55 protein-coding genes, 1 tRNA gene, 1 other RNA gene, 1 pseudogene and 1 riboswitch (1 of these 59 running past the window's edge) are annotated in these 57671 nt (G+C 51.8%); of the genes and pseudogenes, 26 read left to right on the top strand and 32 right to left on the bottom strand.

All coding sequences use genetic code 11. The annotated features are described in order from the left end of the window. The 5 genes from IGR76_01520 to ftsH3 all read left to right on the top strand — a co-directional run. Positions 1 to 20 carry the 3' end of a flippase-like domain-containing protein gene (locus tag IGR76_01520; GenBank protein MBF2077218.1) on the top strand. 925 nt of this gene lie to the left of the window's left edge, so 20 of the gene's 945 nt are visible here — the last part of the coding sequence; its start codon lies off the left edge, out of view; it ends in the stop codon at positions 18 to 20. A 6-nt stretch (positions 21 to 26) separates the two neighbouring features. Then, the gene (locus tag IGR76_01515; GenBank protein MBF2077217.1) at positions 27 to 1616 is read left to right on the top strand and encodes a glycosyltransferase family 39 protein; all 1590 of its coding nucleotides are present in this window, start codon (positions 27 to 29) and stop codon (positions 1614 to 1616) included. Positions 1617 to 1885: 269 nt separating this feature from the next. Then, on the top strand, positions 1886 to 2689 hold the full coding sequence (locus tag IGR76_01510; GenBank protein ID MBF2077216.1) for a hypothetical protein: 804 nt from the start codon (positions 1886 to 1888) through the stop codon (positions 2687 to 2689). Positions 2690 to 2698: 9 nt separating this feature from the next. Then, positions 2699 to 3514: an aminotransferase class IV gene (locus IGR76_01505; protein ID MBF2077215.1), complete on the top strand. Its 816-nt coding sequence runs from the start codon at positions 2699 to 2701 to the stop codon at positions 3512 to 3514. A 102-nt stretch (positions 3515 to 3616) separates the two neighbouring features. Then, positions 3617 to 5455, top strand: a complete 1839-nt coding sequence (gene ftsH3, locus IGR76_01500) for an ATP-dependent zinc metalloprotease FtsH3 (protein ID MBF2077214.1) — start codon at positions 3617 to 3619, stop codon at positions 5453 to 5455. Positions 5456 to 5530: 75 nt separating this feature from the next. Here the strand turns inward: ftsH3 and IGR76_01495 are convergent, their stop codons facing one another. Continuing rightward, complete coding sequence (locus tag IGR76_01495) at positions 5531 to 5863, bottom strand: hypothetical protein (protein ID MBF2077213.1); 333 nt, start codon at positions 5861 to 5863, stop codon at positions 5531 to 5533. Between the two features lie 214 nt (positions 5864 to 6077). Between IGR76_01495 and IGR76_01490 the strand changes: the two genes are divergently transcribed. From IGR76_01490 to IGR76_01470, 5 genes are all read left to right on the top strand, one after another. Continuing rightward, positions 6078 to 6656, top strand: coding sequence for a leucyl/phenylalanyl-tRNA--protein transferase (locus tag IGR76_01490; protein MBF2077212.1), 579 nt, complete (start codon positions 6078 to 6080; stop codon positions 6654 to 6656). A gap of 173 nt (positions 6657 to 6829) precedes the next feature. Continuing rightward, positions 6830 to 7309: a hypothetical protein gene (locus IGR76_01485; protein MBF2077211.1), complete on the top strand. Its 480-nt coding sequence runs from the start codon at positions 6830 to 6832 to the stop codon at positions 7307 to 7309. Then, positions 7306 to 7581 (top strand): hypothetical protein, encoded by a 276-nt coding sequence (locus IGR76_01480; GenBank protein ID MBF2077210.1) that lies wholly within the window; start codon positions 7306 to 7308, stop codon positions 7579 to 7581. Before IGR76_01485 ends, IGR76_01480 begins: the two co-directional genes overlap by 4 nt. Before the next feature lie 370 nt (positions 7582 to 7951). Beyond that, complete coding sequence (locus tag IGR76_01475; protein MBF2077209.1) at positions 7952 to 9235, top strand: sugar ABC transporter substrate-binding protein; 1284 nt, start codon at positions 7952 to 7954, stop codon at positions 9233 to 9235. A gap of 9 nt (positions 9236 to 9244) precedes the next feature. Then, positions 9245 to 10504 carry an FGGY-family carbohydrate kinase gene (locus IGR76_01470; GenBank protein MBF2077208.1) on the top strand — a complete coding sequence of 420 codons (1260 nt, stop codon included), beginning with the start codon at positions 9245 to 9247 and terminating at the stop codon, positions 10502 to 10504. A gap of 105 nt (positions 10505 to 10609) precedes the next feature. Here IGR76_01470 and ilvD read toward each other — a convergent pair whose 3' ends face one another. Continuing rightward, a complete protein-coding gene (ilvD, locus tag IGR76_01465; GenBank protein ID MBF2077207.1) occupies positions 10610 to 12295 on the bottom strand; it encodes a dihydroxy-acid dehydratase in 1686 nt (561 codons plus the stop codon). Positions 12296 to 12954: 659 nt separating this feature from the next. On the opposite strand from ilvD, the gene IGR76_01460 reads away from it, so the two are divergent. Both IGR76_01460 and IGR76_01455 read left to right on the top strand, forming a co-directional pair. Continuing rightward, positions 12955 to 13461, top strand: a complete 507-nt coding sequence (locus tag IGR76_01460; GenBank protein MBF2077206.1) for a biotin transporter BioY — start codon at positions 12955 to 12957, stop codon at positions 13459 to 13461. 14 nt (positions 13462 to 13475) lie between these two features. Further along, a complete protein-coding gene (locus IGR76_01455; GenBank protein MBF2077205.1) occupies positions 13476 to 13976 on the top strand; it encodes a lipoprotein signal peptidase in 501 nt (166 codons plus the stop codon). Positions 13977 to 14011: 35 nt separating this feature from the next. On the opposite strand, the gene IGR76_01450 is transcribed toward IGR76_01455, so the two are convergent. Continuing rightward, positions 14012 to 14527 (bottom strand): hypothetical protein, encoded by a 516-nt coding sequence (locus IGR76_01450; GenBank protein MBF2077204.1) that lies wholly within the window; start codon positions 14525 to 14527, stop codon positions 14012 to 14014. 275 nt (positions 14528 to 14802) lie between these two features. Then, a complete protein-coding gene (locus tag IGR76_01445; GenBank protein ID MBF2077203.1) occupies positions 14803 to 14952 on the bottom strand; it encodes a hypothetical protein in 150 nt (49 codons plus the stop codon). A gap of 452 nt (positions 14953 to 15404) precedes the next feature. Here IGR76_01445 and IGR76_01440 point away from each other — a divergent pair, with 452 nt between their 5' ends. From IGR76_01440 to IGR76_01425, 4 genes are all read left to right on the top strand, one after another. Further along, entirely contained in the window at positions 15405 to 16262 is an 858-nt protein-coding gene (locus tag IGR76_01440) for a ferredoxin:protochlorophyllide reductase (ATP-dependent) iron-sulfur ATP-binding protein (protein ID MBF2077202.1), read from the top strand. 136 nt (positions 16263 to 16398) lie between these two features. Next, positions 16399 to 16830 (top strand): hypothetical protein, encoded by a 432-nt coding sequence (locus IGR76_01435; GenBank protein MBF2077201.1) that lies wholly within the window; start codon positions 16399 to 16401, stop codon positions 16828 to 16830. 183 nt (positions 16831 to 17013) lie between these two features. Continuing rightward, complete coding sequence (locus tag IGR76_01430) at positions 17014 to 18417, top strand: ferredoxin:protochlorophyllide reductase (ATP-dependent) subunit N (protein ID MBF2077200.1); 1404 nt, start codon at positions 17014 to 17016, stop codon at positions 18415 to 18417. A 70-nt stretch (positions 18418 to 18487) separates the two neighbouring features. Next, on the top strand, positions 18488 to 19033 hold the full coding sequence (locus IGR76_01425; GenBank protein ID MBF2077199.1) for a Uma2 family endonuclease: 546 nt from the start codon (positions 18488 to 18490) through the stop codon (positions 19031 to 19033). A 32-nt stretch (positions 19034 to 19065) separates the two neighbouring features. On the opposite strand, the pseudogene IGR76_01420 reads toward IGR76_01425, so the two are convergent. The 6 genes and pseudogenes from IGR76_01420 to IGR76_01395 all read right to left on the bottom strand — a co-directional run bounded on the left by IGR76_01420 (position 19066) and on the right by IGR76_01395 (position 22954). Continuing rightward, positions 19066 to 19392 (bottom strand): annotated as a pseudogene (locus IGR76_01420) (YnfA family protein). Between the two features lie 33 nt (positions 19393 to 19425). Then, positions 19426 to 20286, bottom strand: a complete 861-nt coding sequence (locus IGR76_01415; protein ID MBF2077198.1) for a TlyA family RNA methyltransferase — start codon at positions 20284 to 20286, stop codon at positions 19426 to 19428. A gap of 6 nt (positions 20287 to 20292) precedes the next feature. Further along, positions 20293 to 21192, bottom strand: a complete 900-nt coding sequence (mazG, locus tag IGR76_01410) for a nucleoside triphosphate pyrophosphohydrolase (protein MBF2077197.1) — start codon at positions 21190 to 21192, stop codon at positions 20293 to 20295. Positions 21193 to 21416: 224 nt separating this feature from the next. Next, positions 21417 to 21914, bottom strand: a complete 498-nt coding sequence (locus tag IGR76_01405) for a DUF3368 domain-containing protein (GenBank protein ID MBF2077196.1) — start codon at positions 21912 to 21914, stop codon at positions 21417 to 21419. After that, positions 21911 to 22156 carry a UPF0175 family protein gene (locus IGR76_01400; GenBank protein MBF2077195.1) on the bottom strand — a complete coding sequence of 82 codons (246 nt, stop codon included), beginning with the start codon at positions 22154 to 22156 and terminating at the stop codon, positions 21911 to 21913. Before IGR76_01400 ends, IGR76_01405 begins: the two co-directional genes overlap by 4 nt. A gap of 60 nt (positions 22157 to 22216) precedes the next feature. Next, positions 22217 to 22954 (bottom strand): metal-binding protein, encoded by a 738-nt coding sequence (locus IGR76_01395; protein ID MBF2077194.1) that lies wholly within the window; start codon positions 22952 to 22954, stop codon positions 22217 to 22219. Between the two features lie 114 nt (positions 22955 to 23068). On the opposite strand from IGR76_01395, the gene IGR76_01390 reads away from it, so the two are divergent. Beyond that, positions 23069 to 23141: transfer RNA gene (locus tag IGR76_01390), tRNA-Val, on the top strand. Positions 23142 to 23506: 365 nt separating this feature from the next. Here IGR76_01390 and IGR76_01385 read toward each other — a convergent pair. Further along, positions 23507 to 24376: a phycobilisome linker polypeptide gene (locus IGR76_01385; GenBank protein ID MBF2077193.1), complete on the bottom strand. Its 870-nt coding sequence runs from the start codon at positions 24374 to 24376 to the stop codon at positions 23507 to 23509. 390 nt (positions 24377 to 24766) lie between these two features. After that, positions 24767 to 25579 carry a phycobilisome rod-core linker polypeptide gene (locus IGR76_01380; protein ID MBF2077192.1) on the bottom strand — a complete coding sequence of 271 codons (813 nt, stop codon included), beginning with the start codon at positions 25577 to 25579 and terminating at the stop codon, positions 24767 to 24769. A 762-nt stretch (positions 25580 to 26341) separates the two neighbouring features. Here IGR76_01380 and IGR76_01375 point away from each other — a divergent pair. Next, the gene (locus IGR76_01375) at positions 26342 to 27253 is read left to right on the top strand and encodes an aspartoacylase (protein ID MBF2077191.1); all 912 of its coding nucleotides are present in this window, start codon (positions 26342 to 26344) and stop codon (positions 27251 to 27253) included. Between the two features lie 117 nt (positions 27254 to 27370). Here the strand turns inward: IGR76_01375 and IGR76_01370 are convergent, their stop codons facing one another. The 6 genes from IGR76_01370 to IGR76_01345 form a co-directional block, all read right to left on the bottom strand. Continuing rightward, positions 27371 to 28696 carry a TldD/PmbA family protein gene (locus tag IGR76_01370; protein ID MBF2077190.1) on the bottom strand — a complete coding sequence of 442 codons (1326 nt, stop codon included), beginning with the start codon at positions 28694 to 28696 and terminating at the stop codon, positions 27371 to 27373. A 200-nt stretch (positions 28697 to 28896) separates the two neighbouring features. Beyond that, positions 28897 to 29757 (bottom strand): Tab2/Atab2 family RNA-binding protein, encoded by an 861-nt coding sequence (locus IGR76_01365; protein ID MBF2077189.1) that lies wholly within the window; start codon positions 29755 to 29757, stop codon positions 28897 to 28899. Between the two features lie 38 nt (positions 29758 to 29795). Continuing rightward, a complete protein-coding gene (gene cobW / locus IGR76_01360; GenBank protein ID MBF2077188.1) occupies positions 29796 to 30863 on the bottom strand; it encodes a cobalamin biosynthesis protein CobW in 1068 nt (355 codons plus the stop codon). 232 nt (positions 30864 to 31095) lie between these two features. Then, positions 31096 to 31506: a HupE/UreJ family protein gene (locus tag IGR76_01355; protein MBF2077187.1), complete on the bottom strand. Its 411-nt coding sequence runs from the start codon at positions 31504 to 31506 to the stop codon at positions 31096 to 31098. A 39-nt stretch (positions 31507 to 31545) separates the two neighbouring features. Beyond that, a riboswitch (cobalamin riboswitch) is annotated at positions 31546 to 31768 on the bottom strand. A 54-nt stretch (positions 31769 to 31822) separates the two neighbouring features. After that, positions 31823 to 33298: an N-acetylmuramoyl-L-alanine amidase gene (locus IGR76_01350; protein MBF2077186.1), complete on the bottom strand. Its 1476-nt coding sequence runs from the start codon at positions 33296 to 33298 to the stop codon at positions 31823 to 31825. A 113-nt stretch (positions 33299 to 33411) separates the two neighbouring features. Next, on the bottom strand, positions 33412 to 34140 hold the full coding sequence (locus tag IGR76_01345) for a biotin--[acetyl-CoA-carboxylase] ligase (GenBank protein ID MBF2077185.1): 729 nt from the start codon (positions 34138 to 34140) through the stop codon (positions 33412 to 33414). Positions 34141 to 34295: 155 nt separating this feature from the next. On the opposite strand from IGR76_01345, the gene IGR76_01340 reads away from it, so the two are divergent. Beyond that, the gene (locus IGR76_01340; GenBank protein MBF2077184.1) at positions 34296 to 35177 is read left to right on the top strand and encodes a sugar kinase; all 882 of its coding nucleotides are present in this window, start codon (positions 34296 to 34298) and stop codon (positions 35175 to 35177) included. 60 nt (positions 35178 to 35237) lie between these two features. Here the strand turns inward: IGR76_01340 and IGR76_01335 are convergent, their stop codons facing one another. Together IGR76_01335 and IGR76_01330 are read right to left on the bottom strand one after the other, a co-directional pair. Next, the gene (locus IGR76_01335) at positions 35238 to 35765 is read right to left on the bottom strand and encodes a hypothetical protein (GenBank protein MBF2077183.1); all 528 of its coding nucleotides are present in this window, start codon (positions 35763 to 35765) and stop codon (positions 35238 to 35240) included. A gap of 186 nt (positions 35766 to 35951) precedes the next feature. Beyond that, complete coding sequence (locus IGR76_01330; GenBank protein ID MBF2077182.1) at positions 35952 to 37442, bottom strand: MBOAT family protein; 1491 nt, start codon at positions 37440 to 37442, stop codon at positions 35952 to 35954. Positions 37443 to 37657: 215 nt separating this feature from the next. Between IGR76_01330 and map the strand changes: the two genes are divergently transcribed. Continuing rightward, entirely contained in the window at positions 37658 to 38437 is a 780-nt protein-coding gene (gene map, locus IGR76_01325) for a type I methionyl aminopeptidase (GenBank protein MBF2077181.1), read from the top strand. A 49-nt stretch (positions 38438 to 38486) separates the two neighbouring features. On the opposite strand, the gene IGR76_01320 is transcribed toward map, so the two are convergent. Next, on the bottom strand, positions 38487 to 38672 hold the full coding sequence (locus IGR76_01320) for a hypothetical protein (GenBank protein ID MBF2077180.1): 186 nt from the start codon (positions 38670 to 38672) through the stop codon (positions 38487 to 38489). Positions 38673 to 39301: 629 nt separating this feature from the next. Between IGR76_01320 and IGR76_01315 the strand changes: the two genes are divergently transcribed. Next, entirely contained in the window at positions 39302 to 39901 is a 600-nt protein-coding gene (locus tag IGR76_01315; GenBank protein ID MBF2077179.1) for a superoxide dismutase, read from the top strand. A gap of 391 nt (positions 39902 to 40292) precedes the next feature. Here the strand turns inward: IGR76_01315 and IGR76_01310 are convergent, their stop codons facing one another. Continuing rightward, entirely contained in the window at positions 40293 to 40955 is a 663-nt protein-coding gene (locus tag IGR76_01310) for a response regulator transcription factor (protein MBF2077178.1), read from the bottom strand. 271 nt (positions 40956 to 41226) lie between these two features. Here IGR76_01310 and IGR76_01305 point away from each other — a divergent pair, with 271 nt between their 5' ends. Together IGR76_01305 and IGR76_01300 are read left to right on the top strand one after the other, a co-directional pair. Continuing rightward, on the top strand, positions 41227 to 42267 hold the full coding sequence (locus IGR76_01305; protein ID MBF2077177.1) for a hypothetical protein: 1041 nt from the start codon (positions 41227 to 41229) through the stop codon (positions 42265 to 42267). Positions 42268 to 42326: 59 nt separating this feature from the next. Further along, a complete protein-coding gene (locus IGR76_01300) occupies positions 42327 to 43295 on the top strand; it encodes an RsmB/NOP family class I SAM-dependent RNA methyltransferase (GenBank protein MBF2077176.1) in 969 nt (322 codons plus the stop codon). A gap of 83 nt (positions 43296 to 43378) precedes the next feature. On the opposite strand, the gene ssrS is transcribed toward IGR76_01300, so the two are convergent. Next, positions 43379 to 43566, bottom strand: a non-coding RNA gene (ssrS, locus tag IGR76_01295) — 6S RNA. A 52-nt stretch (positions 43567 to 43618) separates the two neighbouring features. Then, the gene (locus IGR76_01290) at positions 43619 to 45649 is read right to left on the bottom strand and encodes an elongation factor G (GenBank protein MBF2077175.1); all 2031 of its coding nucleotides are present in this window, start codon (positions 45647 to 45649) and stop codon (positions 43619 to 43621) included. 520 nt (positions 45650 to 46169) lie between these two features. Here IGR76_01290 and IGR76_01285 point away from each other — a divergent pair. Next, on the top strand, positions 46170 to 46934 hold the full coding sequence (locus IGR76_01285; protein ID MBF2077174.1) for a proteasome-type protease: 765 nt from the start codon (positions 46170 to 46172) through the stop codon (positions 46932 to 46934). A 9-nt stretch (positions 46935 to 46943) separates the two neighbouring features. On the opposite strand, the gene IGR76_01280 is transcribed toward IGR76_01285, so the two are convergent. Further along, the gene (locus IGR76_01280; protein MBF2077173.1) at positions 46944 to 47606 is read right to left on the bottom strand and encodes a hypothetical protein; all 663 of its coding nucleotides are present in this window, start codon (positions 47604 to 47606) and stop codon (positions 46944 to 46946) included. A 527-nt stretch (positions 47607 to 48133) separates the two neighbouring features. Continuing rightward, the gene (locus IGR76_01275; protein ID MBF2077172.1) at positions 48134 to 48700 is read right to left on the bottom strand and encodes a 5-formyltetrahydrofolate cyclo-ligase; all 567 of its coding nucleotides are present in this window, start codon (positions 48698 to 48700) and stop codon (positions 48134 to 48136) included. A gap of 248 nt (positions 48701 to 48948) precedes the next feature. Between IGR76_01275 and IGR76_01270 the strand changes: the two genes are divergently transcribed. After that, positions 48949 to 49386 (top strand): hypothetical protein, encoded by a 438-nt coding sequence (locus tag IGR76_01270; protein ID MBF2077171.1) that lies wholly within the window; start codon positions 48949 to 48951, stop codon positions 49384 to 49386. A gap of 80 nt (positions 49387 to 49466) precedes the next feature. On the opposite strand, the gene IGR76_01265 is transcribed toward IGR76_01270, so the two are convergent. From IGR76_01265 to IGR76_01240, 6 genes are all read right to left on the bottom strand, one after another. After that, positions 49467 to 50687: a glutathione S-transferase family protein gene (locus IGR76_01265; GenBank protein MBF2077170.1), complete on the bottom strand. Its 1221-nt coding sequence runs from the start codon at positions 50685 to 50687 to the stop codon at positions 49467 to 49469. Between the two features lie 112 nt (positions 50688 to 50799). Further along, the gene (locus IGR76_01260) at positions 50800 to 51360 is read right to left on the bottom strand and encodes a DUF1802 family protein (protein MBF2077169.1); all 561 of its coding nucleotides are present in this window, start codon (positions 51358 to 51360) and stop codon (positions 50800 to 50802) included. Next, complete coding sequence (locus tag IGR76_01255; protein ID MBF2077168.1) at positions 51357 to 51833, bottom strand: CYTH domain-containing protein; 477 nt, start codon at positions 51831 to 51833, stop codon at positions 51357 to 51359. The genes IGR76_01260 and IGR76_01255 overlap by 4 nt, the downstream gene beginning before the upstream one ends. Before the next feature lie 2 nt (positions 51834 to 51835). Continuing rightward, on the bottom strand, positions 51836 to 52819 hold the full coding sequence (locus IGR76_01250; GenBank protein ID MBF2077167.1) for a carbohydrate kinase: 984 nt from the start codon (positions 52817 to 52819) through the stop codon (positions 51836 to 51838). A gap of 21 nt (positions 52820 to 52840) precedes the next feature. Then, positions 52841 to 53731: an SWIM zinc finger family protein gene (locus IGR76_01245; protein MBF2077166.1), complete on the bottom strand. Its 891-nt coding sequence runs from the start codon at positions 53729 to 53731 to the stop codon at positions 52841 to 52843. 44 nt (positions 53732 to 53775) lie between these two features. Beyond that, complete coding sequence (locus IGR76_01240; protein ID MBF2077165.1) at positions 53776 to 55320, bottom strand: hypothetical protein; 1545 nt, start codon at positions 55318 to 55320, stop codon at positions 53776 to 53778. A gap of 1201 nt (positions 55321 to 56521) precedes the next feature. On the opposite strand from IGR76_01240, the gene proS reads away from it, so the two are divergent. Further along, the coding region (proS, locus tag IGR76_01235) for a proline--tRNA ligase (GenBank protein MBF2077164.1) at positions 56522 to 57671 on the top strand (1150 nt) is incomplete at its 3' end.

Genomic DNA, 57671 nt, shown 5'->3' with positions numbered 1-57671 from the left:
TTCGCAGCGAGGGGAAGTAAGCACGGATGCTGTCCAAACGTCCTGATGCTCTCAGCTTTAAATCGACCCTGCGATCGCGGGATTGGCTCCTCGCCTACGGCCTACCGGGACTGCTGCTGATCTTGGGCATTGCGGTGCGTCTGATTCAGTACAGCTTTAACCGTTCCCTATGGTCGGATGAGGTCAAGCTAGCGCTTAACATCATCAACCGTTCCTATGGTGAATTTCTAGAACCCTTGCACCATAACCAGGCTGCCCCCGTCGGATTTCTCATGGTTGAAAAGGCGATGGTGCAACTCTTAGGCAATCATGAGTATGCGCTGCGGCTGTTTCCGCTGATTAGTGGTCTGACGGCACTCATCCTCGGTGCGCTCTTGGCAAAACGGTTACTCTCTCCCCTCGGAGCGGTGGTGGCGATCGCCCTCCTCGCCAGTTCCGAAAGCCTAATCTACTATTCATCGGAGGTGAAGCAGTATTCGACCGATGTGGCGATCGCCCTGCTGCTCACCCTCGTTTTATTCAGCATTCGGCAATCTGACCTATCCCGTAGCCAGCAGGTTTGGAGTGGCCTTGTGGGCGCGATCGCCGTTTGGTTTTCCTATCCAGCGGTGTTTGTGTTGGCGGGACTTGAGGCTAGCTACCTGATTCCTCGGCTTTGGACGCAATGGCAAACCCGCAACCAAGCTCCTGCCGAGCATCACGTTCTTCAGGACATTTGCCAGCGGTTGCCGATCTATGCGGCGTGGCTGCTCAGCTTTGGATTCTTCTACGTCATCTCCGTGCGGCAAGCGTCGAACAACGACACCTTAGAAAGTTCGTGGGATAGACGATGCCCTGATAACCTTTGGGATCTAGACTGGCTCATCGGTTCGCTCAAACATTTTTTTGTGAATCCCCTTGGGTTTGCCTCCGTTGGCGTGGGGGTGGCGATCGCCTGTTTTCTGTTGGGGTGTTACGCCCTGAATCGGATTGAACGCGATCGGTTTTGGCTGCTACTCTCCCCGATCCTTGTTTCCATCCTCGTCGCCTATGCCCGCCTCTACCCGTTTTACGAGCGTCTGTCGCTGTACCTCGTCCCCTTTTTCCTGGTTCTGATCGCGGCGAGTGCCCAGACTTGGAGTATCGATGGACGATTCTCCCGCCTCGCTCGACTATTCGGCATTGCGCTAACGGTGGCACTACTGATCCAGCCCTTCTGGAATGCTCTACCCCTGCTGGTTCAACCCAGCTACCGAGAAGCAATGCATCCGTTGATGAGCTATTTGCAGACTCACTACCAACCGGGAGATGTGATCTACGTGTCCGAAAAAAGTGAGTATCAGTTTATGTACTATGCCGATCGCTACGGGTTCAAACCTAACGATTATCACATCGGTGCCAATAACCTCGATAGTCAGGGAGCGTTGGATCAAGTGTCCGAGCAGGAGCGCGATCGCACCCTTGCCGATCTTGAAACACTGCGGGGAAATCCTCGTGTTTGGGTGGTGCTGTCAGATGTAGAACTGCGCGACGAGATGAAGCTAGTGCGATCGCACTTGAACGATACCGCTCGTAAACTGGATCAGTTTCAAAGTCCAAATTCCACGTCGTTTCTGTATCTCTATGATTTGCGGTAGGGGGTGAAGGGGTGGAGAGGTGAAACGGTTGGTTGACTGACATATCTTTTCTAGTAGGTTGGGTAAAACAATATGGAACCCAACTCTAGCCTTTACTCTGTTGGGTTACACTAGCGCTCACCCAACCGACAAGAGAATCAGGGTTGTGTGAGTTTTGTCAGTCAATCAGGGTGAATAGGTTTAAAGTGGGATGAAAGGACGACACGTAGTCCTTAATGTCTAGGTTTTGGGCATACTTAAAGCAGTCATTTTGTGGTTCGCAGCGTTGCATGATGGCGTCCAATCCTCGTCAAAATTTAGGCCAAACCCTAGGCGCGATCGCCGTTGGCATTGCCGCAATCGTCGGCATTGGAGTTCTACAAAAACCACGGCTTGAGCAACTCAGCAATCGTGCCCTCCGTACGGATGCCGAGATGCAAGCAGAAGTCTCCACGCAAGCTCAGCAGCTTGCCCTTCTCCAGCGATCGCCTGCCTTTGGTTATGACAATCTGCTGGCTGACTGGGCGTTTCTCAACTTTATTCAGTACTTTGGGGATGATGATGCTCGCCAGGTGACGGGCTACTCCCTCAGTCCAGAATTTTTTGAAATCACCACCCAACGCGATCCCTTCTTTTTAGACCCCTATTTCTTTCTATCGGTGAGTACTTCCCTGTACGCGGGGATGCCGGAACGGGCTGTCAACCTGATGAATCAAGGGCTGAGCCAGATGACGCCCACGATGCCCGCCGACTCATTTTATCTATGGCGGCAAAAGGGAATTGACGAGATCCTGTTCCTAGGCGATGCTAAGCAAGCCGAACAATCCTTTCGTACGGCTGCCGACTGGGCAAGGCAATCGGGCGTTGCAGGCAGTGAGGAGGTCGCTCTGGTCTCTGAACAAACCGCCGCATTCCTCGCCAATGATCCAGACAGTACAAAAGCCCAGATTGGCGCATGGATGATGGTGCTTAGCACGTCCCCCGATAGTCGCGTTCGTCAAACAGCTCTCATACGGATTGAGGCATTAGGCGGCAAAATTATTCAAGAGCCAAATGGCAGCATTGCCGTGCAGCTTCCCGAAAACGCCACGTGAGGACTAGACGTGTACTGGTATAACGGGGTTCTGGATCCAGGTGAAACCCTTCAGATCTCGATTCACAATCCTGGGCTGTTGTACGGTGCGACGGTTTTTACGACCCTTCGAGTCTATGACGGCACCCTCGATCATTCCCTTACCTTCTGGCAGGCTCATTGCGATCGCCTCCGTCACAGCATCCAAACCCTCGGCTGGACATCCCCCGACTGGAAGCAGATTCACCAAGGGGCGATCGCCCTAGCTCAGCAGTATCCGATTTTACGCATTACCCTGTTTCCAGAAGGACAGGAATGGATCACGGGGCGATCGCTCCCGCCTGATTTATCCGAACAGCAGCAACACGGCATCACCGCTTGGGTGGCAACTCCTCCAGAGGATTACGGGCGATCGCTCCCCCATCTCAAAACCGGAAATTATCTTGCCTCGTGGCAGGCAAAACGGGATGCCCAAGCTTATCACGCCCAAGAGGCGATTCTCATAAATGCCGCAGGGCACTGGTTAGAAACAAGTACGGGAACCCTGTGGGGTTGGGGCAAGGGTACATGGTGGACGCCACCGCTGGCCGATGGGATTCTGCCTGGAATTGGGCGATCGCACCTAATGTCCCGGTTGAGATGCCAAAATGAAAGGATTAGAGAAACGTCTTGGACAGGCGATGTTATTTCTCAGCTAGAGGCGATCGCCTACAGCAACGCCGTTGTGGGTGTCGTCCCGATTCACACCGTTCTCATAAACGCTGAGAGGCAACGGTTCAATCCCAAACATCCCTCAATCCAAACCTTAGTGACTCAATTTCACAGCACATCCAGCCCAGATTTCTAAGATTAGGTTAATATTAGTTAACATAAGAATCCACTTTCTTGGCGTTTGGGTTCAAAATTTAATCACGATAGCGAAGTCAGCGATTTAGGAGGATTAGCCTCGGTGAATAAGCGATGGAGAAATGTAGGTTTATATGCCCTTCTCGTGGTTGTGGTGATTTTTCTAGCCACCGCACTGCTCGATCGGCAACCTCAATCGCAGGAAACGTGGCGCTACAGCGAATTTATTTCGCAGGTTGAGGCCAACAACGTAGAAAAAGTTGATATCAGTTCGGATCGTACCCGTGCGCTCGTTACAACGGATGATGGTGGCAAAGTTCTGGTGAATTTGCCCAACGATCCTCAGTTGATTGATATCCTCACGAACAACAACGTCGATATCCGGGTTAGTCCTCAGCCTGACGACAACATTCTTGCCCGCATCTTCAGCACACTGCTGATTCCGTTCCTGCTGTTGATTGTGCTTTTCTTTATTTTGCGGCGTGCCCAAAGTGGCCCCGGCAGCCAAGCGATGAACTTTGGCAAGTCCAAAGCACGCGTGCAGATGGAACCCCAAACCCAGGTTACGTTTGGGGATGTAGCGGGAATTGAGCAGGCCAAGCTGGAGCTGGCTGAAGTCGTTGACTTCCTCAAGAACGCGGATCGCTTCACAGCCATTGGCGCAAAGATTCCGAAGGGTGTTCTCCTTGTCGGTCCTCCGGGAACTGGAAAAACCTTGCTCGCAAAGGCCGTTGCTGGTGAAGCAGGTGTACCTTTCTTCTCCATTTCCGGTTCTGAGTTTGTAGAAATGTTTGTCGGTGTGGGTGCGTCCCGCGTGCGCGACCTGTTTGAGCAGGCTAAGGCCAATGCGCCCTGTATCGTCTTCATTGATGAAATTGACGCGGTTGGTCGTCAGCGTGGTGCAGGTCTTGGCGGTGGTAACGATGAGCGTGAGCAAACCCTAAACCAGTTGCTCACGGAGATGGATGGTTTTGAAGGCAACACCGGAATCATCATCATCGCTGCTACGAACCGTCCTGATGTTCTAGACGCGGCACTCCTCCGTCCCGGTCGTTTTGACCGTCAGGTGGTAGTCGATCGCCCCGACTATGCAGGTCGTTTGGAAATTCTGAACGTTCACGCTCGCGGTAAGACGCTAGCGAAAGACGTGGATCTAGAAAAAATCGCCCGCCGGACGCCTGGATTCACTGGGGCAGACTTGTCCAACTTGCTGAACGAGGCAGCCATTCTCGCGGCACGTCGCAGCCTGACTGAAATCTCAATGGATGAAGTGAACGATGCGATTGATCGTGTCCTCGCTGGGCCAGAGAAGAAAGATCGGGTAATGAGCGAGAAGCGCAAGTCCTTGGTGGCTTATCACGAAGCGGGTCACGCTTTGGTCGGTGCCTTGATGCCGGATTACGATCCTGTGCAGAAAATTAGCATCATTCCTCGCGGACGGGCGGGTGGTCTCACGTGGTTTACTCCCAGCGAAGATCGCTTGGATTCTGGTCTCTACTCCCGTTCCTATCTGCAAAATCGGATGGCCGTTGCTCTGGGGGGTCGAATTGCGGAAGAGATCGTCTTTGGCGATGAAGAGATTACCACCGGAGCCTCAAATGACCTTCAGCAGGTAGCACGGGATGCCCGCATGATGGTGATGCGTTTTGGCATGAGCGATCGCCTTGGCCCTGTGGCTCTTGGTCGTCAGCAGGGCAACATGTTTCTCGGTCGCGATATCGCCGCTGAGCGGGACTTCTCCGAGGAAACCGCCGCTGCGATTGACGAAGAAGTTCGCAACTTAGTGGATCAGGCCTATCGTCGGGCGAAAGAGGTTCTCATTGGCAACCGTCACGTTTTGGATAAACTGGCAGACCTGCTGGTGGAGCAGGAAACCGTAGATGCTGAAGAACTCCAGCAACTCCTGAGCAGCAACGACGTCAAAATGGCAGCGATCGCCTAAGCCATTGCTATCATCCTAAATTTGAAAGGCTAGCCTTCCGAACGGGGGCTGGCCTTTTTTTATTGCCCACATCTGCTATTGCCCACAGCAGCGGTTGTCAATGCCCAAGCTTTCCAAAACTAAATCACTCACCGCATTGGCGATCGCAAACTCACTATAGAAGCTGTTCGAAAAATCAAACGCTTGCATCTCCGTCACCAACGCAATCACCAACGACCCCAGATCGTTTTCTCCCTCCATGCGCTGCCGTACAAAGACCTGAGCTGCCCGCGACGCAATCTGTTCATTCACCGCTTCTGGGATAAACTCTGTGTTGAGCCATTTATGCAAAGTTTGCTTGAGCCATTCTCCCTCTTGTTGGGGATCGGTCGCTGGCTGAAGCGTAATTGGAGGAATGGGTTCAACCATAGAAATCTCCTCGAACGAGTGGTCAGCACCCCAATCCTACCCTGTTCTTTGGCCCTGTACATCAGATGTCTGCTGTGCCACAATTTGCCTTCCTGCCCCCATTCATACAAGCGGTTTATAAATCGAGCATAGGGGCGATCGCTCGGCTAAACTGGATTAGACTCCAACCCGCCATCGTTGTAGGATCTTTCACAAGCCTTGGGAGGTCGTACCCATTCAGTACAATATTCCCGCCATTATCCAAGCCTATGCCCAGGGCTACTTTTTAATGGAAAACGACGAAACCCAGGGGCTTTCTTGGTATTCAAGTCGCGAACGAGCGCTGATTCCGTTAGACGACCGTTTTTGCTATCCGCGATCGCTCCAGCGGGTGCTGAATCAAAATCGATTTACGGTTGCGATTAATAAAGACTTCTTCGCTGTTGTCGAAGGATGTGCCAATCGAGAGACCACGTGGATCTCGGATGAACTCAAAGAAATCTATATTGCACTCCATCAGGCGGGTTGGGCGCACAGTTTTGAAACCTGGCAAGGGCAAGAGCTGGCAGGGGGAATCCTGGGCATTGCTATTGGCGGAGCGTTTATCGGGGAGTCTATGTTTTACCGGATTCCTGAGGGCTCAAAGGTGGCGATGGTGAAACTGGTGGAACACTTGCGATCGCGCCAATTTCTGCTTTTTGATGCTCAAATGACCAATCCTCACCTTGAACGGTTCGGTGCCTACCTTGTCTCCAATCGCAGCTACGAGAAATTGCTTCATCAAGCCGTGCGTCAGCCCTGTTTGTTCGTCTAACGTCGGCAATGAGGATCGCTCATGTCTTAGGACACTCAGCGATGTACTGGTACCATGCCACCCAGTCCTTAGGACGTGCATCGGTTGTCGGCAGTACGGTGAAAGCCCCCGATGCGTTCCCCCCCCCTCACCTAGTGGCCGATGAAAAGCATAGTTGGTGGTAGGGAAACCGGATGTATATTGCCGTAACCGCCGCAGTCGGGTGCTTTTTAGGGGTAAGTGTCACTCAACGGGCTGACGCAGAAGCGCTGAAGCAGGCTTATGGAGAGGTTCAACTCGAAGCCCACCAGAGCTACCCAGAGGATTGTCCTGAAAGTGTCAATACCGATGGGTGGGAGGCGACCCAACAGGCATGGAACGCCCTGTTTCCAAACATCACCATTGTGCTGCGTTTTTTGCGTATCGTACTGAGTGTGCAACAACTGTATCGTCGAGCCTCTGGAGTGTTCAAACTGGTCACCGACAAACTGTGGCATCTCTGGCAGTTTGCTCAACGCCTGCGTCGGTTAGAGGAATGGGCAAAGCGTCCGGAATACGACTTACCCGATAAAGCCAGACAGAAACTGATAACCTTGCCCAACAAAGCCCCTCAACTGAAGGTCACCTTTGCGTTGCCAGATGCCTATCGCATCAGCAAGCAAGTAGACCTATGAATGAATTATCAAGACCGTATCTTGTATGCCATGCAATGCAATACTTTCATGGAACGCTAGAAGCCGCAAGGCAAGGCTTACGAGCGATGGCGTTGCTGTGGAATTTCCATCCCTACGGACGCAAGATTCAAGCACTAGAGCTGCATTCGATGTCTCCCTTTGAGAACCTCAATGGCTTCCGCTATCATGATCACTGGTTACGCAACTTCCTGATTGCTTCTTCCTTAAATGGCCGTGGAACGGCGAAACCTAACAAACATAAACTTGATTAGAACTAGGGATAATCATATTGCCGCGATTTGGAATTTCATCCATCACTATAGCGTTCCTACGTGATTTATGAAAAAGATGAGTTGTGAAATGTGCGCCCCGACGGGGCGCACATTTCACAATCCAAATAGGATTGCTATACAACGAACAGATTCGCCTGCAATTATCCAACTGTTAAGGAGATGACCTCTTTTTCCTTATCCTCATACTAAAAAAGACTACCCTCAATAGGAAAGTCTAGCCCTTAATTAAGTCCGCTGAAGATCTCCATAATGGGCGATCGCAGAACTTCACCCTATTCGATTGTTCAAAAAGGGATCGAGGTGCCTGATATAGTATTGATGCTTATGAAAGGATATCTCTATAACCAATATGAGGAACTGGAAACGCCTAGGAATCTTTGCTGTTTTAGGCTTGATTATGAGCTGGATGGTGAGCTGCGCCTCGGCTCCGCAAAGCTCGACTTCGGCTACGGATGGCACACAGGACGTTGAATTTTGGACAATGCAGCTCCAGCCGGAGTTTACAGACTACTTTAACCAGCTCATTGCCGAGTTTGAAACCGAAAATCCAGGCGTAAAGGTGCGCTGGACGGATGTACCGTGGGCAGATATGCAAAGCAAAATTCTGACGGCTGTATCCGCAAACACCGCTCCGGATGTGGTCAACCTAAACCCTGATTTTGCTGCGCAGCTTGCCGGACGCAACGCTTGGATGCCGTTGGATGACAAAGTTTCTCCCGATCAGCAAGCGCTGTATTTGCCCAAAATTTGGGAGGCTAACAAGGTGGATGGCCAAAGCTTTGGGATTCCCTGGTATTTAGCCACGAGCATTACCGTGAGCAACACCGATCTCCTAAAGGCCGCAGGTATTAGTGAACCTCCGGCCACGTTTGCGGAACTCGCGACGGCTGCTAAGCAGGTGAAGGAGAAAACCGGAAAGTACGCCTTTTTCATAACCTTTGTGCCAGAGGATTCCGCAGAGGTGTTGCAGTCGATGGTGCAGATGGGTGTTGACCTGATCGACAGTGAGGGTAAAGCCGCCTTCAACACACCCGCTGGGAAAGCGGCGTTTCAGTACTGGGTGGATTTGTACCAACAGGGTTTGCTTCCCCAGGAAGTCCTGACCCAAGGCCATCGCCGTGGCATTGAACTCTATCAATCGGGCGAAACGGCGCTGCTATCTACGGGGCCGCAGTTCCTCACAACGATCGCCACGAATGCGCCGAGTATTGCCGCGATTTCGTCTGCATCGCCGCAGATCACCGGAGATACGGGTAAGAAAAATGTGGCGGTGATGAATTTGGTGATTCCGCGCAGTACGGATCAGCCGGACGCGGCTCTAAATTTTGCCCTCTACGTCACCAATCCCGAAAATCAGCTCACCTTTGCTAAACAGGCAAACGTTTTACCCTCCACCGTTGCATCCCTGGACAACAGCTATTTCTCGACGACGAGTGATGAAACGAATCCAGCGGAGAAAGCACGGGTGGTCAGCGCTAGCCAAATGGCGGATGCGGAGGTATTGCTACCCACGATTTCGGATATTAAAGAGTTGCAGAAGATCATGTACACCAATCTGCAATCGGCCATGTTGGAACAATCGACGGTGGATGAGGCGATCGCCGCTGCTGAAACCGCATGGAATAACCGCTAAGGAGCGTGAATGCTAGCACTGGGCATTGACGTTGGCACCTCTGGAGCACGGGCAGTGGTGATCGATGGCGATCGCACCGTCTGCGCTCAATCCCACGTTGTCTTTCCGGAGCTAGATCAGGGAAAAGCCAAGCTCTGGCGGGATAGTCTGTATCAATTGCTGACCCAAATTCCACCGGAACTCCGATCACGCCTGGGAGCGATCGCCCTCAATGGCACCTCATCGACGGTGATGCTGTGTGATACCTCTGGACAGCCAATCACGGAACCGTTGATGTATAACGATGCTCAGAATGAGATCGTGCTAGATGTCGTGCGGGCGATCGCCCCTGCCAACCATGCTGTGATTAGCTCTACCTCCACCTTTGCCAAGGTGGTGGCGTGGGTCGAACAGGGGGTGCCCGTTGCCGGAACCTATCTCATGCATCAGGCCGATTGGCTGGCGTTTTTACTACATGGGCGGTTGGGAATCAGCGACGACCACAACGCCTTGAAATTGGGCTACGACGTGGGCACGCTCACCTATCCCGACTGGTTGCTAATGTACGCCGCGAACCATCAGATCACTCTGCCACGGGTGTATGGGCCGGGGGAGCAGATTGGCACCGTGGATGGGGCGATCGCCCACCAATTTCAGATTCCGTCTACCTGCTGCGTCTATGCCGGAACCACGGACAGTATCGCGGCCTTTCTCGCCAGTGGTGCCACCCAACCGGGGGAAGCTGTCACCTCTTTAGGCTCAACCCTTGTCCTCAAGCTACTCAGCAAAACCCGCATTGATGACCCAGCCTTGGGAATTTACAGCCATCGCTTGGGGGATCTGTGGTTGGTGGGGGGTGCGTCGAACACTGGAGGAGCGGTTCTGCGTCAGTTTTTTACCAATGCCGAGTTAGAAACCCTGAGTGCCCAGATTCCGGTAGACTCGCCCAGCCTCTTAGACTACTATCCCCTAGTTAAACCGGGGGAACGATTTCCCGTTAACGATCCGACCTTACAACCCCGATTAGGCCCCCGACCCACCGATCCGGTTGTGTTTCTCCACGGATTGCTGGAGAGCATCGCTCGGATCGAAGCTTTGGGATATCAACGGTTGCAAGACTTGGGCGCAACACCTCTCACCCACGTTTACACCGCAGGGGGTGGCGCAAAGAATCCGGCTTGGCTGAAGATTCGCGATCGCCATCTTCCGGTTTCTGTCTCTGTGGCCTCTCATACCGATGCGGCCTATGGCTCAGCCCTGTTAGCTTTGAACGGTAGATCAGCGAATTAATGCGCTTTCCCCAGCAAAAATCCATTCAATTCAGACGACAAAACCGTTTCAGCTCCATACATCAGAACTGAAACGGTTAGACAATCTTCGCGTTAGACCCAGATTCTAGAACAGGTTCAGATCCGTCACCGCACCCAAACTGCTAGACGACACTAACTTGGCATACTTCGCCAACACACCGCTGGTATACCGAGGAGCCGGAGGAGTCCAGGACGCCCGCCGCTGCTCCAGTTCCTCATCCGGTACATTGAGTTGCAACAGTCGGGCATCGGCATCAATGGTGATCGAATCCCCTTCCTGAACCAGGGCGATCGTGCCCCCCACGTAGGCTTCCGGTGCCACATGACCGACCACCATCCCGTAGGTACCGCCAGAGAAGCGTCCATCGGTAATCAAGCCCACCGAGTCACCCAATCCTGCGCCGATAATGGCGGAAGTCGGAGCTAGCATTTCCCGCATCCCAGGGCCACCCTTGGGGCCTTCATAGCGAATCACGATCACATCTCCAGGCTGGATTTCCTTGGCAAGAATGGTTTTCAGGCATTCTTCTTCGGATTCAAACACCCGGGCGGGGCCAGTGATCTGCCGCTTTTTGATGCCTGTTAGCTTGGCAACAGAACCTTCCGTCGCTAGGTTGCCCTTCAAAATGCCCAAATGTCCATCGGGATACATGGGATTGCTCCAGGGACGAATCACCTCTTGATCGGCGCGAGGCTCAGCGGGAATATCCTTCAGCAGATCCCCAATAGTTTGTCCGGTGATGGTCAGAGCATCGCCATGCAGTAAGCCATGTTCCAGTAGCATTTTCATCACCTGGGGAATGCCGCCTGCCTTGTGCAGATCCGTGGCGACAAAGCGACCGGAGGGTTTGAGGTCGCACAGGACAGGTACACGGGCACGAATCGTTTCAAAATCATCGATCGTGAGCGGTACACCAATAGAATGGGCGATCGCCAATAGGTGCAGTACGGAGTTCGTTGATCCGCCCACCGCCATGATCACGGAAATCGCATTCTCAAAGGCTTTGCGGGTGAGGATGTCGCGGGGCAAAATCTGGTTGTGAATGGCGTGTACCAACGCATGGGCGGACTTTTCGGCGCTTTCGGCTTTTTCTTCGTCTTCTGCCGCCATCGTCGAGGAATACATCAGGCTCATGCCCATGGCTTCAAAGGCGGACGACATGGTGTTTGCCGTATACATCCCCCCGCAAGACCCCGCACCGGGGCAGGCGTGGCGCTCCACCTCCATCAGTTCTTGTTCGCTAATTTTGCCAGCGCTGTACTGCCCTACGGCCTCAAAGGAACTGACTACGGTAAGGTCTTGTCCGTTCAGGTGTCCGGGCTTAATGGTTCCTCCATACACAAAGATGGCGGGAATATTCATTCGGGCGATCGCAATCATGGCACCGGGCATATTCTTATCGCAGCCCCCAATCGCCAGCACCCCGTCTAAACTTTGACCGTTGCACACCGTTTCAATGGAATCGGCAATCACATCACGGGACACCAGGGAATACTTCATCCCCTCCGTTCCCATCGAAATTCCATCGCTGATGGTGATCGTACCGAACATTTGGGGCATGGCTCCGGCATCCCGCAATCCCACCTCGGCTCGCTTAGCGAGGTCGTTAATGCCCATGTTGCAAGGAGTGATGGTGCTGTAGCCGTTGGCAAGGCCGACAATGGGCTTTTGAAAATCTGGATCGCTGAATCCGACTGCCCGTAACAATGCACGGTTGGGCGATCGCTGCACCCCTTGGGTGACCACCTGACTTCTTCGGTTATCCGACATGCTCTGTCCTCTTAATTCTTCTACTCAACACATCTGCGTACGCGAACCCCATACATTGTGAAACCCTCGGAGTTGAACGGGGCAACGTCACGTCAACGTCGAAGCAGTATGTATCGTTCCATCTATCAGTTATACCTCTGAATGCAGGTGGATTTGGCCGAAGTTTCGCTAAAAAATTTCGATGCTGTACTTATACAACAGTCAAGGAATCTGCTGTCAGTTTTGAATTTTGAGTTTTGGGGTTTGAGTGATGTCAAATCTGTTCATACTCAATTTCTTAAATTCCAGCTACAGATTCAGTACTGGAATCGCTGGTGGTGCAACACATCTACAACTCAAAACTGAGAATTTAAAACTCAAAGTTGATATTAATCAGTGGCCCATTCGGCCTGGGAATAGCCCCAATCTCCCAGAATCTCGATGTTTCCCGATGATAATCATAAGGATTTGTGAATTCACTTCCAATCCCAACGATCCAAGATAGGATGGGGGATACGAAAACGCTACGTATCCTTTATCCTGAGGATGCATGGTTTGTGTGAATACGTTATCCCCCTACTGCGTTGCGATTGCCATTGAAAGTATCTGCTCCTGCCGAATTGCTCTGGGCGTTCATTGGTCTACTGCTGACCATTGGCGGCACATTTTTGGAAGCCTTTATGGCGAGTCCACCGTGGACATGGGGAAACGGTGAAGTTCACGCCCATTCCCTAGGAGTCACCTACCAGGTCGGGGCAGTTCTCCTGGCGGGTTGCCTGGGGGGGCAGCGGGCAGGGCTTATTTCCCAATTGGCCTATCTTCTGCTGGGTCTCACCTGGCTCAATATTTTTACCGAGGGCGGCGGATTGCAGTACATCACCCGTCCCACGTTCGGTTATCTGCTAGGATTTGTTCCTGGGGCTTGGTTGTGTGGCTTCTTGGCGTTCAAGGTTCCGGCGCGGCTGGAATCCCTAGCCTTTAGCTGTTTATCGGGACTGGCGGCTATTCACCTGACGGGGCTAAGCTATTTGGCGATCGCCCACGGGTTTCAATGGTTTAACTTGGCTCAAACCCCGTTTTGGCAGCAGATGCTCACCTACACACTGGCACCGTTGCCTGGTCAACTCGCCGTTGTGTGTGCCGTCACAATCATTGCCTGGATTCTCCGAAACGTACTGTTTTATTGAGTGTGATCCCTCGCATGAGCATTAAAAATCGGCTATTTTGGCTTGCGGCAATCGTCAGCTTAGCGCTGGATCAGCTTACCAAGTACTGGACAGTGCAAGCGTTGGATATCGGAGACACCATCCCACTATGGCCCGGTGTGTTTCACTTGACCTACGTCACGAATACGGGGGCGGCCTTCAGTATTTTGAGTGGACAAACCGAGTGGCTGCGGTGGCTTTCATTGTTGGTCAGTTTAGGGCTGGTGATCTTGGCGATCGCGGGGCCATCCATGAGTAAGCTAGAGCAAGTTGGGTACGGATGCATCCTAGGCGGAGCGCTAGGGAACGGCATCGATCGTTTTGCAGCAGGTGAGGTTGTCGATTTTCTAGATTTCCGCCTAATTAACTTCCCGGTTTTTAATCTTGCCGACGTGTCGATCAATATCGGCATTATTTGTTTGCTCCTTGCTCTCTATCGGTCATCCGGAGAAAACGACAAGGCCGAACGCTATCGCAATAATCGGAGCGATCGCTAACGGTCAGCGTTTCGGGCGATCGCTTCTAATGCCTGTTATTCCGCCGTTGCGCTGAATTCCAACACGTAGGGATAATACTCTCCCTGGGATAGCGACCCAATCCAGATGTCGTAGGTTCCAGACAGCCATTGCCCCACAATACCGGGGTTCCAGTCTGTGTAGTTATCATTGCACCACACACCGCCTGGGCCGCGAACGACCAGCGTGGTGTCATCGGTAGCCTGTACGCGCAAACTCAACAGGTCAAAGGGAGTGTTCAACGTCATGCGATGATCCGGTTCCGAATCAATGAAGCCGATGCATGCCCCGGTCGCCGTTTCGGGACGCCCTGCGACCTCCTCGGCAGGCACATCTCCACCGCTGATCCCGTGTACCACAGCCGGATCAGGCATGAAGGGCGACGTCAGCGTAATATTTTCAAAAAAGGCGACCCCAGAACTGAGGACGACGGGTGTAGCGTTGGGCGAGGGGGAAACACTCTGCGCCAAAACGAGGGACGGCATCAAACTAGCAATGATGGCCGCAACAACGCCTAGCGATCCCATCATCATCAGCCGTTGATTTTTCATGCTGGATTGTCCACTCACTCCACTCACTCCACTCACACACTACATTTGGGTCTAAATCGCGTGCCAACCGATGGTTCACCAAGCCCTTGACTGTTCGGACGATGGCCAGGGTTTAAGGTTCCAAGCCTGCATGCGATCCTCGCGTGTTCAGACCGTCTGGCGATCGCACATGTTTGACCTCTCCGGATTATTGCATTGAACGCAAACTTATCGAAAGGTAACGTTCCAACTGGAAATATCAAAAAATTCATCTTTTTTTACAGAGGGGCGATCCCAACGAATCTGTCTTCCACCATGCCAGACATTTTGCCCTCTTCAGGATCTCCCAGTTTAGCTCTCGGATGTCCCAAACTTGTCGCGATCCCCAAGTCAATCCAAAGGGCGATCGCTCCTTGAATAACCTGCATCCTCCGCTGTCTAGCCATTTTGTGAACGAGGAAGGGCATTAGAGGCAAGGCCAACAAAGGGCGATCGCTCTGGACAAGGATTCAAGAACTTATGGGACGGAATAGCGGTGGACAGCACAGGTAAATCAATGAGAATTTTTTGTCTTTTGTTCTGTTTTTTATAAAAAACAAAAAATAAAATTTGGTTAGCTATCTTTTATAGCCTTTTAAAGCTTCTAGGACGGATGAAAAATTCCTAGGGTCTTATCAATCTTCTAAACACCGATTTAAGACCCTAGTTAATCGAAGAGCCCCTTCCCGATTCAGCCACCGCTCGTCAATAATGCAGTCAGTTACCCACTGAGGCAATTAAGGCTGAGGCTTTGGGAAGTGCTGATTTCAGTAAGGCCACACTTCCCAAGTCTTTTTCAAATTCGGCATTTCAGATTCAAAAGTTTTAGGAGATACTCTGCGTGAAACTAGCAGTCTACGGCAAAGGCGGAATCGGTAAGTCAACCACAAGTTGCAACATCTCGGTTGCCCTGGCAAAGCGTGGCAAAAAGGTTCTGCAAATTGGTTGCGATCCTAAGCATGACAGCACGTTTACGCTGACTGGGTTCTTGATTCCGACGATTATCGATACCTTGCAAGCGAAAGACTTTCACTATGAAGACATCTGGCCGGAAGATGTGATTTACAAAGGCTATGCCGGGGTCGATTGCGTGGAAGCAGGTGGCCCTCCCGCTGGGGCAGGCTGCGGTGGCTACGTCGTCGGTGAAACGGTGAAGCTGCTTAAAGAACTCAATGCCTTTGATGAGTACGATGTCATTTTGTTCGATGTATTGGGCGACGTGGTCTGCGGTGGATTTGCGGCTCCCCTAAACTATGCCGACTATTGCGTGATTGTGACCGACAACGGGTTTGACGCCCTGTTTGCCGCCAACCGAATTGCGGCATCCGTACGCGAAAAAGCCCGCACCCACCCCCTCCGGTTAGCAGGACTGATCGGCAACCGCACCTCTAAGCGCGATCTGATTGAGAAATATATTGAGGCAGTGCCCATGCCTGTGCTAGAAGTGCTGCCCTTGATCGAAGATATTCGCGTATCGCGGGTAAAAGGCAAGACGCTGTTTGAAATGGCGGAGAAAGATCCTTCCCTTAACTACGTTTGTGACTTTTATCTGAACGTGGCGGATCAGCTTTTAGCCATGCCCGAAGGCGTAGTGCCCAACGATGCCCAGGATCGAGAATTGTTTGCATTGTTATCCGACTTTTATCTCAACGCCCAACCTCCGAAAGTTGAAGATGAGTTAGACCTGATGATGGTATAGACTTAGGCTCGGAGCATTGGCATGACGGAGATCTTTAGACTTGATCCGGTGTAGCGATCGCCCTCTCGACTGCGGATCTTGTCCATCGAATCCCACTCATCCAGTGTTCTGTGTCCTTTAGTAATATCCATCGGTTGTGAATACCCAGCAACTTCGCAAAAGCCTAAAACACAAGTGGCTTGAGTACTACCGCGATAATCGCCCCTGGATTACTCGCCTTCGAGTTTGGAGCAATGTTGATGGCGTGCGTCGTCCATCCTCTGGCTTTATTCTGGCTTCCTTGGCCGCCCTAGAACCGAACCTAAACGAACTCTTGCCCCTCATTGTGGATTTAAGTTCCGATCCCGATCGCATCATTAAAGCCCTCGAATTGGACTTTAATCCCGACAAAGCAATTAGCGAGTTGCCTCCTACCCCTGCTGAGCCAAACCCCAAATTATTGCCCGAAGCTACCCAGGCATCCGTTTCTGAAAAGGTGTTTCAGCGTCCGGCCAAGCCAGCGATCGCTGACGAAACCTGCCAAGGTACAAAACCGATGTCTCAACCCGCAGGTCGGGACTGGCACTAACCGTTAATCGGTAATGGGGTTCGGTAAGGCCACGGCTCCACAGTTCTCGGAGATGGTGACAGGGGCGATCGCTTGTACGGACGGGTTTAGTAGATAGACCCTTGAAGATGGAAATTCCACAACAAACTCTGCCCCTACTCTGAACGAATCACGGATTACCTAGACCTCACGAGGATTTCACCTATGACGCTTTCCCAAACCCAACCCCAATCGCTGGAATTTGATTGCGAAACCGGAAACTACCATACCTTTTGCCCGATTAGCTGCGTCGCATGGCTTTATCAAAAAATAGAAGATAGTTTCTTTCTGGTAATCGGCACAAAGACCTGTGGCTATTTCCTCCAAAATGCGATGGGTGTGATGATCTTTGCCGAACCCCGCTACGCGATGGCGGAACTGGAGGAAGGTGACATTTCCGCTCAGCTCAACGACTACAACGAACTGAAGCGGTTATGTGAACAGATTAAGCGCGATCGCAACCCCAGCGTCATCGTCTGGATCGGCACCTGCACCACCGAAATTATCAAGATGGATTTAGAGGGGTTAGCCCCGAAACTGGAAGCGGAGATCGGCATTCCTATCGTAGTTGCGCGGGCAAATGGACTCGACTACGCCTTTACCCAAGGAGAAGATACAGTTCTGGCGGCAATGGCGCAACGATGCCCCAGCAAGGTAGAAACCGAACAGGAAAAAGAAGAGCGCAATGCCATTCAAAAACTGCTCAGCTTTGGGCGTCAAAAAGAAGAGATCGCTACAGAAGTTTCTGAGTATGTAGACCATCCCCCCCTCGTTCTCTTTGGCTCTCTACCCGATCCGGTTGTCACCCAACTGACGCTGGAACTGAAGAAACAGGGTATTCAAGTTTCCGGTTGGCTACCCGCCAAACGCTACACCGAATTACCTGTAATTGAAGAGGGATACTATGTCTGTGGCGTGAATCCCTTCCTCTCCCGCACCGCAACAACCCTGATGCGCCGCCGCAAGTGCAAACTCATTGGCGCACCGTTCCCGATTGGCCCCGATGGAACCCGTGCCTGGGTAGAAAAGATTTGTTCGGTCTTTGGCATTGAACCCAAGGGATTGGAAGAAAGAGAACAGCAAATCTGGGCATCGTTGGAGGACTATATTCAAATCCTGCGCGGCAAGTCGGTCTTTTTCATGGGGGATAACCTCTTGGAAATCTCTTTGGCACGATTCCTGATTCGCTGCGGCATGACCTGTCCAGAAGTAGGCATTCCCTACATGGACAAGCGCTATCAAGCGGCAGAACTGGCGATGCTGGAGCAGACTTGCCATGAGATGGGTGTGCCGTTGCCGAAGATTATCGAGAAGCCGGATAACTACAACCAGATTCAGCGGATCTATGAGCTTCAGCCAGATTTGGTGATTACGGGAATGGCACATGCGAATCCCTTAGAGGCCCGGGGGATTAATACCAAGTGGTCGGTAGAGTTCACCTTTGCCCAGATTCACGGGTTTGCAAATGCGCGTGATATTTTAGAGTTAGCCACCCGTCCCCTACGCCGAAACCAAAACCTGAATGAATTGGGTTGGGAAAAGCTGGTAAAGGAAGAAGCGAGGATTTAAGCCTTTTTCCATTAGAAGCACTTTTAGGGTGGGCAGTGCCTACCCTATTCCTGGCTGAAGGAGATTTGCTGTGAGTGTTGCGATCGCCCGTTGGACGTTAGATGACTACCACACCATGATTAACGCGGGTCTGTTTGAAGGTCGCCCAATTGAACTCCTCAATGGATGGATTGTTGAGATATCGCCGGAAGGCTCCGATCATGCGGATCTGAGTACGAATGCGAATGAGTACTTTATTCAGTTCTCCCAAGGGCGCTATCGAGTCCGGGTTGATAAACCCATCACCCTGATTGAAACTGCTAGTGAACCTGAACCGGACATTGCTCTAGTTAAACCTCAACCCTACCGAAACGCCCATCCCTCAGCAGAGGACGTATTTTTGATCATTGAGTTCTCTCGTACCAGTCTTACGAAAGACACAGAGGAAAAACGCCAGGTCTACGCCACAGCCGGAATTATTGACTATTGGGTTGCGAATCTCCGTGCTGGTGAACTGATTGTGTATCGTGATCCGCTGCATGGCAACTATCGATCCGAACAGCGGCTCGCCACAGGTGCAATTTCGCCACTCGCGTTTCCTGATATCAGTATCGATGTTCAAATGCTGCTTCCTTGACGGAGACTCGTTCGGCGTAACGCAAATCTAGTCTACGGTCTAGGCGCATACATCATCACAAATACACCCACCAAAATGATGGTTGCTCCCAGCCAATCCAGGCGATCGGGGATCACGTTGTCTATCTGTCATCCCCAAAGAATAGAGAGGATAATAAAAATTCCACCATAGGCAGCGTACGCCCGTCCAAAGGTTGCAGGTTGCAGGGTAGCAATAAACCCGTAGATTGTGAGCAGAAGCCCTCCGATTAAGACCAGCCAACCGCTTTTGCCCTCCCGAATCCACTGCCAGATCAGGTATCCACCCCCAATCTCACATAGACCCGAAAAGATAAAGAGAATCAATGATTGCAAGGGAATCATAGGGCATTTTCAACACTAGAACACAGGTATTTACGTAGGTTCATTTTCTGGAGCGAGTTCTGGAGAGTTTAGAGACCTATAGGCCGTCTTCGTCAGGGTTTCCAACTCTTGCAACGACGGGAAGCGAGTATCGGTATCCATTCGCAACCAGAGTAAATACTCTATGTTTCCCGCCGGCCCCAACAACGGTGACCAAGTGAGCCCCGCGTACTGCCAGCCCAGCGATTCCGCCGCCTGAAGGACTTGGGCGATCGCCCCAGCCTGGTCTTTGGAATCACGCACCACTCCCTTTTTACCAATCTTGTCCCGACCCACTTCAAACTGAGGTTTCACCAATAGAATCACCTCACGGGGAGATTGAAGCAGTGCCCAAAGTGCCGGAAGAACTTTAGACAACGAGATAAATGAGACATCCACAACACCCAGATCAGAGAAGGGGGATTGGTCAACGGGTTCCTCCATGCCGTAGAGATCGTGAGGCGTAAGGTGGCGGAGATTCGTTCGTTCGCGCAAAATCACCCGTGGATCTTGACGGATACTCCATGCCACCTGACCATACCCAACATCGACCCCATAGACTTTGGCGGCTCCCGCTTGGAGGAGACAGTCGGTGAATCCGCCCGTAGAAATGCCCCCGTCTAGACAAATGCGCCCTTCAACCTCAATCGGAAATTCAGCGATCGCCTTTGCCAGCTTTTCACCCCCTCTAGACACAAAGGGCGATCGCGCCTTCACTTCGATGTCAGCCGTCTCATCAATAGACGCACCAGGTTTGTCTACCACCTGTTGATTTACACGCACCTCTCCCGCTTGAATCAGCCGTTGCGCTTTCTGTCGGGATTCGCATAAGTTGCGCTGAACCAGGAGGGTATCGAGTCGTTGTTTGGCCACGGTCGTCTAATCGGGTTGAGGATTGGATGCGGCTTTCAGCATAGCTTTTGCTTTCTGCCAAAAGGCTTCGAGTTCGTCAATGCTGTAGTCTGCCAGGGGACGCTCGGCGAGGGCTTCGACCTTAGCAAAGCGTTGGATAAAGCGGTCGTTGGTGCCTTGTAATGCCGCTCTGGGGTCGAGTCCTAACCAGCGACCAATATTGATGAGTCCAAAGAGAAGATCCCCCAATTCCTCTTGCTGTCTTTCTTTGGATTCGGAGGCGATCGCCGTTTGGAATTCGTCTAGTTCTTCGTGAAATTTTTCCCACACGCCATCAATCGTTTCCCACTCAAACCCCACTTCCGCTGTCCGCACCGAAATTTTCATGGCGGCCATCATCGGTGGGAGCGATCGCGCATAGCGCTGGAGTCGGGGGGTGAGGGCGGTAGACTGCGGGGCTGTTTCCAGGGACACAACGGTGGGATCGTCGGCGTGTTCCTCGGCGGCCTTGATCTGTTCCCAGTTTTTTCTCACCTCATCGACATTGGCGACATCAACTTCACCGAAGACATGGGGATGGCGACGAATCAGTTTTGCCGTAATTCCCTCGGCGACCGTTGCCAGATCAAACTGTTCGTATTCCTGGGCGATCTGCGCTTGCAGTACCACTTGAAGCAAGAGATCTCCCAACTCATTGGCGATCGCCTTTGGGTCGCCTTGACGGATGGCGTCTACCGTTTCGTAGGCTTCTTCCACAATGTAGGGGGTCAGGCTCTGGGGCGTTTGCTCTAAGTCCCACGGACAGCCGCCATCGGGCGATCGCAACTGGGCGACGACATCCACAAGGTCTTGCAGCGATCGCAAAAGTTTGGATTCGGGGTTCAGGGGGGTGGGGGATGGATTCACAGGGGGCGCGGAAACGATCATCATCCCCTAGTGTACTGGGATGGAGGTAAACCTGTGAGCCAACATCCCTCAAAACGAATTGCGGTTGGCTGGGTATCGCCCATAGCTCACCATTTCATCACCGATATTGATAGACTATCGTGTGCCATCCGTACCCATTGAGTGGCTCCTCTGGTCCATCAAACGTTGAAATAGCCTTATTTCCCCATGGGACAATCACAAAGCCTACCTTTTAACTCAAAAGGCTAAGGGAGATCAATCTCATTAACACGTTGCAAAACGCTGTTGTACAAAGGTTCCGTAACCCAAAATCCAGCCTCACTGATCAACGCATTCAATAAAGGTTTAACATCAGCAATCAAGCCTTGGCTCTTCGCTTCGACTAAGATTCCTAGGATACCTGTGTAGCGCAGGTGTGGTCTACTTGCGATTAGCCGTCCTCGGCGTTCATCAATCAGAACTTGATCCGCTTGAACCTCAACTGCTAGGGCGATCGCCTCAGCTTCTGCAATATCAAGCTCGTTGCTCAAGACTTCAACAAAGGGGCGATCGCTAACAGCACGAGTTTGAATCCATTCAAGGGTTTTGACTTCGGTCGCCCCTGCAACAGGGAAATCAGGGTCAGTTAGTTCTCGATAAACAGCTTCAGGAATAAGAACCGTTCCATACAGTTGATGAAGGAGGTGGAGATGATTGATTGCAGCGAGGTTATTGATGGATGATGTATCACTGACAATAATCACAATCTCCCTAGTTCCCGCAAGTTTTGAATGTCTTGCTCAAAATCTTCCACCCCATAATGCACTGGGATATGGCGACTGGCGAGGAGATGTTGAAAGGCAACGCGGTGCATTCCTGCAAAACGACTGGCTTGAGCAAGAGTCAGTTTTTCGCGCTGAAAGAGCATGACAGCAATTTCTTGACGCATTTCAGCCTCAGTCATGCGAGTTGCAGTTAAGATTTCGTCAGGCACAACAACACTCATAACTCTCGTTCTCGCTGTTTTCCCTATTGTACGCTTCTAGAATCAGAAGGGAATGAGGAACTAGAAACGGCTGCCAGACTCCGATGGAGAGTTCGGATGATCAGGGGCGGACTCGGATGGTGAAGGGGGCAACGCCGAGGGTGACGTAGGCGAAACCTTAGGGTCTATTCCCTCGGGTTGGGAACTTGCTGATGGTTTTGGTTTAGAAACGGTTGATCTCGATGATTTCGATCGGGGCGATCGCCGTCCTTTCGTAGACTTTGACTTCTCCTTGGGCAATGCCGCCTGCCAGCCGTAGTGTTTGACTCGCTTATGGGTCGAAACCAACCAATCCGCAAGGTAGTGGCTAGAGGCTCCTAACTCTAGACCGACGAGAACCGCGAGAGCCTGATATCGATACCGATGGAGCGATCGCCAAAATACATCCCCTATTTCACCCCAACTCCACCCCACTTGGAAAACCTCGTTGATTAGGGTTAACCCCACAAGACAGCCCAGCCCCAGCCAGCATCCTAAATAAATCACCCGAATCACAGTGCCCGTAATCGGTGCATGGGACAGGGGCGATCGATGGCGCATACTGCCTCGGTAGGGCAACCAAATCCAGCGAAACCAGCCCCAGCGCTTATACTGCACCGAGTGAATATCTAAGTCAGGGCCAAGCATTAGCCCACCAAATAAAAACCCAGCAGCCACCCATAGCGTTAGGCTAGGGTTAGTGGTAACGGCAAGGCTTAGCCCTGTTACCAGAGGCAAGCTCCACAAGGTAATGCGATCGTGCGTACGTCCAGAGGGCATCCCTAAACGAGTTAAGTACAGCGACAGAACAAATGTTTTGCAAGTCTGTTTCTATTTAATCGAAATTTGTTGCACAAAATGCAGTTTGTTCTGCTACTATTATTTCTTGTGGTCGGGCGGTTAGCTCAGTTGGTAGAGCGCCTGCCTTACAAGCAGGATGTCACAGGTTCGAGCCCTGTACTGCCCATACTCCGACTTAAAACACCCAAAAATTTGAGGATTTTTTAGGCAGAGCATAGCTTGCAGAGAAGATTCCTGATCAATTTACTGCGTATCCTAGAACGCGATCGAGGAATCTGGATTGACTGCTAAAGGTCTGAACATACGCAATGGACTTGATGAAACCGATGAAAGAGATTAAATCGTGGCGGATGCAAAGCTAGTCATTGCTACAGAAACGTTTTGTGCAGTTTGCCTGAACTACATAAAAGGGCGACTCGGTCATTGACCCAATCGCCCAAGCAGGGTGTTTAAATTTGAAACCTTAGCCTCTCCCAAGGTAAAGATCGCCACGCTTTGTGCCATCTTTCTCACCCAAGAGTAGGTCAGGAATTAGAGTTCCGTAATACTCGCGATCTTACCGCCCTGGCGCTGGACGCGCTGCATGTGCGGCGTTAGCTCCTCGTAGGGAATAATCACAACCTTGTTAACTCGGCGCACTTTGGGATACCCTGGCCCGCTAATCGCTGCAACTTCAACCCGGAACAGCCGACCCGACTTAAACGCCTTGGACCCCCCAAACGCACTGTAGGAAGTCTCTCCTTTCTTGGCGGGTAAAAACGCAAAACCCCCTGCGCCTCCTGATGGCGGAATGACCGCAGAGGCCGTATTGCGAGCTAGTTCGGTCACCAAGCGAGGCGTCTTACCAATTAACTGGGCGCGATCGCTGTTGGCATAGCCACGATATAGGTGCAGAAGACGCGTAAAGCCAACCGAACGCTGACCCGCACCTGTGGTCACCAAGTCCCGGTAATAGGGCACAATATTGTCACCAAAGCTATCTTGATATTCCTGGGAATCAATGTAGGAATCGATATCTGCATCAAAGCCCTTTGACTGATACAGATTCATATGCTCGGTAATTTCCGACTGGTCGTAGGGTGCCCGTCCCAAGAGGTGCTTGTAGTTCAACTCAATCGTCCGGCTGTGGAAATTGCCGTAGAAGAACTTCTGCTTATAAAGTTCGGATTTGGCGACCTGACGGACAAATTCCTGCACCGTGATGCGACCATCCCGCAGGAGGGATTCAGGAATTACAAGACGCTCTGAATCCAAAAGGTGAGGATTTCCCAAAACTTGTTGATAGACCGCCAAGATCACGGCTTCTACTTCGCCCGGCGTCGAATTTGAGCGTAGTTCTAATGGCGCGGCATCACTAAATGCCGATGTCCCTAAACGAGATGCTGCTGTTGTAATAGCCACCTAAGTATATTCTCCTTCAGTAAGGTTGCAACAGAATCAGTCAAATGGAGTAAGTAAACAAAAAAGACATGAATCTATGGCGAACGAAGCCATGCGTTTCACGAACAATTGGATGCTTCCATTCGATAGATTCAGGATTTGCCTACATTCAGTAGATCAAAAATAGGTTTATTTCACGATGACCTCTGGATTTGATCCCCCTAAATTCCCCTTAAAAGGGAGATCTCAAACCATCTTTGGCTCAGTTTCCCCTTTAGGAAAGGGGGCTAGGGGAGATCTAAACAAGGTTTGTGATCTACTGACATTGAAGAATGTCCGGCACTCTGTCATAGTTCGAGCGCTTTTGCACGAGTCTGCCCCGTACAAAAGCGCTCTTCTGCGGAACGCCGATTAAACAGCGGTCACACTAATTATCTTGCTACCAGAACGACTGAGCTGCTGGAGCTTCGGTGTCAGTTGGTCATAGGAAACGAGATACTCAACCGTGCTTCGGCGCACCGCAGCCGCACCACGGGGAGCCGTCTGCAGAACGCGAAGCCGATAGACATCACCTCGACTTCCTCCTAAGCCACCGGAGAGTGCGCCGGGGTTGGGAGACGTAATCGGAGTCGCTAGGTTTCTCGCAACTTCCCAGGTCAGACGAGGTTGTTTTTGCCCCTGGGAGCGATCGCTACTGGCATAGCCACGATACAGGTGCAGCAAGCGACTAAAGCCAATGGCTCGTTGTCCAGAGTGATCCAGTTGAAAATCGCGATGATAGGGAACCACGTTATCCCCAAAGCTATTCTGGTACTCAGGTGAATCAAGATACGAATTAATCTCGGCTTCGTATCCTTCAGAGATGAACAGATCCATGTGATAGGCAATTTCCGCTTGATCGTAGGGTGCCCGTCCGAGAAGATGCTTGTAGTTCAACTCAATAAAGCGAACATGAAAGTTAGGATATAAAAACTTTTGACGGTAAAGGTCTGACATGGCGATCGCGCGCACAAAGTCCCGAACTGAGATCGCACCCTGTACCAAAAGCGATTCAGCCCCAACTAACCGCTCACTGCTCATCAAATACTCGTTACCCAGAACCTGCCGATAAGCTGCCAAAATCACAGCCTGAGCATCGTTCTGGGTCCAGTTGGGGCGTAATTCCACAGGCTCTGCCCCCAAGGGTTCGAGTCCTAATCGTCCTGCCTCTTGTAAGCCAGTCATATCTGTTTCCTCAGATACTTCAATGAATAAACAACGTTTTCACGGCTTGTTACGTTACAGACCATAAAAGGCTGCCCGGAACAATCAACAAAACCACTCCTCGCTACGATGCTTACTACCGCAATAAGCTGGGATTCCCTCAAACGATCTGGCAAGAGGTCGTTCGTACCTTCCGCTCCTACGAGCAACAGCCCAAGGTTGGCGATCCCGTTATGTTCCTGAAAATGGCACAGAGCCTCAACACGACTCCTCGTAGTCCAAATAAAGTTAATGTCTATGACATTGATCTTGAGAAAACAGTCCCTTATCGCAAGGGTTAATCTGTAGCCTAACTGTAGGCGATCTATAAACTACAAAAGCCTCATTCAATCCACTTTTAATGTGGTGGAGCCCATTCAGTGTTTAGGAAGCTTTGCTCAGCACAGAGTCCTAAACATTTTTTGTTGACTAAACCGATCACCAGTTATAGTGCTAGCCATATCGGTTAGGACATTTTGGTGGGGCGGCGAAGCCGCCCCACCAAAATGTCCATGTCCTAAGCTAGCTGGCAACAGCTATAGATTGTTAATCACACAAACGGATACGTAACGAATCAGTTTGCTTTGCTGGAGTTAGCAACACATACCCTTTACGTTATGGTCTGTACCGATCGCCTCTCAACCGCGATCGCCCCAAGGACTTTCGAATAGTCCTAGATCGATAGGGCAGACTAATGATGGAGTTTACTGTTGGAATTGAGCATCGTGAATTGAGGTTGCAAGCGTGACATCCTATCCAAGTTCAAGGTTTCAGCGGGTTTTAATAGTTGGTGCCACCCACGGAAATGAGCTGACCGGAGCCTACGTTGTCCAAAAACTACAGCGATCGCCCACCTTGGCACAACGACCAACGTTTGAGACTATAACCTTAATTGCCAATCCCAAAGCCTTGGCAGCCGTGAGACGCTATATCGATACCGATCTCAATCGCTGCTTTCGACCTCAGGATTTGCAAGACGTAACCCGCTGTACCTATGAAGAGGTGCGATCGCGGAACATTAACAACAGATTCGGCAAAGACGGGGAAACGCCGGCGGATGTGATTCTAGATTTGCATAGCACCACCGCAGCAATGGGCTTGACCCTTATCACCTATCGCCGCCCTTTTAACCTGCAACTGGCGAGTTACGTCCAACAGCAGGTTCCATCGGTCAAAGTCCTAGTTGTGCCGGAACCAGAGCAAGGCTATGCAGGCTTGCGGTCTATTTGTGGGTTGGGATGCACCATCGAGGTTGGGCCAATTGCGACGGGCATTCTCCAAGCCGATCTGTTTCAGCAAACGGAGACCTTGGTGCACCATGCTTTGAACTACGTGGATCACGCCAACCAAGGGAAGATGCCTAAAGGCAATTCGGAACTTACGGTCTATCAGCAAATTGGAAGTATCGACTATCCCAGAGATGAGGATCATCAACTCCGGGCAATGATTCATCCCCAGCGGCAATTTCAAGACTATAAACCGCTCTATCCAGGCGATCCGCTATTTCTATCCTTTGAGGGCGATCGCATTGACTACAGCGGTGATGAGGTTGTCTATCCCGTCTTTATCAACGAAGCGGCTTACTATGAGAAGGGAATTGCCATGATCCTCACGCGCAAACAGCAGATCCTGATCGACCCAATTGAGCCGAGATAGGTCTTTCCCCAAGCCTCAGTAGATCACAAACCTTGTTTGGATCCCCCTCCCCCTTATTAAGGGGGACTGAGAGCCAGGATTCATTGTGAAATACACCTAATTGTCGATCTACTGAGCCTACGCGTCTTCCATTCGCCCTGTTGTTGACAGTCCTTCTACCACAATCGACGGGGTATAGCAGGAACCATTCCAATCGGCATCGCCTCCCAGTTCCACCAAATGCTTCAGAGCAGCGTAGACATTGCCTGCAACCATCGTGTCCTTGACCCGGCCTGTGATCACGCCATTCTGAACCCGATAGCCTAAATCAACATTGATCGAAAAATCTCCTGAAATCCCTGCGCCACCCCCCAAAATTTGATCCACGATTAGACCATTGTCCATGCGGCTAATCAGATCAGGCAACGACCGAAATCCCGGTTCGATCAAGAGGTTAAAAAGACCCGGTGCAGGGTAGCTGCCCAAGCCCGGACGAAACCCATTTCCAGTGGTGCCACTGCCCAGCGCTCGACCAATGCGGCGATCGGTGTAGAACAGTTGTAGCACTCCCTCTTTGATAAACGTAATGGGTTGGGTCGGGGTGCCTTCGTCATCAAAGGGACAGCTAAAAGGGCCTGCATCGGGCTGTTGAGACAGGGTGACGGCCGTAGAGGTGACCTGATCACCGAGGCGATCGCTCCAGGGAGAGGCCCGCTCGATCACCTGTTTGCTATTCAGCGCCGCCTGCACCGTTCCCCACAGCATATCGGCGGCTTTGGAGGTGAACAAAACAGGTACACGACCATTGAGGGGAGCAACGTTGCGCTGTGACCAGTGCAGACGTTGGAGTATCTGTTCAGCGAGGGCTTGAGGATTCAAGCTACCGCGCTTGGTTTGTCCATCGGCAACGGCCAGAAAGTCATCGCCGCGAATCCATTCCGCTGAGAGGTAGCAGCTTAGGGTTGTGTCGGTATAGCTGCTGTCCAGTCCCAGAGAGTTGATCAGATGGGTGTGTTCGACTTCGCAATCCCACTCGGCGGTGCAGAGACATTCAGGATAGCGATCGCGAATGAGGGCGATCGCCTCCTGCCCCCAGTCCACCAAGTGCGGCACGTCTACAAATTCACCAACGTCTGGGTAGTGAGTTTGATTGCCTTGGGTCAGTTCAATCGTTTCCGGCTCGTTCATTTGGCTCAGGGCGATCGCCCGATCCACTAGCATTTGGGGCTCAACAGCCCCGTAGGCGACCGCTAATCCCGGACGACCCTCTCGCCAAAGTCGTAGGGCGGTTCCTTCCGACTCAGTGCTTTCAAGCTGTTTAAGACGATTGGCCTCAAAAAAGACAGGTCGTGAAAAAGATTGGGCTTGGAACACTTCAGCCGCCTCGGCTCCGGCGCGGGCAGCCAGATCGAGCAACTGTTCAGCGTCTATCGTTTGTGATGGTTGTGAATCGTCGAACCCCATGATGATGAAGTCCCAATGGCATATATTAAGCGATCGCAGGCTCCGTCCATGCCAAAACATCGAGCCCCTTAGCACTCATGCACTGGGGTGAATCTATGGCAGTATGAGCCTGACTCCGATTGGTCTATCCCTAATCTTCCAGGATCGGGGGACATTGCGCTAGATAAAATCTCTGGGTTTTCTACTTCGACCAGAGCAACCTATCCCAGCGCCAATTCTTGCAAAAGCCAGAACCCGGCAAATGACTCGGATTCAGGATTATCTTGAACGGCAACAAAGTGGACATTATTTGCGGCTCGTTTGGCCTCTTGAAAACGCTGGGCTTCCGCTTGTAATGCAGGTGTACCGAGGGTTGCTAGTGTCCAGGCATCATTTGCCCCCGTTTCAAGCACAAGTTTGGGAGGGGATGCAACTACATCCAGAAATGCGAGATCCAAGCCAGACATCCACGCGGCCAGCGGCAACGCCCGTGGCGAAAAGATCACTAGCCCCGGCACCTTTGTTTCTGGGGAGATACCTGTCATTTCTAGCGGAAACGCTTCTTTGAAATCAATCGACCATTCAGGCATATCGGCAAAGGCTGCCGCTTCCAGGGTTACAAACGCCCACTGCTGACCCATCAGCGCATCCGGTAAAGGTTGGGGAATACTGTCTCCCATCGCCACAGAGGGATTCGCACTTTCCTGGTAGTTGGGCATTTCAGGATAGACCATTGCCATGCGATCCTGAATCCACTGGTGAAGAGCTAGCATGCGGCGACTAGGAGACACGGTTAGACCTGCATCTTCGACCGCTTTGGTGATCATGTTGTTCATCTGGCGGCGGAAAAAGCGGACACGGTCAGGCGCTTTGGGGGCTTGGGCGATCGCCTCTTCAATGGCCGTGCGGAGCCAAACGGAGTTCACCTCGCTGCTGGTGCAAAATTTGGAAAACCGGAAGAGGGAATCGGGTCGCCGATCGATGTCTGTCGGTGTTTCGCAGATGAGTACTTCCCACAGTTTCTTCTGGTTTTCGTCCAGCACAGGACGCGAGTAGTAGTCCAGTTCCCAAATCACAGTCATAGGGGCGATCGCTTTTTCGTTTACGTGTGTCTCTTGCCCTATTGTCTCGCACTTGCTTCCAAGTTTGATGCGGCGGTTTGGAGCGCCCCCTGAATTTGCTCTGCTTGGAGCGATCGCCCAATGACGATCAGCCGCGTTTGGCGAGGTTCTCCCGGTTGCCAGGGACGGTCATAGAAAGAGCTGAAGCGATCGCCCACCCCTTGTAGCACCAGGCGCATGGGCTTGTTCGGCACGTTGACGAATCCCTTAATCCGATAGACTTCTTGGGTTTGGACTAAGGTTTTAAGCTGCGCGACTAGGCGATCGGGGTCAAAGGCCTGATCGACCACCACCGGAATCGATTCAATGTCATCGTCGTGATCATGGTCGTCTTCATGATCATGGTGACTAGGGCGACTGTCCAGGTTATCTTCCACCGCCGCGTTGAAGCCTAGTAAAACCTCAGGCGCGATCTCACCCTGGGTACAGGGAATCACCTTCACCCCATCCCGCAATTCGTGACGCAGCCAACGTTCAACCTGCGATCGCTGTTCAGGGGTGACGCTATCCACCTTGGTCAACAGCACCATATCCGCACAGGCCAGCTGATCTTCAAACAATTCTTCGATGGGGGTTTCATGTTCCAGGCTGTCGTCGGCTAAGCGCTGGGCGTGAAGGGCTTCCAGATCGCCAACCAACTGTCCAGAGGCCAACGCTTCGCAATCCACAACGGTAACAACGCCATCCACCGTGGCGTGGGTGCGGAGTTCGTGCCAGCGGAAGGCTTGCACCAGCGGTTTCGGCAAGGCCAATCCAGAGGTTTCAATCAAAATACAGTCGATGCGATCGCGCCGTTTCAGCAGTGCCTGCATGGTGGGCAAAAATTCTTCCTGGACGGTGCAGCACAGGCAGCCGTTATTCAGTTCCAGAATATTGGTGTCGGCAGGTTCGTCCTCGTCGCACACCTGGCACGACCGCAGCACTTCACCGTCAATGCCGACTTCGCCAAATTCGTTCACCAAGACGGCAATGCGGCGACCTTCATTATTTTGTAGCAGATGGCGGATCAGGGTAGTTTTCCCTGCGCCCAGAAAACCAGTAACGACCGTGACAGGAATTTTATGCATCGGATTCGGAGTTCAAGTAAAGAACAGGGCGATCGCCCTTCTGTAGAGAATGGATGAGTATCGATCTAATTCAACCAAGAGGAGGTCAGACGTTGGGTGCGATTTTCCCTAGGGTTATGGTGTATCTAGATCTCTTTTCATTCAGAATGTCTTGGGAGACCTCCCCTAGCCCCCCTTGAAAAGGGGAGAACAGTCCCCAAGTCCCCTTCTTAAGGGAAATTAGGGAGATCCATTAGGAGCTATAGGATGTAGGAGCTATAGGATGGGATTTACCCCAACAACGCTTCGGAATTGCCAACAGCAAACCAAACGCCAGCACCGACGCCGAAATAAACAGTTCCGCTCCGGGCAGGTCTAAACTCATGAGGTGCAATCCGGTTCCGGCGATCGCCGCCAGCGCAAAAGCAACCGAAATCCAAATTCCACGGGGCTTTAAGGCCGAAAGTAAACCAATCACCACCACAAAGGCGAAATGATCCACCCCAATGACAGGGTGAGCCAAGCCAGATGTGAATCCCTCAAAAAAAATTGCGGGGGTTCTGCCCCCCAGCGCATGGTGAGCAAAGGCAGGCGTAGACCATGCCAAAACCAGGAAGGCAGATAAACCAATCGCTAAGTGCCCCCAATTTGGACGAGCAAAAATCTTGAAACTAGACACGATCCGTACCTCGCAGATGTGTGAACTGGAAATGCATGGGTCGGTGGGCGTTCTGACTTTAGAGAGTTTTGAGTGTTTAGGTTTGAGTTTTGAGTGAACACTGCATTCAACCGTCAAAACTCATTCCTCAAAACGCTAATCACAGTTGCGGGACAGTGTTGGACTTTCACCAAGCTTTCCCCGATGGATCCTGTTGACCCACCTTCAGTGGCTGTTCCCCACTGAAACCGACGATTCTGTTTGCCAGGTTACTCTATCACGGCAGCTATGCCACGAACTTTAACTTTTCTCTAGGACGTTCCTAGAAGTTTTGTTCCGCGTATTCCAAAATGCCACGGGCGATCGCCTCAGCCATCAGGCTACGCACCGCAGGATCAGACAACAGAGGTGCATCCTCTGAACCAGTCACAAATCCCAGTTCCACCAGCACCGCAGGCATGGAGGTATTCACAATCACGTAGAACCGAGCCGTTTTGATGCCGCGATCGCGCATTCCTGTGAGTTCAACCATATTGGACTGAATCGCCTGTGCTAGGGGGCGACCGCGATCGGAGGCATAGTAGGTTTCGATGCCGTTGATATCTGGACGGCTCATGCTGATGGCGTTGGCATGGATGCTCACAAACAGATCGGCATCGGCGCGTTCTGCCGTCTGTACCCGTGGGGCGAGGTCAATCGTTTGGCTATCGTTGGTGCGCGTCAAGGTGGCGCTAACGCCTTGTTCCTCCAGAATCGCCGCCACCTCTTGAGCGACCGGAAGAACGACGTCAAGTTCACTGAGTCCATTGATGCCGACCGCCCCTGGGTCAGTGCCGCCGTGTCCCGGATCGAGAACCACCACTAAGGTTTGGTCTGACAGGTCTGGTAGTTCACCGCTGGATGTATCAATATCCCCGTTCCTTGCCAGAGGAACCCGCCGTCCATTTTGATCTAATTCCAGGGCAAACTGTTGGTCAGCCAGCATGGTGCCGCCAACCACAAACACACCTGCGGCAGGCTGAGCCAAAACGACCACACTATCGCCATCCTGAGACACCGTGACGCGCAGCAGCGCACTGTTCGCCGGAACTGCCGGAGATAGAACCCCTTCCCCAAGCCGAGCATTCGGAATCACAATCCGGTAGTAAGCCGTTGCCCGATCCCAGGATTCCTCCGTCGTAAACGGACTATCCGCATCGATCTGCAAAATTCCGGTAGGCGATACAGTAATGGATTGAATTACCGCAGGTGCCGCAACTGCTTCAGTTGGCGTCTCGGTCGCTTGAAAATTGATAATGTTCGACCGTCCCGAAACGGGAATAATCACAATGCCACCGAGGGGACTGGCCGAGGCTTGCCAGGTTACCCCTTCGGCAGCCAAATCTAAGGTAATCTCCAGCCCACCATCCTCCAGCGCGGTGACCGTCCACTGACTCACACCGTTGATGTTCTGAGGCAGGGTAGCTGGATTAAATTGCGACGATAGGGCTCCATTTTCGACAATAAAGGTCATCCGCTCAGAGTTAGGCTGACGAGGCATCTCGATCAGCGGTGCGGCTCCACGGGTTCGGATGAAAAATCCATCAGTGGTGGCTTGAATCGAGTCTAACTGTGCGGTAGCGGAATCTTGAGCTAGCAACAGGGACGCCGTCTGATTGAGCGACGAAGATTCGGGTTGGATTTCAGACGTACGAGCAACCGATGCGATCGCCGATGAAGGGGCAGCGATCGCCCATGCTGCAAACCAAAATGCACTCAACGAAAGCCATCGCAACCGCAGAGAAACAAACTTATTCATAGGGTATGGAGTGGGTGTGTAGGAACGAAACGATTGAGACAAAATTGAGACAAAGGATTATTTAGCTTATTTAAGATACTTTAAGATACCGGACATGGGGATCTATTAGGTATCTAGCGATAGCCCAACTGAATATCGCCCGGTTTGAACTGGAGTTCGGTCACGGCGTTTCCGGCCTGATCCAACTCCATCACCCGGAGATGACCGTTAGCCGTTACGCCAAGCACCTGTCCTGAAGACTGATGGATCTGAATAGGGGTTCCAATCCGCGTCAGCAGGCTTTGGTAAGCAGGCAAAATCGGATCAATACCGTGGATTTTCCAGTAGCTATAGCCCGCCAGAATGCCATTGAGGGCGATCGCCCCTACCTCCTCCAGACGGGTAATCGACGGGATATTTCGCTGAGTAACGACAGATTTTAGGGTGATTCCGGTCTCCGGTACAGAATTCTCCCAATTAATACCCACGCCCACAACCGCTTGGCTAATCTGCCCCTGAGCCATCCGCGTTTCGATTAAAATTCCGCCCAGCTTTTGGCGTCCAATCACTAAATCGTTAAACCACTTGATCTGAACCGGAACACCATAATGGCGGAGGACAGCAGCAATTCCCCACGTCGTACACAGCATTAACTGTCCACCTTCCGCAACCGGACACTGCGGTTCTAAAGCCACCGATAGATAAAGCCCTCCCGGTTCCGACTGCCAGAATCGTCCCCATTGCCCACGCCCTGCATCTTGCCGTGCCGCAATGACGGTGGTTCCTTCCCGGTGTCCCTGTGCCAGCAAGTCCCACAGAACCCGGTTTGTAGAGTTCACAACGTCGTATTCATACAGACTCACGGCAGGTCGTGATAGTTGCGCTAGAGGTGATGGCAACTCCAGCGTATGCAAGGTCTGGATGAATCGAGCGGGATTGAAGGACACCGGGTTGAGCCTGCGGTAGAACGACGAAAAAGACTATCTTGAATGGTAACGCGAACGGTGAATTGGCAACGATGACCCACTTTGGCTTATTCGTAGGGCTGACAACCTTAGACATGATCTACCGGGTTGAGGCTCCTCCTACCGCAAACCAGAAGATCGTGGCTTCCGATACGCTGCTGGCGGCGGGAGGACCTGCAACGAATGGAGCGATCGCCTTTCAGCATTTCGGGAATCGAGCCATGATCCTGAGTGCCGTCGGTTGTCATCCCCTCAGTCAGATGATCCATGCCGATGTTCAGGCTTGGGATGGGGCGATCGCTGATTTAGATCCCCAGAATCCCAGTCCACCACCCATCTCGTCTATTCTCGTCACCGAAACAACGGGCGATCGCGCGGTAGTGTCGATGAATGCCGTGCGCCGCCAAGCGCCCGTGGAGAGTATTCCAGAGGAACTGACCGAACTCATCCGCACGCAGACGATTGCTATTGTGCTGATCGATGGCCATCAAATGGCTGTAGGACGGGCGATCGCATTACTGGCAAATGAAGCTTGCATTCCCGTGGTGATTGACGGTGGCAGTTGGAAACCCGGTTTTGAAGCGGTCTTACCCTTGGCCAATGTCGTGATTGCATCCGCTAATTTCCATCCTCCGGGTTGTGAAACCCCAGAGGAGGCGATCGCCTATCTCCAATCTCTTCGGATTCCCCATATCGCCGTCAGTCGAGGCGCAGAGCCAATCCTGTTTCAGATGGGGACGCAAACGGGCGAAATTCCGATTCCCGCCTGTTCAGTGGTGGATACCTTGGGTGCAGGCGATATCCTCCACGGCGCGTTTTGTCATTTCTATCTAAAAAACACCTTTCCGGAAGCCCTGAAACGAGCAGCGGCGATCGCGTCTCGGTCGTGTCAGTTTTTTGGGACGCGGGGGTGGATGAGAGGGGGAGATGGGTGAAGAGGGGGATGGGGTAATGGAGTGATGGAGTGGCGCCCTTGGTTTCAATCCCGATCCTCTTCAGTGATTCATGGTGTCCGGGATGGCTGATTGCTGCTTTCGGGTCTGCTTGGAAAGCGACACTTGGGGAAGTCCCAGTTTGCGGCGCACTTCAGGCAGTGGAGTTGCCCAGTCCGCCTCGATATCCCAATCCAGCAAGCGCTGGGCTATCCGTCCCCAGTGCAGACTGTACCGCAATTCTCGCCAAGACAGGGAACGATGCACCACACCATATAACACCACGATCGCACTGGTGGGGCGAAACACCTGGGCACGGGTAAAGGCTTGCAGCATAAACTCGTCGTGCTCGGAGGCCGACAGTCCGGTCACAACGTGCCAAATGTCGTGGGTACGCTGAATGTAATCGCCCGATTCGATCGGCTCAAATTGGTTTTCGTCCCAAAATCGCACCACTTCTCGTCCTAGGGTTCCATCGGGCAGATTTCGCAGGTGGTCTGGACAAATCTGAATGGGGCGATCGCGCAACACGGGAGGATTCAACGTACGAGCTAGCCACAAAATGAAGCGAGTTTGCAAGTCTCGGTACATGCGCCTTGCCCCCAGCGTTTCAACAGACAAAACAGAGAAGAGCGGATGATTTCTCGATCCGCTCGAGGGTGCAACTCCATCCCTTCTGCTGCTATTGTTCCGAATTCAGGGTGGTCACCACAGTACCCCTGTGTGTACTCTTGATTGCCTCACCAAAGGCGATTGCCCCACGGCCAGCAAGCAAATCTAAAAATCAAAGTAAATATAAGGACTGCTGTTACTAGGAGCCAGGAGCCACGCCATCACAAAGCACAGCGGTACCAGCGCCAACTTCACCGTCCAGTTGAGCTGCACTTTCAACCCCCGCTGTACCGCGTAGATCCCGGCCATACCGAGGGCGATCGCCCCCATCAGCAACGCAATATCCATCCGCCCCATGTGCAGCGTTTCCGCGTAGATCTTCTGGGCAAACTGCACATCAGCGGGATGCCCCCACAGCCGTTGCAGCACCAGCCAGGAATCACCCAGATTGGGTAACCGGAAAAAGAGCCAGGTAAAAAAGACCATGCCCTGGGTAATTCCCCAGGCCGTCACCGTACCCGGAACACTGCCCCACCAGGCACTCAAAGCGGGCGATCGCTGCGAAATCTCATGATTCACCCGATGCACCACCAACGCCGCCCCATGCAAACCACCCCACACCACAAACCCCCAGGCTGCCCCATGCCACAATCCGGCAATCAGCATGACGATCATCAAATTCAGACAGGTTCGGGTTAAGCCCTGACGCGATCCGCCTAAGGGAAAATACAGGTAATTCCGCAGCCAGTCCCCCAGGGTCATGTGCCACCGTCGCCAAAAATCGGCAATGCTGGTAGTCATATAGGGAAAGAAAAAGTTTTGGGGCAAATTAAAGCCCATCAGAATCGCGGTGCCGCGTGCCACGTCTACGTAACCGCTAAAGTCCAGATAAAGCTGAAATCCGTAGGCAAAAATCGCCAGCCACAGATCGCCACTGCCCGCCCGATCTAGATTGGCGAAATTGAGATCCACCACCGTTCCCAAATGGTCGGCAATCAGCAGCTTCTTCACTGCACCACAGGCAATCAACCACAAGCCTTCTGCGATCTGGCTGACTTTTGGAAACTCGCTCTTTTGGAATTCAACAGCTAGTCCGTGGAAGCGGGTGATGGGGCCAGAAATCAGTTTTGGGAAGAAAAATTTGTAGGCCGAAAATTTTAGAAAGTCCCGCGTGGCAGGCGCACCTCGGTACACGTCCACCAGGTAGGAAATGCATTCAAAACAGAAAAAGCTGATACCCAGGGGCACAATCAAATGATCGCTGACCCAGCTTGCGCCCGACTGCGCCGCAGGCAGCACAATCCCAACGGTAGACAGCAGAAACGGCACGTATTTGAAGCCCAACAACAGCAGCACATTTGCAATAATGCCTACCCACAGCAGCCGTAGCCGACGACGATTCCAGTCCTGTTGGGCAAACTGCCAGCTATCGTTGGGGATGCGCCAATCCATCGGGGAACTAAGGGCAAGACCGATGTAGAAGGTAATGCCCGTGATCGCGAACAGCAGCGGCACGTACTGCACCTGCGACGAGCTGTAGAACACCAAACTGGCCAGCAGGATCACCCACAGTCGGAGCGATCGCCCCTCCACTGTCCAATAAATTCCCAAAACACTGAGCAGAAATAGTCCGTAGAGAATAGAAAGGAATGTCATAAGCTGCGTTTAGGTGATGGATCTACGCTATCCCTATGGCGATCGCTAGTATCTTAGTCTATATAAAGCGTTTTGCGGCTTGCGTCGCAGAGAATGTCACAATCTCCTATTCTCCACAACGCCCCCCAAACCCAGGTAGAGTATAAGGGTAGACACATTCCCTATGGGGCTTAGTTTAACTCAAGGCGATCGCACACTGAGAGCAGAAGAAACTCATGGATAACGAAGCAATTGTTTTACTTTCCAGCCGAGAAATCGAGAAAATGCGCCAAGCAGGCCAACTCGCCGCCGAACTGCTAGAGCATCTAGGCAAGATGGTAAAACCCGGCATCAGCACGCTCGAGCTCAACGACGAAGCTGAACGCTGGACCCAGGAGCGGGGAGCCAAAAGTGCACCCTTGGGCTATCACGGCTTCCCAAAATCCATTTGCACCAGCATTAACGAGGTGGTGTGTCACGGCATCCCCGACGCAAAGCAAATTTTGCGCGAGGGAGACATCATTAATATTGACGTCACGCCGACCCTCGATGGCTATCACGGGGATACGTCTAAAACTTTTTTTGTCGGAGAACCATCGGCTCAGGCGCAAAAACTGGTGGAGGTGACGGAAGAATGTCTCATGCGGGGTATTGCAGCGGTGCAACCTGGTGCTCGCATTGGCGATATTGGCGCAGCAATTCAGGACTATGCGGAAGCAGCAGGCTTTTCCGTCGTCCGTGATTTTGTAGGGCACGGGGTCAGCCGAGTCTTCCATACTGCGCCCCAAGTTCCCCACTACGGCACCCGTGGACGAGGCAAAAAAATCCGTCCTGGGATGGTGTTCACCATCGAACCCATGATTAATGAAGGAACCTGGGAAGTGGAAGTCCTAGACGATGGCTGGACAGCGGTAACGCGCGATCGCAAGCTCTCAGCCCAGTTCGAGCACACCATCGCTGTCACACCCAGCGGTGTCGAAATTTTGACGATGCTGCCAAAACCAGCCCTCGTCTAGGAATCTCATTTGATTAGAGAGAGCGATCGCACGTTTGAAGCGTAACCCCTCAACGCGCGGTCGCTGTTTCAATGATGCGGCATCCCTCATCTGTGGAGTAAGCCCCCCCTTCTGCCATTCGATCACACCCAGGATTGGACGAATCCGCAGGCACAACCTGCCATCGTCCGGTTTCGGGATCACGGTAGGTGGTAAAGGGGTTTGTTTTTAAGGGAGTAGGACGTCGTTGGTTCATTGATACGTATCTCCAATCTGTAGACGCAGCTTGCCTGAGGAGTCCTCCCGATTCCTTAACTCTAAACATTCAAGGCTTATGGACTTGAATCACGAGGGCAACGAATCGGGCTGACTAACCTCCTAAACGAAATACCCTGATAAATACATTGTCAATGGAACTTTCACCGACCAGTAAGACATTTCGTTTAGTATGACCGCTAAACCCCTAAAATCCTGTCCGACAAACCGCTGATTTTGCTGTATGAATTCTGTAAAATCCGAGCGTGGCTGATCCAGAGTTTACACGGATTTTAGTACTGAACGGGACACCCAGAACTCAGACTTAAGAGAGATGTAGAAAAGGTAGAACAGCGTCACGATGGACGAGTAATGTTGGTGTTTCATTAGTGGAACGCCGTTGATAGGGACAGATCAATACCCCTGAGGGGCATAGAACAATAGGAAGCGATTTGGTAACGTACTCGATGAAGGGAGGTACAGTAAAAGCTCAGTATTTGGAGTGCTACTGCTACATCAACGTTGGCTGAGCCGTTCGCTATTTCCCGGAACTGAGTGAGTGTTGACCGATGTACTCCCTGCCATATAACAGCATATTCACAGCATATTCGTTGAGAGAATTGAGAACCCATGGCATACGAGCTTCCAAATTTACCCTACGACTACACGGCGCTTGAGCCCTACATTTCCAAGAGTACCCTTGAGTTTCATCATGACAAGCATCATGCGGCTTACGTTAGCAAGTTTAATGATGCGGTGAAGGGAAGCGATTTAGATAGTCAGCCGATTGAAGCTGTGATTAAAGCGATCGCTGGCGACTCTTCTAAAACAGGTATTTTCAATAACGCTGCACAGGCCTGGAACCATACCTTCTATTGGAACAGTATGAAGCCCAGTGGTGGTGGTTTACCGACAGGCGATCTAGCCCAGAAAATTGATGCTGATTTTGGCAGTTTTGAGCAGTTTGCCGCCGCCTTTAAGGACGCAGGTGCCACGCAATTTGGTAGTGGTTGGGCTTGGCTAGTGCTTGACAATGGCACACTCAAGGTCACTAAGACGTTGAACGCTGATAATCCTCTGACGAGTGGTCAAGTGCCTCTGCTGACGATGGATGTCTGGGAACATGCCTATTATCTGGATTATCAGAATAGGCGGCCTGACTATATTGGAGCGTTTCTATCGAATTTAGTGAACTGGGATTTTGCCGCTCAAAATTTGGCTGCCGCTTAGTCACGTTTTTTGAGAGCATCACCCTCACGATCATGCCAGTAACGCTCAGTTGCCCTGAATAGAATCCGACTTAGCAGCTCTGTCTTGGCAAGGCAGAGCTGCCTTTCACAGTCATTGGGTCTAGTATGATCTTCTCAACTCCTGACTTTCCCCATATCATTTGGTCTTTTACCTACCGAGGATGGCGTCTAGACGTCGATCAAAGTGAAGAAAATGGACAAATTTACTACTCAGTATGGGCGAATCACGATGCCAGTTGTGCTGTAGCAGTGCCTTGTGCGTTTACGCAAACGGAAGCCATTAAACAAGCAAAGCGCTATGTAGACCTCCGACTTCGATTGGGTTAAGGCAGATGTAGATGACCGCCCTGGCATTTGGTGAAGCTCAGTGGCTAGACCGTGGGATCCAGATCACCCAAAATGCTGCGTCGCTTGGAAAAGATGCTCTTAATATGCTTTTTCACCGTGTTTTCGGCAATATACAGTTCGGTCGCAATTTGCTGATACGACCGTCCCAAGAGCCGCAGTCGCCACACTTCAGCCTCGCGTTCGGTCAGCCCATACTTTTGGGCATCTGCGATCGCCATACTTTCTAACGCTTGCAGCCGATCTTCCAGCGTCACCAAAATGCAGGACTGTTCATCCACCTGGAAACGCAGCCAGTGCACCCGCACTCGATACACTTTGTCGCCTTCAATCCGCAGTTCCGACTCTGGGGCGATCGCGTCATCCCACAGATCGCGACTCTCGATCAAGGCTTCACACACACGCCAGACCTCGGCAGGTAGAGCATTAATCGGCGCAACCTTATGCTGATCCTGACCGCGCAGTCCTTGTAACTGACGGCAGATGTCGCGGGCGCGAACGTTCATCTGCACGACTTTCCCTTGGGTGGTCACGATCAAAATGCCGTCCATCAATCCTTCCATCACGGTTGCCAAGAAGTCGAGGGATTCCCTTTGGGGCAGTGAAGGAGGCTGGCGATCCTGGCGCGGAGAACGAACTGGGGCGTTAACTGAAAACCGACGAATTTGATTGGGGGCAATGCTAAACACGGTCTTAATCTCCTTGGTTGATGAGATACGGTAGGGCGATCGCACCCGTGAGCGAACCTATCCAACATTTGCGATCGCTATAGTTTCACTATCCATCCTCATCCTAGGAAGCCTCAATGAGCGGCCTGTAGAGGCTTTCAGCCGTTTGTAGAGGGAAATAGAAGCCTGTAGCGTCCGGAAGTACACTGAAGGAGGGTGAAGTTTTTCTTGAGAACAGGCACTACGAGTCTACAAAGTTCTGGAATCGGGTATGGATACCATGACGCAAATGATGAATATCTCAAGCTTCGATCAGTGGTTGCCATCAGAGGTGGAGAAGTCCCTAACGGAACGACTGTTACAAGTGCAAACGGGGCTAACGCGCCGTCGTGCCCGATGCTTCGTCCGACTCTGGGTTTACCTGATGCTCAAACAGCAAAAGCAGTTAATCCAGCAATCTATTGAAGCCCTTGAACCGATTTCCGGTACGGTTCCCTGCACCCATCGGGAAGCCGCTGAACTGTTCTATGCCGATACGGAACGGGGGAGCGATCGCGCCGCAGGCATGATGATCGATCAACTGGTGAAAGCGGGTCTGGTTGAAAAAAACTTTGACGGCAATACCCTGGTGTTGCGACTCCGCACAGTTCCCGAACTGCTGCAACCATCACCGACTCCCCTCACCGTTGCCGCTCAGCCCGACGACTTCAATCCCCGCATAGACACCATCCCGGTCGCCAATTGCATTGCCCAAAGTTACAGTTGGCTGACCCAAGACATGGCAACCACAGCCTATAAGATTACAAAGGTATTGCGGAAGTGGGCACGGGACTACCCAACCGGGATGCGGGTGTTACGCCGCCAGGATAACCAACAGCCCATCGGATTCTACATGCTGTTTCCCGTAGCTAGCGTTTCCGAGGAAAAATTTTTCCATCCTCCCAGTTCCAGCCTCCACCTCAGCACCGTCAGCGACGACGACCCGATGACCCTGGCTACTCCCGGTGATCCGGACTGTCTAGCCGTTTTTGTTCGCAGTTGGAAAATTAATCCACAGTACGCAAACCAGGAAACCGTGCTTCAGTTTTTAGACGACTCCAAAGCAACCCTGAAACGGATGCGAGAGGATTTCCCGAATCTCTGCGACCTCTATGCGCTACCCATTCACCCCTCCGATGAAGATTTGGCATCGGTGCTGGGTTTCCAAAAAACCGTACAAGATCCCCATTCGTTTCTGTACTGGATTTACATGGCGCTCGATCAGTTTTTGGAGTTGGACTTAGAGCAGGCGATCGCCCCTCTAGCCCTCCATCCAGACCAAGGCGAACTTTAATCCCAAGGAAGGGGCGATCGCTCTATGATGGGATGCGTGTCTGCACCCTCCTGGATTCCATGTCCCAGTCCTCTCCCTCAAAGCTGCTCCTCAAACTCAGCCGCCAGCTTTTTCGCGCCGAACCCGATCAGGCTGAGTTCATAGAGGCGCTCACTGTCCCTAAACTGTATTTACCCTGCATTGCCTGGTGTGGCGATCGCCCATCCGCTAATCCCTTTGATGTGGAACCTCCGTTACCGTGGCAACCCACCTTTGTCGATCGGCTGCGCGGCACGCCAAAACCCGGACAGCATCCCCTCCACGAGGCCGGAGCCTTTTACTGTCTCGACTTTTCATCCGTTTTTGCGGCATCCCCGCTGCTGTCCATCGCGGAGCAAGTAACGGATAGCATAATTGTGGATATGTGCGCCTCGCCAGGGGGCAAAAGTATCCTGGCCTGGAACACACTCCACCCTCAGCAGTTAATCTGCAACGAGGTGATTGGCAAACGAGTGGGGGCATTGATTTCTAATTTGAAACGCTGTCACATCCATCCGGCGATCGCTCTCAGTGCCGATACCCAAGTTCTAGCAGAGCCGTTCGCCCACACCGCAGACGTGGTGCTAGTGGATGCCCCCTGCACCGGACAGTCCTTACTCGCCAAAGGCCAAAAAGCCCCCGGTTGCTTTCATCCCGTCACCATCAACAAAAATGCCAATCGCCAAAAGCGAATCCTGGCCAACTCCGCCGCTGTGGTTGCGCCCGGTGGATATCTGCTCTACATGACCTGTGCCTATTCCCCAGAGGAAAACGAACAGGTTTGCACCTGGTTACTGGAACGATTTCCGCAGTTTCAGCCTCTTCCCGTTCCAGCGTTAGAACCGTTTCAGTCTCATTTGGCCTCCATCCCCTGCTACCGTATATTTCCCCAATCGGGCTTGGGAGCCGGAGCGTTTACCGTGTTGTTCCAAAATACGGAGTCCGGCAGCAAGCCATCTATCTCACTGGAGAATTGTTCAGTCCGGTGGCGCTCCCACGCTGTTGAGTGATAAACGCTGAACCATTAAAAGACCCTTGCCCGCTATTCGCGAGACAAGGGTACACTGTCCAAGTCAAAACTTTAATGGGTGAGGGGCTCACCGCAACGCCGTTTTGCCTCAGCTTTTGACCTGGAAAAACCAGGTGGGTATCGAGGCTCTAGTTTGAAGTTTCCGGGTACAAGCCCGGTCTACTGCCACCAGATGCATCTGTTCGATTCCCTTTTGTAAGCAGCATAGATCAATAAAACATTATTGGCAGTCACCAACGCCGCAGTAGAACCTGTTGCCATTGTAGTGTTTTTCTTGGTGGATGCGAAGGGGTAGGAACCTGATCACTGATTGCCATTGGTACGCGCTAGCACCTGATCCACTAATTTATCTGGCACCTCCTGAAGATGATCGAATTGCCAATTGAAGAAGCCAACGCCCAAGGTGAGCGATCGCAACTCTACAATCAAATTCGCCATTTCAGCCTGAGGGAGATAGGCCGATATCTCATCCCAGCCGCGCCAATTGGGTTTGGCATCATAGCCGAGAATTTGACCCCGGCGGGTGCTCAGCAAGCGCAGCACATTCGACGTGAACTCGTTTGGAACCGAAATCGTCACTTGGAGGATCGGTTCTAACAGAGAGGGTTCACACTGCGCCATTCCCGCTTGCATGGCGATCCGAGCCGCTTGCTTGAAGGCTTGCTCGGAACTATCAACCGAGTGATAGGAACCATTGGTGAGCGTCACGGCGACATCCACTACAGGGAAGCCTAAAGGCCCCTGCACCAGATACTCCCGCACGCCAAGCTCTACACCAGGAATGTACTGACGGGGCACTACACCACCGACGATGTTTTCCGAGAAGGTAAACCCTTCGCCACGAGACAGCGGCATGATGTCCAAATACACATCGCCAAACTGTCCATGGCCTCCGGTCTGGTGCTTGTAACGTCCGTGGACATCTTTGGCAGGGCGGCGAATGGTTTCTTTGTAGGGCACCTGGGGTAGATGGGTGGTCATCGGCAGGTTATGCTTCCGACGCAGGCGATCCAGTGCCACCTGGAGGTGAATTTCGCCCTGTCCCCAGAGAATCACTTCGTGGGTATCGCCGTGCTGCTCCCAGGCGAGGGACGGATCTTCATCCGTGAGTTTCGCTAAGGCCACACTGAGTTTCACCTCGTCGCTGCGCCGCTCTGGGGCGATCGCCAAGGCGTAAACAGGCAGCATGGGATCGACCTTGGGAAGGGCTTCAACGGGGCGATCGCTCAAGGTCTCCCCTGTCTTGAGGGCATCCATCCGCGCGATGGCAACGATTTCACCCGCCGCTGCTGCATTCAGACTTTGCTGCTGCTGTCCCATGAGGCGATACACACCGCCTACCCGCATATTGCTGAGGGTTGAGCCGTCAATCAACGTTCCGTCCCATACCCGCACTAGGGAAAGTTTGCCACCTTGGGGGGTGTAGTAGGTTTTGAGGACTTGGGCGACAACGTTATCTTCATCTTCAGCGGCGATCGCCCGTCGTTCTGCGGTTTCGTGGGCATCCGGTGCTTCCCGGAGGAGGGCATCCAGCAGTGGACGCACGCCATAATCTTGATCGGCCATACCAATAAACACAGGCACAATCAAATCTGCCCCCAACTCCATCTTGAGATCCTTCACGATCTCATCTTGCGGCGGCTCAATCTCTTCCAGAAGTTCTTCAAGCAAATGATCGTCGAAATCGGCAAGCGTTTCCAGCATTTCGTTGCGGGCAGCATGCTCTAAATCCCGCAGCGATTCTGGCAGAGGAACTGGATCGGCAGGCGCACCGGGATGATAGTGATAGGCTTTCTCGGTCACGAGGTCAATGAACCCCGTGAGATTTTCCCCTTGACCGATGGGATACTGATGTAGCACCAGAGGACGGCTTGAGACCGTTTGTAGCGCTTTGAAGACGTCTGCAAGGCTCCTGTGGGCACGGTCAAATTTGTTGATGAAGAGCAGGTGGGGAATTTCCCAATCGTCTAGAAATTGGAACAGGGGCGCTAGGGTGAGGACGCGATCGCACTCTGGTTCACAGACAATAATCGCCGCATCCACACCGATCAGGGCATTGTAGGTTTCTTGGACAAATTCAATCGATCCAGGACAGTCTAGAAATGTAAAACGAATGCCGCCGTACCCAGTACTAGCGGCATTCACCTCTACGCTCATTTGGCGATCGCGGGCTTCAGTGGAGCTATCCCCAACGGTATTGCCATCAACAACCCTGCCCTTGCGGGTCACCGCTCCAGTTACAGACAGGATACTTTCGAGAAGGCTGGTTTTACCGCTCAGGTAGGGGCCGACGATCGCCACGTTTCGTGAGCCAGACACTACTTTTTCACGCATAAAACTCACTCCCAATTTATACAGTAAGGAATGTTTAGAGTCAGCACGCTTGCAATGAGTTGTCCTTGAATTAAGCCTTATCCTAGACCTAACAGAAGGCATTGCAAATGAACTTTAAACGAACGTTTAGACCTGGATTTAGGATTGCCTGATTCAAGTCAATCGATAATAGTTAGCTCTGAATACCTAAGGCAGTTACGCTTAGGAACGACCTACACAATGTCAACTTGTGGATGGTTTAGGTGCAGCTTTGTACTTCAAGATGTTGCGGACAGAAACAAGTTAACTAAATCGTGAAGAGACGATTTTAACCTAAGAGAAATAGACAAACGTTCAGAGATTGCTAATCCTTGAAAATGATATTCAAGCAACTCTAACAGTCTGCTTATAGCTTACCGCGTGCTGAATCTGTCTCAAAAGGCTAGTTAGGAAAATTTATCTTTTCCAGGATCACCTAACTCTCATGGGACAAGGCGTGGCATAAGATTATGAAGGAATTATTTAATTATCTGGCAGCTTCATGACCTATTGTCTCGGCATTCTCACTCGATATGGCCTCGTCATTGGAGCCGACTCGCGCACCAATGCAGGCGTTGATTACGCCTCCACCTATCAAAAACTATTTGATTATTCCTTACCGGGACAGCGGATCCTACTTCTGTGTACGTCTGGCAATCTCTCCATTACCCAAAGCGTTCTGCACTTACTCAATCAAGATATTAAGAACAACGTCGAAGAAACCCTATATACTTTGCCCAGTCTTTACGAGGTTGCCCAATACCTAGGCAATAAAATCCGGACGGTGCAAGAGCGCGATCGCCCCTACCTGGAAAAAGATCGGATCGACTACAACTGTAGCTTCTTGCTCGGCGGACAAATTCAAGGGGAAGACCCCGAACTGTATATGCTCTATACCCAGGGCAACTTCATCCAGGCAACCCGCGAAACCCCCTACCTCCAAATTGGCGAAACCAAGTACGGCAAACCCATTCTCGATCGCACCATTACCTACGAAACGCCCCTAGATGCCGTTGCTAAATGCGCCCTCCTCTCCATCGACTCCACCATGAAGTCGAACGTATCCGTGGGGCCACCCATCAGCCTCATGATGTACGAAACCAGTAGCTTTGCCATTCGGCATCATCTGCGGCTGCGTCTGGGCGATCCGTACCTAGCTAAGATCCGAAAGCTTTGGGAGGACTCGGTTCGGAGCGCGTTTGAGCAAATGCCCAATGTCGAGTGGGAACACTACACCGATAGTCAGGACGAAATTTTCACTGACTAGCAGCGAAACCTACTGAATCTGCTGAATGATGGCCTGCATACCATACTGTCCCAGGGTTTGAACCATATCCTGGGCATTTTCCATATCAGCGTAGGCTCCCACCTGCATCACCGACTGCCCGTTAATCCACGTGCGAAACGCATCGGGAACCACGGACTTCACACGCTGTTGCGATGCCTCATCCGGCGCACCCACCACCACGCGATAGTTCAGCCCCAACGCAGCGGCACGATTAACGCTCGGTGAGGTCGTGCCTCGGTTTTGCGTAGCATCGCGGGGAATCGAAATCGTCGGCATACCATCAACATTGCCAACGGGAATATTACCATCCGGCACAGGCAAAATGTTGAGATTTGGGGGAACGATCAAAGCCGGAATGGTCTGCGCTACAGCCGTGGGTTGCACTTCCACCGCAGGGGCAGCGGCTTGGGGCGATCGCTCACTAGATCGGAGCTGAAGAACGTGGTTGAGATTGACGGACTCTGGCGGCGGTACCGCAATGGGAATTCCAGTTTCAGCCTGTTGACCTGGGGTTGTAGGCAAAGGCGTATAGGCAGAACTTGCAGCAGCCAAGGTCGAAAAGGATTCCACTTGGGCGGCAACGGGGAAACTAGGCAAGAGTCCAACGGCTGCCACAGTAAACAGACCCATAAACGATCGGTTCAGCACCATAGTCCGAAATATTTTGGATACAAAATTAATGAGTTAATCCTACCGAAAAAACTGAGTTTAATAAAGGGGCGATCGCAAAAATCAATACAGTCTTAAAAAAGGTTATTTGTCGTAACACTCTATTTTTGAATCATTGTTCTTTGCATCAGTCTACTCCCAGAGAGGCAGCGCTTTAATGATTAAGAACATGCCTAAACATGACTCTAAAACTTCAAGCACAAAACTATGAAGGAGTATCACGAAAAACACTCAAACGCTAGGGAAAGCGACTTCCCGAATCTCGATCCTCTACATTCAGACTCAGACACCACACTCCGCCTGTTGTTTCCTATACGATGAAACGCTAAACAGGTAGAGAATTAATCTGCATAATGATCTGATATTAGTTTTAATCGATTTTTTATTTTTTGGAACACACTGATACATCTTTTTTGAAAAATAATTTAGGAACAGCTGCTACTCTATTCCGATCTTTGGCATCCAAGACTTGACTAAAGAGTGGGGCTGAGTTCATTCGCTCACCATCCTTACCGTACGATGCAAAGTTGGGAGTCGGTGCATACTGCATAAAGAGGATGATCCCACGTATCGACAGGTAAGGTGGGCAGAAATGCGTCGTCAAACACAATGCCAACAGTACGTTTTGCCCGCCAGTCGGGTTGACTCAGCAGCCGATCGTAAAATCCGCCGCCGTAGCCGAGTCGATACCCCTGGCGATCGCACGCGACCGACGGAATCAGCATCAAATCAACCTCGTTGGCAGAAATGGCGATCGCCTCTGGAGCAGGTTCTAAAATCCCAAATGCCCCTTCTACCAAGAGATCACCAGGCTCCCATTGATGCCAGGTAAGGCGATCGCCCTCGCACCGAGGAAATCCCCAGCGGTATGGCAAATCAAAGAGAGGTGATAAGTCCGGTTCTTGACGAATGCTGAAGTAAGCCAGAATGGTTTGGGAGGCCTGCAACAGGGGAGAGTTCACCAAGCGATCGCAAATTTGCTGGCTTTGGGCTTGCCACGTGGCAACTGGTAAACTTCGACGCGCCTGAATGAGCGATCGCCGCAGGTCGGCCTTTTCGAGCTGATGTGCTGTCATTGAGCGTATTGAACAGAACCGCAACCCAAATTATCGCTTACGTCGCTCCGAATGCATTCTAGGAATTTCAGGGTAGGCATTTACGTTGGCGGACTAATATTCTTCTATTCTTCTCCGAAAAAGGATAGGCATTCAAGAAAAATTTATGTGCCCATGAAGGAACCTCGAAAGATGACCTGAGAACCTTAGGATAGTATGATGACCTGTTAATAATGGGTAGTTAGCATACTTGAGTTAGAAAAATCAATATGGGGCTTAGCGATAAAGTTAGCGATCAAGCTGTTCAAGCCAATTTGACCGCCGACTGCGTCAAATTGATAGATCAACAGGTTGCCGCCAAGGGTGGAGTATCCGGATTCGCCCTAAAGACGGCCTACGGTGTTGTGAAGGGCATCGGGCCGGATTATATTCCCGGTGCCATTCAGCGACTCTTGCCAGAAGCATTAGCGGCCCTGGAACCCATGTGGGATGAAGGGGTTCAATCTGGCGACCCAGTGCAGTACCTGAGTCAGAATTCTGAAAAAACAGCAAACATGCTGCTCAGCGTCACCGATTCCAGAATTGAACGCAGCAACAATGGCGTGGTTCGCACGTCTTACAGCAAACTCCGGAACTCGGTTAAAGGCGATATTGAGAAAGCGGTTCCTGACTTGGCAAAAATCTTAGGAACCCATATTCAGGACTAAACCGCTATGCCCCTATCCCAATGGGCAATGAGTTCATACCAAGCCCGTGTTTCGCACGGGTTTTTGCATCTTTACAGGCATTAAACGCCAACAAAGTTTGCTGGATCTTGATCTCGGCGATGCTTCATGGGAATGGGAACCCCTTGGCGATCGCCCACCAGTGCAGCCGTTGTTTCTAACGCCTCCCGCAATCGTTTTGCAGCATAAATGGACATATCTCTGGGCACACTGATGCGATCGCGCAAGTACCGCAGCGCCGTATCAGAACCCGCAGGGGGCACACAGTTTTTATCCGTAATCAGCAGCGTCAAGGCACAGCGCAAGGCTTCATCAAATAGGGCATCCTCTGCCGGATTCACGCGGATAATATTGGCACGATGCTTCAGCACTCGATGGAGCGCTTCTGCACGGGAGGTTTCCGGTTCGGGATATTTCACATCGGGCAAGCCGAACCACGGCCCCTGATCGACTCGCGTTTGATTGACTTGTGTTTGTGGATCGCTGTTCGCATAGCAGCCGCCCATCTGCGGGGGCAGATCGTGGGCATGGGTATGAAAATCGCTCTGGGTGCCGCGATAGGTGGAGCGAGTTTCCATGGCATCACACCAGTCCGAGAAACGCGGATTCTCCTCCCGCATGGAATAGCCTTTGTAGTAATACAGGCTGGCATTCATGCGCTCCACGTAGGGCGTAAACACCACATCCACAATGCCGAATTCGTCCAAGAAATAAGACCCTGGCGTGGAGGCGAGCGCCGTTTCCACCTGGTTCATGACGTTGATAAACTGCTCACGATTGTAGTGATCCTCACGGGGCGATCGCGTCGGGTAGCATAGCCAGCTACACCATGCCCGGAATAAGAGACGTTCTAACCGTCGCAGGGGAATCACGTTCGGAGCATCAATACTTTGAGTCAATGGCCCAAAGGCACGTTCCAGGGCGGTCAGAATATCATCGCTTTCGGTAATCAGGCGACCATCCAGTTCGAGGGCAGGGAGCATTCCCGATGGCACTTTCCGCTTATACCACCGCTCCTTTTCCCCGTAGCAGAACATGGTGACTTTCTCGATGCGGTAGGGAATTTGTTTTTCCTCTAGCCACAGCCAGACTTTTTGGCAATAGGGACACCAGGCGTGGTGATCGCGGTAGAGGGTGACTCGGACATCGGCCTCGGAATGACCAAAGAGGCGGAGGCGAGCCTGGGCGTTGGTGGGGCCGTTTACCGTGTCGATGGCGTAATCGGTTAAAGCTTCGAGTTCTGTCCAGCTTAGCGGCACAGTGGTGATAGGCGTCGAGGTCATGAGTTCAGGAAATTACCGTGGTTGCGTCACATACAAGTATCCAAAATGTAACGCGATTTTAAGCACAATCTCAACTGGAGGGGCGATCGCCTTCAAAAGCCACAATTTAGCCCTATTTCCCGCACTCTAGAATTTCTTGCACCTGCGCTTCATACTCCTGATCTGAGAGAAGGGCGATCGCCCCTTCAGTCTCTAATTCTGTCTCCAACTCAATCCACGATCGGCAGCCTCCATAAGCATCACGATAGGGAATCTGAACGGGTTCCGGTAAGCGATACACCCGCAACAGCAGCAGATACAAGGGCGTTTTCGGTTTCCAGTTCAACCGTTCCGTTACAAACTGCTCATTCCACACATGAAAAGGCAGCAGTTTCTCGACAGCACCAGATTCCTGCACCGGAAGCGTATGGGTAATCTCCGCCCAGGACTGGATCGCGACTGTTTCCGGATGCCAACCGGAGGGAACTTCAGACACGCGATCGCCATACTCAGGCTTGAGCAAATGGGGCTTTTGGTGTTCGTAGGTGGGATATAGCCAGACTTGACGATAGGGAACGGTGAACGTGCCCCCCGTCTCGCGGATTCCTCCCTTGCGGAGGAGAAGAATCGTTTTGCCTTGGCTGAGGGCATCCACCGCGATCGCCCATTCCTTCAGAGCAGCAGTCAGAATCATGGACGTGCCCCCCAGGTAGAATACGGGGTTTGGCTCAGATACGAGTTGAAGTAGCGAGGATCGTCGGATACCTCTAGCCCAATCCAATCGGGTAGAGTGACCGTTTGGACTTCGTCCGTCAGTTCAACTTCTGCCAAAACCAACCCCGCATTTTCGCCTGCAAACTCATCCACTTCCCAAACGAGATCTCCAATGGGAATCCTATAGCGTGTTTTTTCAATGAGTGGACGCATACAGAGCGTATCTAGCAGGGTTTCAGCATCCGCCAGGGGAATTTCGTATTCATACTCCAGGCGTGACACTCCGGTGCTGATGCCTTTGATGGTGAGATAGGCACGATCGCCCACCACCCGCACCCTTACTGTCCGATCCGGTTCGGTGACGAGATAGCCCTGACGGTACAGTTCTCCAGAACCGAGCGATCGCCACTCATCGCCCTCCACCAAAAACTTCCGCTCAATCTCGACAGGCATCGTCAGCTCTCACTTTGCTGTAAATATAAGAAAGCTTGAACTTCCGCAGGTTTCGGCTGAGCCGCGATCGCCCCGGCCCGTGTAGTCGTCAGTGCCCCGACCGCGCTGGCATAGGTCACCATCTGCCGTGCTAATTCTGCATCCTGAAGTCCGGCTAACCCATGCTTACAAAGCTGATGCAAAAATCCGGCTAAAAAGCTGTCGCCTGCTCCCGTGGTATCGGCCACGTCCATTACAAAGGCGGGCATCCGACCTTCATGTTCGTTGAGACGATAGGCACAGCCCTTTTCCCCTGCCGTTACTAAAACCCCTTCTAAGCCCCCAACCCGATGGGCGATCGCCCCTGGATCAGCCGTGTCAAACAGCCACTCGGCTTCCTCATCCGTGAGTTTCAGGAAATCGGAGCGTTTGATCAGGTCATGAATAATTGGCTTGGCCTCATCGGGATTTGACCAAAACATGGGTCGCCAGTTCACATCTAGAATCAGCTTCACGAAATGGTTTTCAGCATACTCCAGCGATCGCTCAATGGCCTGCCGCGTTAACGGATACGCCATCTCCAAGGTTCCCAACACCAAGTAGTCAGCGGCAGCAAATAAAGCTTGCGGAATCAGCAATGCCTGTAGTTGGGTATCGGCAAATTCATCGGTGGTGCGATCGCCAAACCCCGCAAAACGGCGATCGCCCGTTTCATCACGAACCACATACACAATGCGGGTTGGTGCCGTAGCATGACGTTGCACACCGGAGGTATTGACACCAATGGTTTGCAAAAGCTCGACCAATTCCTCTCCGGGGCGGTCTTCTCCCACACAGCCGATAAACGCTGCCGATGTTCCCAGCTTGGTCAGCGCTGTAGCCACATTTGCAGGGGCACCTCCCGGATAGTCCGTCCATGATTGCACCTGATCCACATCCAGACCGGGTTGATCGGCAATGCGATCAAACAGCACTTCACCCAGACACAACACACGGGGATCACTCACAACCGTCTCCTCTTCTACGATCTAGCTCTCATTCCCATTCCCTGACTCACTTCCGGCCATCATGCCTTGCACCACCGCTTGCTGGCTAACGTGGGTATAGATAGCCCGCAAGTCTTCCATCACCGCTTGGGTCGCGCCAGAAACCAGGTTACTCGCCGCAACCTTCAACGGAATTGGCCCCAGCATGTCCAAAAGCGTTTCTGAGTTGGCGGGTGGCGTAATCACCACCAGAGATGACTCCAACGGCTCGTCGTAGTGCCAAAACGGAGGGACTTGCCCTCGGCTCTCCTCTAGGGCTGGAGTATCGGCGTCGGATAATAGTTCAGCCTGCGATTGTTGGCCCTCATTCGTACCAGTATCTACGGTGGGGTGTCCAGCCTCGGTACGCAAACGCCGCAAGTCGTTAATAATCTGGGTTTTGGTGCGGCCTCGAAGCTGGAACAGCACAAAAGGATCTTCACTGAAGCGATCGCCCAGGATGTAATAGACCGCACCGATATGTTTACAGGGATTCGCCTTATCCGGACAGGAACAACGACTGTGAATGTCAAATTTGGTTAGGGGGAATAGGCTAAGACCATTGGAGGTGAACACCTGCTCAATATCTTGAGGCATTTCGCCTGCGAGCAGTTTTGCAGAAAAAATAGCACGTTCAGCAATAGACTCAATCACGTACTGCCACTGCTCATCATCGAAGACATCCAAGGATAGAGAGACATCATAGGGTTCCGGTGCCGTACCTTGCACCAACGCTTTTACCTTTGCACCCTTGAAGACTAACTTCACTACATTACCTTCACGGGCATAGTTCCGAGCACGCTCCAGACGACGAATCCACCCGAAGGACTCCAAGACATCCACCCAGCGCTGTGCCCACCATTCCCGATTGGATTGTGCTTCGTAGCTACTCATCACCTCGATGCCACTCGGTTGTCCATCCTCACCATAGCTCGATTCTAACCGTCTGAATCAATAATTTCGGAATCAGCGCTTAATTCCAGCAGATGCTCTACGATTTCTGCTTCTGCCATATCGCCAACCGCAGTTCTATGACGGAGTTGCGAAAAAATTCGGCATTTGTCCAAGTCGCTGAGATTCTTTGCATCGTCAATCTGGACATCCAGTAAGACACTGACGAGGTTGTACTCCACGTTTTCTGCATGGATCGTCATCGTAATGCGGAAAATCTCCAGGAAGTTGATCACCCAATCACAATCCTCTTCGGGATAGGTGCTGTAGTACTGAATCAGGTCGGCAATCCGGGTTTCTAAATGGGTTTTGGAATAGCGTGAAATGAGAATCAGCTTCAGCAGAATCACAACCAACGTCAGGGGTGTTCCTTCTGAAAGCAGCAGCGCAAAGAGGTTGGACGGCTCCTCTCGATTCTCAGTCGTTAGAAACTCGATTATTCGGTTACAGGTACGTAGCCGCAGAGCCTCATCTATTATTTTGTCGTTGTAGCTCTCGTAAAGAGTTTCCAAATGCGCAGCTAAGGTTTGGCGCAGGATGCTCACAAGGCCAGGCTGCCCAACGGAATGTACCAGGTAATTCAGTAATGATTTCTTGAATGTCTTGTACGGCAAATCGTTAGTTTGCTGGAGAAACACCCGTGCTAAGCTCTGGTAGCTAACCTTGCCCCGTCGTACCACGATCAGTTTGATCATCCGCAGCGCATCATCACCGAGATAGGTCGGATTGGATCGCGCTTGACGAGTAGGATGGGATACAGCAGTGCTGTCCGCTGAGGCCGTGTACATGGCTAGTTCGTATTTGAACTGCTCTTTCAGCTTACGAGAGAGGGTTTTAGCCGCTTCTCGCTGTTCAACAGGGTTTTGGATGTTTACGTATTGCGGCACCAGCAGGTAAGACACATACCGCTGACTCCAGTCTCCTTTATCGTCGTAGCGACTGGCAAAGAGTTCAAGTTCCTGAAAGTCCGAACTCTGAGCAAACGTATGAATCCATCCGCGCAATCGCTTGAGGGTTGGGGAAAGCGTCGGACGTTCCAGAATCGGATCATGGAAAAGCCGCACGAGCTGCTGAATATGATCGTGGTGACGGCTAATCTCCCAGTTGTTGATCAAGATGTAGCATGAGCGCTTGAGGGTATTGAAGAACTCTTGCTCATTGTTTGAGAAAACGATCTCGTACAGGGCTGGAATAATTCCTTCGCTGCTGGCGTTGACGTGTTCAATAAATAGGTGGCGAAACTCATTGATCACATCGTCAGGATCCCAGTTTTTAACAATCTCAAGCAGGAACTTGTAGAGTGCTTGCTGAGCACCCGCCACATCTCGCTGCGATCGCCGCATTCGTTCTCCCTGTAATCCAGATGCCGACACACCGTTCCCAGACCCTTTACCAGACTGGAACTGAGGATTAGAGGACTGAATGATCTGAGGTGGATAGTTTTCAGCAGAGGGTGCTGCTCCGTTAGAGGGTGCTGCTCCGTTGCCATTAAAACTATCTTGGATTGGATGGTTGGCGTTTGCCACGTTCACAAACTTGCTCCTCAGGACTTTGTGGTTACATTCCTGCGGCGATCGCGCCTCAGCGTTACATGGGTTAATCTTGTGTAGCTAGGATCTTTAGGGCTTGACTCCATTAACTCCTCAAGGGCACCTCATCGCGGTTGTCATCTTCGGAAATCTTTATTTAATCGACCTACTTAATGCACCTCCTACTCGTCCGTCTCCCCATACTTCTTATTTCCACGCCATCCTTGAACTCTCCGCGAGAATGAAGCTTTTATTCATATCTAAATTCCGTATACGTCCATATACCGGACAAATGACTTTAGGCTGTCTAACATTGACCCAGCAATCTTTTCAAATTCTGTCTAGGAAATAATATTCTTTTTTTATCTACGGTTGCAACGTCCAGATCGAGTATAAACAGACACGATCTTTGTCCAAATTATCTCTAGGCGGTGTCGTATTTCGATCCGTGTTGCTATAGTGCCAAGCATTGAACGGCATCCATCATACAGAGGGTCTGGGCGTATCTATCATCCTTCAAGGATGGTGCTTGCTTAGCCTTGCCTGCGAAGACTAGAGAGTTATCGATGGACGACAGGCAGGGCCTCCAAAGCATAGATTCACCATACAACCAGCCTATTACTGAACAGAACTGGGTAGGAAATAGTAACCAAAAGGGATTCATCCCCTGTTCTATCTGCAGAAATACCCCCTCTCCTATAAACGTGACCCTTTCAAGAACCTGAAAACGCGGTCTAGGGCAACTTATATTTCCTGCTGTCAAGTTAATGAATAAATAACGACAATCTCTCAAAGACGTGCCGCAAAAACCAACGTATCTCTGGAACTAGGCTTTATACCTAGAAGCAGAATTCATAACTTAACCCATACCAAACCGTCAGCACGACTTCACCCTGATATCTCTTGCTTTATCAACTCTAAGGATTTCAACCTGCACCCCATACCCTCAAGGTTGGTAGACCTACGTAATGCTAAACGCGGTTGGTTATAGAAGTAAGGAATACCACATCCTTATGTACACTGAGCATTCTTTAAACACTTTCTGAATATAGCGTTCAGTAGCATCTCAAGAAATTAGATGCACGGCATGTTGTTTGGCAATATTAGGAAACGCTTCGAGAATGCCCATTCCGGTCAACCTAGACACCCAGGAATAGTCTAGACTGAAGTATCGAACCTTCAGTGGAAAAAGGGGTTGATAATAATGCGGCTGTCTCAGATGCTTTTTGTGACCTTGCGGGAAGATCCAGCGGAGGCGGAAATTCCCAGTCACAAGCTTTTATTACGCGCCGGATACATCCGTCGGGTGGGCAGCGGCGTCTACACCTACCTTCCATTGATGTGGCGCGTGCTCAAGAAAGTGTCCAACATTGTCCGTGAAGAGATGGACGCGACCGGAGCACAGGAATGTTTGCTAACCCAGCTTCAGCCTGCGGAGTTATGGCGCGAGTCCGGACGCTGGGACACCTACACTCAAGCCGAAGGGATTATGTTTGCTCTGCGCGATCGCCAGGATCGGGAATTGGGACTAGGGCCAACCCATGAAGAAGTCGTCACGGTGGTTGCCCGCGATATGATCCGTTCCTACCGCCAGCTTCCGGTCAACCTGTACCAGATTCAAACCAAGTTTCGGGATGAGATCCGGCCTCGCTTTGGTCTCATGCGTGGGCGGGAGTTCATCATGAAAGACGCCTACTCGTTTGATGCAGATTATGAAGGGCTGGATCGCAGCTATCGGCTCATGCATGATGCCTACTACCGCATTTTGAAGCGCTGTGGACTGGAATTCCGCGCCGTAGATGCGGACTCCGGAGCGATCGGCGGTTCCGGTTCCCAAGAGTTCATGATCCTTGCCGATGCGGGTGAAGACGAAGTTCTCTATACCGAAGATGGACAGTATTCTGCCAACGTCGAAAAGGCCGTTTCCCAACCTCCTGATGCAGTACCGTCACCCTTCACCGCATTTGAGAAACTGGAAACGCCAAACACAGCCACGATTGAGAGCCTGTGCAAGTTTTTGAAATGTTCCCCCACCCAAATTGTGAAAAACGTTCTCTATCGAGTCGCCTACGATAACGGTCAGGTGGTGCTAGTTTTGGTCAGCATTCGGGGGGATCAAGATGTCAACGAGGTAAAGCTTCAGAATGAGCTTGTCAAACTGGGCGATCGCTATGGGGGCAGTGCGGTGTTAGCCCTAGATGTGCCCTCAGAAGAGGCTCAGAAGGCGTGGGCATCAAAGCCATTGCCGTTAGGCTACATCTCTCCGGGGCTTTCAGATGACTACATCACAGCAACGAAGAACCTCGCACCGAAGTTTCTTCGGATCATCGATCCAACCGCCGTTGAACTGAAAA

Origin of the sequence: Synechococcales cyanobacterium T60_A2020_003, assembly GCA_015272205.1 — a bacterium.
Lineage (GTDB): Bacteria > Cyanobacteriota > Cyanobacteriia > RECH01 > RECH01 > JACYMB01.
The sequence above is the reverse complement of the archived record's forward strand: the minus strand, read 5'-3'. Positions and strand labels throughout refer to the sequence as shown.

Excerpts from the sequence above, each read along its gene's own strand:
- IGR76_01515 (MBF2077217.1), top strand. The coding sequence starts at position 27 with ATGCTGTCCAAACGTCCTGATGCTCTCAGCTTTAAATCGACCCTGCGA.
- IGR76_01510 (MBF2077216.1), top strand. The coding sequence starts at position 1,886 with ATGATGGCGTCCAATCCTCGTCAAAATTTAGGCCAAACCCTAGGCGCG.
- IGR76_01495 (MBF2077213.1), bottom strand. The coding sequence starts at position 5,863 with ATGGTTGAACCCATTCCTCCAATTACGCTTCAGCCAGCGACCGATCCC.
- IGR76_01485 (MBF2077211.1), top strand. The coding sequence starts at position 6,830 with ATGTATATTGCCGTAACCGCCGCAGTCGGGTGCTTTTTAGGGGTAAGT.
- IGR76_01480 (MBF2077210.1), top strand. The coding sequence starts at position 7,306 with ATGAATGAATTATCAAGACCGTATCTTGTATGCCATGCAATGCAATAC.
- IGR76_01475 (MBF2077209.1), top strand. The coding sequence starts at position 7,952 with ATGAGGAACTGGAAACGCCTAGGAATCTTTGCTGTTTTAGGCTTGATT.
- IGR76_01470 (MBF2077208.1), top strand. The coding sequence starts at position 9,245 with ATGCTAGCACTGGGCATTGACGTTGGCACCTCTGGAGCACGGGCAGTG.
- ilvD (MBF2077207.1), bottom strand. The coding sequence starts at position 12,295 with ATGTCGGATAACCGAAGAAGTCAGGTGGTCACCCAAGGGGTGCAGCGA.
- IGR76_01460 (MBF2077206.1), top strand. The coding sequence starts at position 12,955 with ATGGCGAGTCCACCGTGGACATGGGGAAACGGTGAAGTTCACGCCCAT.
- IGR76_01455 (MBF2077205.1), top strand. The coding sequence starts at position 13,476 with ATGAGCATTAAAAATCGGCTATTTTGGCTTGCGGCAATCGTCAGCTTA.
- IGR76_01450 (MBF2077204.1), bottom strand. The coding sequence starts at position 14,527 with ATGATGATGGGATCGCTAGGCGTTGTTGCGGCCATCATTGCTAGTTTG.
- IGR76_01445 (MBF2077203.1), bottom strand. The coding sequence starts at position 14,952 with ATGCAGGTTATTCAAGGAGCGATCGCCCTTTGGATTGACTTGGGGATC.
- IGR76_01430 (MBF2077200.1), top strand. The coding sequence starts at position 17,014 with ATGACGCTTTCCCAAACCCAACCCCAATCGCTGGAATTTGATTGCGAA.
- mazG (MBF2077197.1), bottom strand. The coding sequence starts at position 21,192 with ATGATCGTTTCCGCGCCCCCTGTGAATCCATCCCCCACCCCCCTGAAC.
- IGR76_01400 (MBF2077195.1), bottom strand. The coding sequence starts at position 22,156 with ATGAGTGTTGTTGTGCCTGACGAAATCTTAACTGCAACTCGCATGACT.
- IGR76_01395 (MBF2077194.1), bottom strand. The coding sequence starts at position 22,954 with ATGCCCTCTGGACGTACGCACGATCGCATTACCTTGTGGAGCTTGCCT.
- IGR76_01380 (MBF2077192.1), bottom strand. The coding sequence starts at position 25,579 with ATGACTGGCTTACAAGAGGCAGGACGATTAGGACTCGAACCCTTGGGG.
- IGR76_01370 (MBF2077190.1), bottom strand. The coding sequence starts at position 28,696 with ATGGGGTTCGACGATTCACAACCATCACAAACGATAGACGCTGAACAG.
- IGR76_01365 (MBF2077189.1), bottom strand. The coding sequence starts at position 29,757 with ATGACTGTGATTTGGGAACTGGACTACTACTCGCGTCCTGTGCTGGAC.
- cobW (MBF2077188.1), bottom strand. The coding sequence starts at position 30,863 with ATGCATAAAATTCCTGTCACGGTCGTTACTGGTTTTCTGGGCGCAGGG.
- IGR76_01350 (MBF2077186.1), bottom strand. The coding sequence starts at position 33,298 with ATGAATAAGTTTGTTTCTCTGCGGTTGCGATGGCTTTCGTTGAGTGCA.
- IGR76_01340 (MBF2077184.1), top strand. The coding sequence starts at position 34,296 with ATGACCCACTTTGGCTTATTCGTAGGGCTGACAACCTTAGACATGATC.
- IGR76_01335 (MBF2077183.1), bottom strand. The coding sequence starts at position 35,765 with ATGTACCGAGACTTGCAAACTCGCTTCATTTTGTGGCTAGCTCGTACG.
- IGR76_01330 (MBF2077182.1), bottom strand. The coding sequence starts at position 37,442 with ATGACATTCCTTTCTATTCTCTACGGACTATTTCTGCTCAGTGTTTTG.
- map (MBF2077181.1), top strand. The coding sequence starts at position 37,658 with ATGGATAACGAAGCAATTGTTTTACTTTCCAGCCGAGAAATCGAGAAA.
- IGR76_01320 (MBF2077180.1), bottom strand. The coding sequence starts at position 38,672 with ATGAACCAACGACGTCCTACTCCCTTAAAAACAAACCCCTTTACCACC.
- IGR76_01315 (MBF2077179.1), top strand. The coding sequence starts at position 39,302 with ATGGCATACGAGCTTCCAAATTTACCCTACGACTACACGGCGCTTGAG.
- IGR76_01305 (MBF2077177.1), top strand. The coding sequence starts at position 41,227 with ATGAATATCTCAAGCTTCGATCAGTGGTTGCCATCAGAGGTGGAGAAG.
- IGR76_01300 (MBF2077176.1), top strand. The coding sequence starts at position 42,327 with ATGTCCCAGTCCTCTCCCTCAAAGCTGCTCCTCAAACTCAGCCGCCAG.
- IGR76_01290 (MBF2077175.1), bottom strand. The coding sequence starts at position 45,649 with ATGCGTGAAAAAGTAGTGTCTGGCTCACGAAACGTGGCGATCGTCGGC.
- IGR76_01285 (MBF2077174.1), top strand. The coding sequence starts at position 46,170 with ATGACCTATTGTCTCGGCATTCTCACTCGATATGGCCTCGTCATTGGA.
- IGR76_01280 (MBF2077173.1), bottom strand. The coding sequence starts at position 47,606 with ATGGTGCTGAACCGATCGTTTATGGGTCTGTTTACTGTGGCAGCCGTT.
- IGR76_01275 (MBF2077172.1), bottom strand. The coding sequence starts at position 48,700 with ATGACAGCACATCAGCTCGAAAAGGCCGACCTGCGGCGATCGCTCATT.
- IGR76_01270 (MBF2077171.1), top strand. The coding sequence starts at position 48,949 with ATGGGGCTTAGCGATAAAGTTAGCGATCAAGCTGTTCAAGCCAATTTG.
- IGR76_01265 (MBF2077170.1), bottom strand. The coding sequence starts at position 50,687 with ATGACCTCGACGCCTATCACCACTGTGCCGCTAAGCTGGACAGAACTC.
- IGR76_01260 (MBF2077169.1), bottom strand. The coding sequence starts at position 51,360 with ATGATTCTGACTGCTGCTCTGAAGGAATGGGCGATCGCGGTGGATGCC.
- IGR76_01255 (MBF2077168.1), bottom strand. The coding sequence starts at position 51,833 with ATGCCTGTCGAGATTGAGCGGAAGTTTTTGGTGGAGGGCGATGAGTGG.
- IGR76_01245 (MBF2077166.1), bottom strand. The coding sequence starts at position 53,731 with ATGAGTAGCTACGAAGCACAATCCAATCGGGAATGGTGGGCACAGCGC.